Origin of the sequence: Tenacibaculum lutimaris, assembly GCF_003610735.1 — a bacterium.
In the GTDB taxonomy this organism is placed as follows: Bacteria; Bacteroidota; Bacteroidia; order Flavobacteriales; family Flavobacteriaceae; genus Polaribacter; species Polaribacter lutimaris.
Genome location: NZ_RAQM01000010.1, coordinates 1 through 57,671 on the forward strand (window position 1 = coordinate 1; position 57,671 = coordinate 57,671).

The 57,671-nt window shown below is 31.6% G+C and carries 54 protein-coding genes (1 of these 54 running past the window's edge); 19 read left to right on the forward strand and 35 right to left on the reverse strand.

Annotation, left to right across the window (positions count from 1 at the left end; all coding sequences use genetic code 11):
- From C8N26_RS10270 to C8N26_RS10290, 5 genes are all read right to left on the reverse strand, one after another.
- Positions 1-2,627: DUF7507 domain-containing protein (locus C8N26_RS10270; protein WP_120187221.1), on the reverse strand; the 2,627-nt coding region annotated here is incomplete at its 3' end.
- A gap of 373 nt (positions 2,628-3,000) precedes the next feature.
- Positions 3,001-4,599 carry a helix-turn-helix domain-containing protein gene (locus tag C8N26_RS10275; RefSeq protein ID WP_120187222.1) on the reverse strand — a complete coding sequence of 533 codons (1,599 nt, stop codon included), beginning with the start codon at positions 4,597-4,599 and terminating at the stop codon, positions 3,001-3,003.
- A gap of 192 nt (positions 4,600-4,791) precedes the next feature.
- The gene (locus C8N26_RS10280; RefSeq protein ID WP_120187223.1) at positions 4,792-6,345 is read right to left on the reverse strand and encodes a helix-turn-helix domain-containing protein; all 1,554 of its coding nucleotides are present in this window, start codon (positions 6,343-6,345) and stop codon (positions 4,792-4,794) included.
- A gap of 491 nt (positions 6,346-6,836) precedes the next feature.
- The gene (locus C8N26_RS10285; protein WP_120187224.1) at positions 6,837-7,664 is read right to left on the reverse strand and encodes a sterol desaturase family protein; all 828 of its coding nucleotides are present in this window, start codon (positions 7,662-7,664) and stop codon (positions 6,837-6,839) included.
- Positions 7,665-7,713: 49 nt separating this feature from the next.
- Positions 7,714-8,211, reverse strand: coding sequence for a YkgJ family cysteine cluster protein (locus tag C8N26_RS10290; RefSeq protein WP_120187225.1), 498 nt, complete (start codon positions 8,209-8,211; stop codon positions 7,714-7,716).
- A 121-nt stretch (positions 8,212-8,332) separates the two neighbouring features.
- Here C8N26_RS10290 and argS point away from each other — a divergent pair, with 121 nt between their 5' ends.
- The 3 genes from argS to C8N26_RS10305 all read left to right on the forward strand — a co-directional run bounded on the left by argS (position 8,333) and on the right by C8N26_RS10305 (position 12,046).
- A complete protein-coding gene (gene argS, locus C8N26_RS10295; RefSeq protein ID WP_120187226.1) occupies positions 8,333-10,105 on the forward strand; it encodes an arginine--tRNA ligase in 1,773 nt (590 codons plus the stop codon).
- A 33-nt stretch (positions 10,106-10,138) separates the two neighbouring features.
- On the forward strand, positions 10,139-11,527 hold the full coding sequence (gene lpdA / locus C8N26_RS10300) for a dihydrolipoyl dehydrogenase (RefSeq protein ID WP_120187227.1): 1,389 nt from the start codon (positions 10,139-10,141) through the stop codon (positions 11,525-11,527).
- A gap of 63 nt (positions 11,528-11,590) precedes the next feature.
- Entirely contained in the window at positions 11,591-12,046 is a 456-nt protein-coding gene (locus C8N26_RS10305; protein ID WP_120187228.1) for a hypothetical protein, read from the forward strand.
- 365 nt (positions 12,047-12,411) lie between these two features.
- Here the strand turns inward: C8N26_RS10305 and ettA are convergent, their stop codons facing one another.
- From ettA to C8N26_RS10355, 10 genes are all read right to left on the reverse strand, one after another.
- A complete protein-coding gene (ettA, locus tag C8N26_RS10310) occupies positions 12,412-14,103 on the reverse strand; it encodes an energy-dependent translational throttle protein EttA (RefSeq protein ID WP_120187229.1) in 1,692 nt (563 codons plus the stop codon).
- An 18-nt stretch (positions 14,104-14,121) separates the two neighbouring features.
- Positions 14,122-14,298 carry a CAL67264 family membrane protein gene (locus tag C8N26_RS10315; RefSeq protein ID WP_231517298.1) on the reverse strand — a complete coding sequence of 59 codons (177 nt, stop codon included), beginning with the start codon at positions 14,296-14,298 and terminating at the stop codon, positions 14,122-14,124.
- A 137-nt stretch (positions 14,299-14,435) separates the two neighbouring features.
- A complete protein-coding gene (locus C8N26_RS10320; RefSeq protein WP_120187230.1) occupies positions 14,436-16,460 on the reverse strand; it encodes an NADPH-dependent 2,4-dienoyl-CoA reductase in 2,025 nt (674 codons plus the stop codon).
- Between the two features lie 99 nt (positions 16,461-16,559).
- Entirely contained in the window at positions 16,560-16,862 is a 303-nt protein-coding gene (locus tag C8N26_RS10325) for a hypothetical protein (protein WP_028891080.1), read from the reverse strand.
- Between the two features lie 89 nt (positions 16,863-16,951).
- Positions 16,952-17,392 (reverse strand): MarR family winged helix-turn-helix transcriptional regulator, encoded by a 441-nt coding sequence (locus tag C8N26_RS10330; RefSeq protein ID WP_028891079.1) that lies wholly within the window; start codon positions 17,390-17,392, stop codon positions 16,952-16,954.
- A gap of 46 nt (positions 17,393-17,438) precedes the next feature.
- Positions 17,439-17,687 (reverse strand): glutaredoxin family protein, encoded by a 249-nt coding sequence (locus tag C8N26_RS10335; RefSeq protein WP_028891078.1) that lies wholly within the window; start codon positions 17,685-17,687, stop codon positions 17,439-17,441.
- Positions 17,688-17,811: 124 nt separating this feature from the next.
- Positions 17,812-18,243, reverse strand: a complete 432-nt coding sequence (locus tag C8N26_RS10340) for a (4Fe-4S)-binding protein (protein ID WP_028891077.1) — start codon at positions 18,241-18,243, stop codon at positions 17,812-17,814.
- An 18-nt stretch (positions 18,244-18,261) separates the two neighbouring features.
- Complete coding sequence (locus tag C8N26_RS10345; protein ID WP_120187231.1) at positions 18,262-18,792, reverse strand: NADPH-dependent FMN reductase; 531 nt, start codon at positions 18,790-18,792, stop codon at positions 18,262-18,264.
- A complete protein-coding gene (locus C8N26_RS10350; RefSeq protein WP_120187232.1) occupies positions 18,793-19,203 on the reverse strand; it encodes an OsmC family protein in 411 nt (136 codons plus the stop codon).
- The gene (locus tag C8N26_RS10355; RefSeq protein ID WP_120187389.1) at positions 19,203-19,553 is read right to left on the reverse strand and encodes a DoxX family protein; all 351 of its coding nucleotides are present in this window, start codon (positions 19,551-19,553) and stop codon (positions 19,203-19,205) included. Before C8N26_RS10355 ends, C8N26_RS10350 begins: the two co-directional genes overlap by 1 nt.
- A 126-nt stretch (positions 19,554-19,679) precedes the next feature.
- On the opposite strand from C8N26_RS10355, the gene C8N26_RS10360 reads away from it, so the two are divergent.
- Entirely contained in the window at positions 19,680-20,144 is a 465-nt protein-coding gene (locus C8N26_RS10360) for a GNAT family N-acetyltransferase (protein WP_120187233.1), read from the forward strand.
- A gap of 11 nt (positions 20,145-20,155) precedes the next feature.
- Positions 20,156-20,533 carry a cupin domain-containing protein gene (locus tag C8N26_RS10365; RefSeq protein WP_120187234.1) on the forward strand — a complete coding sequence of 126 codons (378 nt, stop codon included), beginning with the start codon at positions 20,156-20,158 and terminating at the stop codon, positions 20,531-20,533.
- A 153-nt stretch (positions 20,534-20,686) separates the two neighbouring features.
- Here C8N26_RS10365 and C8N26_RS10370 read toward each other — a convergent pair whose 3' ends face one another.
- Together C8N26_RS10370 and aceB are read right to left on the reverse strand one after the other, a co-directional pair.
- On the reverse strand, positions 20,687-22,318 hold the full coding sequence (locus C8N26_RS10370; protein ID WP_120187235.1) for an isocitrate lyase: 1,632 nt from the start codon (positions 22,316-22,318) through the stop codon (positions 20,687-20,689).
- Positions 22,319-22,493: 175 nt separating this feature from the next.
- Positions 22,494-24,089, reverse strand: coding sequence for a malate synthase A (aceB, locus tag C8N26_RS10375; RefSeq protein WP_120187236.1), 1,596 nt, complete (start codon positions 24,087-24,089; stop codon positions 22,494-22,496).
- 155 nt (positions 24,090-24,244) lie between these two features.
- Here aceB and C8N26_RS10380 point away from each other — a divergent pair, with 155 nt between their 5' ends.
- The 9 genes from C8N26_RS10380 to C8N26_RS10420 all read left to right on the forward strand — a co-directional run bounded on the left by C8N26_RS10380 (position 24,245) and on the right by C8N26_RS10420 (position 34,815).
- On the forward strand, positions 24,245-25,723 hold the full coding sequence (locus C8N26_RS10380; protein ID WP_120187237.1) for a helix-turn-helix domain-containing protein: 1,479 nt from the start codon (positions 24,245-24,247) through the stop codon (positions 25,721-25,723).
- A 58-nt stretch (positions 25,724-25,781) separates the two neighbouring features.
- Positions 25,782-27,425: an acyl-CoA carboxylase subunit beta gene (locus tag C8N26_RS10385; protein WP_028891068.1), complete on the forward strand. Its 1,644-nt coding sequence runs from the start codon at positions 25,782-25,784 to the stop codon at positions 27,423-27,425.
- A gap of 15 nt (positions 27,426-27,440) precedes the next feature.
- On the forward strand, positions 27,441-29,432 hold the full coding sequence (locus tag C8N26_RS10390; RefSeq protein ID WP_120187238.1) for a DUF3352 domain-containing protein: 1,992 nt from the start codon (positions 27,441-27,443) through the stop codon (positions 29,430-29,432).
- A gap of 57 nt (positions 29,433-29,489) precedes the next feature.
- Positions 29,490-30,212: a YebC/PmpR family DNA-binding transcriptional regulator gene (locus C8N26_RS10395; protein WP_120187239.1), complete on the forward strand. Its 723-nt coding sequence runs from the start codon at positions 29,490-29,492 to the stop codon at positions 30,210-30,212.
- Positions 30,213-30,230: 18 nt separating this feature from the next.
- Positions 30,231-30,974, forward strand: a complete 744-nt coding sequence (locus C8N26_RS10400) for a hypothetical protein (RefSeq protein ID WP_120187240.1) — start codon at positions 30,231-30,233, stop codon at positions 30,972-30,974.
- Between the two features lie 117 nt (positions 30,975-31,091).
- A complete protein-coding gene (locus tag C8N26_RS10405; protein WP_120187241.1) occupies positions 31,092-31,694 on the forward strand; it encodes a hypothetical protein in 603 nt (200 codons plus the stop codon).
- 110 nt (positions 31,695-31,804) lie between these two features.
- Positions 31,805-32,524, forward strand: a complete 720-nt coding sequence (locus C8N26_RS10410; protein ID WP_120187242.1) for a glycosyltransferase family 2 protein — start codon at positions 31,805-31,807, stop codon at positions 32,522-32,524.
- A complete protein-coding gene (locus C8N26_RS10415) occupies positions 32,524-33,180 on the forward strand; it encodes a lipid-A-disaccharide synthase N-terminal domain-containing protein (RefSeq protein ID WP_120187243.1) in 657 nt (218 codons plus the stop codon). The genes C8N26_RS10410 and C8N26_RS10415 overlap by 1 nt, the downstream gene beginning before the upstream one ends.
- An 18-nt stretch (positions 33,181-33,198) precedes the next feature.
- Positions 33,199-34,815, forward strand: a complete 1,617-nt coding sequence (locus tag C8N26_RS10420; RefSeq protein WP_120187244.1) for an ArnT family glycosyltransferase — start codon at positions 33,199-33,201, stop codon at positions 34,813-34,815.
- A gap of 8 nt (positions 34,816-34,823) precedes the next feature.
- On the opposite strand, the gene C8N26_RS10425 is transcribed toward C8N26_RS10420, so the two are convergent.
- The 11 genes from C8N26_RS10425 to C8N26_RS10475 form a co-directional block, all read right to left on the reverse strand.
- A complete protein-coding gene (locus C8N26_RS10425; RefSeq protein ID WP_120187245.1) occupies positions 34,824-35,912 on the reverse strand; it encodes an AMP-binding protein in 1,089 nt (362 codons plus the stop codon).
- Positions 35,913-35,930: 18 nt separating this feature from the next.
- Positions 35,931-36,854 carry a CPBP family intramembrane glutamic endopeptidase gene (locus tag C8N26_RS10430; RefSeq protein WP_028891059.1) on the reverse strand — a complete coding sequence of 308 codons (924 nt, stop codon included), beginning with the start codon at positions 36,852-36,854 and terminating at the stop codon, positions 35,931-35,933.
- A 2-nt stretch (positions 36,855-36,856) separates the two neighbouring features.
- Positions 36,857-37,894, reverse strand: a complete 1,038-nt coding sequence (locus C8N26_RS10435) for an o-succinylbenzoate synthase (RefSeq protein ID WP_120187246.1) — start codon at positions 37,892-37,894, stop codon at positions 36,857-36,859.
- Between the two features lie 11 nt (positions 37,895-37,905).
- Complete coding sequence (locus tag C8N26_RS10440) at positions 37,906-38,424, reverse strand: SRPBCC family protein (protein WP_120187247.1); 519 nt, start codon at positions 38,422-38,424, stop codon at positions 37,906-37,908.
- Positions 38,425-38,446: 22 nt separating this feature from the next.
- Positions 38,447-39,124, reverse strand: coding sequence for a metal-dependent hydrolase (locus C8N26_RS10445; RefSeq protein WP_120187248.1), 678 nt, complete (start codon positions 39,122-39,124; stop codon positions 38,447-38,449).
- A 52-nt stretch (positions 39,125-39,176) separates the two neighbouring features.
- On the reverse strand, positions 39,177-40,001 hold the full coding sequence (locus C8N26_RS10450) for a DUF4349 domain-containing protein (protein WP_120187249.1): 825 nt from the start codon (positions 39,999-40,001) through the stop codon (positions 39,177-39,179).
- Between the two features lie 15 nt (positions 40,002-40,016).
- Positions 40,017-40,934, reverse strand: coding sequence for a 1,4-dihydroxy-2-naphthoate octaprenyltransferase (gene menA, locus C8N26_RS10455; RefSeq protein WP_120187250.1), 918 nt, complete (start codon positions 40,932-40,934; stop codon positions 40,017-40,019).
- 57 nt (positions 40,935-40,991) lie between these two features.
- Positions 40,992-41,771 carry a (Fe-S)-binding protein gene (locus tag C8N26_RS10460; RefSeq protein ID WP_120187251.1) on the reverse strand — a complete coding sequence of 260 codons (780 nt, stop codon included), beginning with the start codon at positions 41,769-41,771 and terminating at the stop codon, positions 40,992-40,994.
- A gap of 64 nt (positions 41,772-41,835) precedes the next feature.
- Positions 41,836-43,155 (reverse strand): (Fe-S)-binding protein, encoded by a 1,320-nt coding sequence (locus C8N26_RS10465; RefSeq protein WP_245962555.1) that lies wholly within the window; start codon positions 43,153-43,155, stop codon positions 41,836-41,838.
- Positions 43,156-43,199: 44 nt separating this feature from the next.
- Positions 43,200-44,165, reverse strand: coding sequence for an MlaD family protein (locus tag C8N26_RS10470; RefSeq protein WP_120187252.1), 966 nt, complete (start codon positions 44,163-44,165; stop codon positions 43,200-43,202).
- Between the two features lie 65 nt (positions 44,166-44,230).
- Positions 44,231-45,448 carry an N-acetylmuramoyl-L-alanine amidase family protein gene (locus C8N26_RS10475; RefSeq protein WP_120187253.1) on the reverse strand — a complete coding sequence of 406 codons (1,218 nt, stop codon included), beginning with the start codon at positions 45,446-45,448 and terminating at the stop codon, positions 44,231-44,233.
- A 94-nt stretch (positions 45,449-45,542) separates the two neighbouring features.
- Here C8N26_RS10475 and C8N26_RS10480 point away from each other — a divergent pair, with 94 nt between their 5' ends.
- Together C8N26_RS10480 and C8N26_RS10485 are read left to right on the forward strand one after the other, a co-directional pair.
- Positions 45,543-48,239: a putative LPS assembly protein LptD gene (locus C8N26_RS10480; RefSeq protein ID WP_211327802.1), complete on the forward strand. Its 2,697-nt coding sequence runs from the start codon at positions 45,543-45,545 to the stop codon at positions 48,237-48,239.
- Positions 48,240-48,301: 62 nt separating this feature from the next.
- Positions 48,302-48,682: a Rid family detoxifying hydrolase gene (locus C8N26_RS10485; RefSeq protein ID WP_099216251.1), complete on the forward strand. Its 381-nt coding sequence runs from the start codon at positions 48,302-48,304 to the stop codon at positions 48,680-48,682.
- A gap of 58 nt (positions 48,683-48,740) precedes the next feature.
- Here C8N26_RS10485 and C8N26_RS10490 read toward each other — a convergent pair whose 3' ends face one another.
- The 4 genes from C8N26_RS10490 to C8N26_RS10505 all read right to left on the reverse strand — a co-directional run bounded on the left by C8N26_RS10490 (position 48,741) and on the right by C8N26_RS10505 (position 52,745).
- Positions 48,741-49,103: a methylglyoxal synthase gene (locus C8N26_RS10490; RefSeq protein ID WP_120187254.1), complete on the reverse strand. Its 363-nt coding sequence runs from the start codon at positions 49,101-49,103 to the stop codon at positions 48,741-48,743.
- A 66-nt stretch (positions 49,104-49,169) separates the two neighbouring features.
- A complete protein-coding gene (gene gap, locus C8N26_RS10495; RefSeq protein ID WP_120187255.1) occupies positions 49,170-50,162 on the reverse strand; it encodes a type I glyceraldehyde-3-phosphate dehydrogenase in 993 nt (330 codons plus the stop codon).
- 23 nt (positions 50,163-50,185) lie between these two features.
- The gene (gene pfkA, locus C8N26_RS10500; protein WP_028891044.1) at positions 50,186-51,169 is read right to left on the reverse strand and encodes a 6-phosphofructokinase; all 984 of its coding nucleotides are present in this window, start codon (positions 51,167-51,169) and stop codon (positions 50,186-50,188) included.
- Between the two features lie 205 nt (positions 51,170-51,374).
- On the reverse strand, positions 51,375-52,745 hold the full coding sequence (locus C8N26_RS10505; protein ID WP_120187256.1) for a tetratricopeptide repeat protein: 1,371 nt from the start codon (positions 52,743-52,745) through the stop codon (positions 51,375-51,377).
- A 207-nt stretch (positions 52,746-52,952) separates the two neighbouring features.
- Here C8N26_RS10505 and C8N26_RS10510 point away from each other — a divergent pair, with 207 nt between their 5' ends.
- Together C8N26_RS10510 and C8N26_RS10515 are read left to right on the forward strand one after the other, a co-directional pair.
- Positions 52,953-53,294, forward strand: coding sequence for a DUF2853 family protein (locus C8N26_RS10510; RefSeq protein ID WP_120187257.1), 342 nt, complete (start codon positions 52,953-52,955; stop codon positions 53,292-53,294).
- Positions 53,295-53,387: 93 nt separating this feature from the next.
- Positions 53,388-54,812, forward strand: coding sequence for an L-serine ammonia-lyase (locus C8N26_RS10515; RefSeq protein ID WP_120187258.1), 1,425 nt, complete (start codon positions 53,388-53,390; stop codon positions 54,810-54,812).
- A gap of 2 nt (positions 54,813-54,814) precedes the next feature.
- On the opposite strand, the gene C8N26_RS10520 is transcribed toward C8N26_RS10515, so the two are convergent.
- The 3 genes from C8N26_RS10520 to C8N26_RS10530 all read right to left on the reverse strand — a co-directional run bounded on the left by C8N26_RS10520 (position 54,815) and on the right by C8N26_RS10530 (position 57,094).
- Positions 54,815-55,453 carry a SanA/YdcF family protein gene (locus C8N26_RS10520; protein ID WP_120187259.1) on the reverse strand — a complete coding sequence of 213 codons (639 nt, stop codon included), beginning with the start codon at positions 55,451-55,453 and terminating at the stop codon, positions 54,815-54,817.
- A complete protein-coding gene (yaaA, locus tag C8N26_RS10525) occupies positions 55,454-56,212 on the reverse strand; it encodes a peroxide stress protein YaaA (protein ID WP_120187260.1) in 759 nt (252 codons plus the stop codon).
- 87 nt (positions 56,213-56,299) lie between these two features.
- Positions 56,300-57,094, reverse strand: a complete 795-nt coding sequence (locus tag C8N26_RS10530) for an MBL fold metallo-hydrolase (protein WP_120187261.1) — start codon at positions 57,092-57,094, stop codon at positions 56,300-56,302.
- An 81-nt stretch (positions 57,095-57,175) separates the two neighbouring features.
- On the opposite strand from C8N26_RS10530, the gene C8N26_RS10535 reads away from it, so the two are divergent.
- Positions 57,176-57,671, forward strand: the 5' portion of a protein-coding gene (locus tag C8N26_RS10535; protein WP_120187262.1) for a TonB-dependent receptor. Its footprint extends 947 nt past the window's final position; the window shows 496 of its 1,443 coding nt (coding positions 1-496); the start codon lies at positions 57,176-57,178; its stop codon lies off the right edge, out of view.

Genomic DNA, 57,671 nt, shown 5'->3' on the forward strand with positions numbered 1-57,671 from the left:
TTGGTATCGTTCAGCGTTGCCCTTTTTTCTAAACTTAGGTTCGGTGTGTTTGGTGTTACTTCTACATCGGTTGGATCTTCTGGATCTCCATCATTGTCTGGATCATCATTCGTCAGGTCCGTTGGATCATCTGAATTATCCGTTACATCATCAGTACCACTTGGACTGTCTCCTGTTGCCGTAGCTACATTACTAATGCTTGTTCCTGCATCAATATCTGCTTGGGTTACCGTATAGCTTGCACTATAACTCGTACTATCACTTGCTCCCGGTACTAAACTTGCTATAGGAGTACCTGTTAACACGATCCCTGGTAATACATCTGTAATCTCAATATTACGTACCGTTACATTACCGTTGTTGATTACTTTGAAAGCATAGTCAATCGTTTCTCCTGCATCTGCTGTTCCATTTCCGTTGGTATCGGCTAACGTCGCTACCTTCTCTAAACTTAGGTTAGGTACACATGATACTATATTTTTACCACTACCATAACCTTTCATATTGGTAGCACCTGCTACCGTTTGACTTCCTATAATTGTATTTGTTCCAGCGTTATTCCAAGTAATAATGTTAAACGTATTACCACCAAACAATTCTAACGGAAACAAAGGTCCTCCTGATGTTTTACTACCAAACATAGAAACTGTTCCTGATGGGCTAATTACTACCCTAATCAAAGGATTTAAAACTCCTCCAGTCATTTGCCAAATATCTCCTGATGTATCTGTTTCATACTCATCTCCATCTTGAAAACGAACATTTATACCACTTGTTCCTAATGACTGAAATTGCAATTCCTGTGTAGCTAAATTAACTCCATTAATATTTAGATTAAAAGAGTTGTCAAGCGTGTAAATATCAAATTGAAACCCATAGTTTGTTGCCGGTTGGTTAAATGTAACACTATTTCCGCCTTGCAAATCAAACTCTTTTCCTGCTACATCTTCTGTACATACATTTCCTACCTGAATTGTTATACTAGCTTCATTAGAAATATTACCAGCGTTATCTCTTACTGTATAATTAATAATAGAAATTCCTGTAAAACCTGATTCTGGTGTAAAAGTAACAATTCCACTATTGTCAACAGTGTATGTACCCTCTCCTGTGATTGGGTAAGAAGTTTGTTGGCCAAGAGCAATTGGATCTAAATCTACTGTAGTTGCATCAATAGTTCCATCGCTATCTGTATCGTTGGCTATAATATTTAGAGCTATCGGTATATCTTCTTCTGTAACGGCCGAATCGTTATTTGCTACTGGAGGTATTGGTCCAAAAGAAAAAGTAGCCTCTACTGGTAGTGAAGTGTAACTTCCTGTTGTAAATGTAGCACTATTCGTATAATCTCCATCAGTAATACCACTAGGTACAGTTACATTGTATACTAAATTTACTGTAGAATTCCCTGGTATTAAAAACTCTGTGTAAGGATATGTAGTTGAATCATTTCCTCCAACAAAATCAAGCGTTCCAGTTGCATTTGCTACTGGTATACTAGACATGTTATTAGCTTGAATATCACTAGAGGCATCAATCTCATTAAACTGTAACGGTGAAGGTAAGATATCAGTAATTTTATCTATTGAAGCAGGACTCGTTCCTGAGTTAGTTATAGCTACTGTATATATAATAGTATTTGGTGCAGTAGTAACTAGAGGTGTAGATACCGTTTTTGTAATTGATAAATTATTCTCTGTTACAGGAAACTGACCAAAATAAGTAGGGTCATCAAAATTACCTGTATACTTAAGCTGAGTTCCTGAAACACCGTAAGCATAAGGGCTAGCTGTAGTATTAGCATCAACACACTTATTTTTAAAAAAATATGTTACTTCAACTTGATTACCTGACCCTTTTATTGCTTGATTTAAGTAAAAAACCATTTCATCTATGGTACCTACTACAACATCAGGTATATCAGATCTTATTATTTCTAAACCTACCAACTGAAAACAACCTGCATTAAAATCAGTATTTCCTGCTGGTTGAAATGTAATAAGCTCTCCTGCATCTGTAGTTCCAAACTCATAAATAACGTTATATGAAGTTACTTGCCCTACACCAGAAGATGTTAACCCTACTCCTCCTAGAAGACCTGTTGCATTTGCGCTTGGTCCTTTTAAAATGCTTAATGTACTCGTAGCTGTTGAAATAGTATTGTTACCATTATCTTTAAGTCCTATTGTAACATTCCCTACCTCTTCAGTACATGGATATGATATAAACCAAAACAACGTAGCACAGTCACCTGGTGCTAACACTCCTAATGATTGTGTTATTGCTTGCCCACCTGCTAAACTAAAATTAGCTCCAGAAATTGACAATGTAGCTTCTAATGGAGCTGTTGATAAACCTGTTGTATTACAAAATTCATAAGCTACATAAGTTGTTAGAGGTCCTTCTGGGTTTACATTACAAGACTTATTACTATCTATAATAAGTTTATCAGATGATTTAAGAGTAATTGTTTGTGCATTTAATTTGGCTGTACTGTATACCCCTAACAGTAAAAACAAAATAGTAAATTGTAAGTTAAAACCATACTTTGTTGTTTTCTTTTTACTAAAAACATTCTTTTTTACAAAGCAGTAAACTTCTAACACATGAGCGTAAAAGTATTTCATAGAATAAATTATTGATTTTAAAAAAGTTTTATAGCATTGTTTTTGCACACTACGTGGGGGAATAGTGTTTTCAAAAACAACTTTTTTAATATTGTTAGATATTTTTGTGCAAAGAACCCTAAATTTATTACCTCAAAAAAGTTTTTACCTGTCTGTTTTCACGAAAACGAACAGTTAAAAACCTCAGAAAAACAAGCACATACACTTTAATTGCAAAAACATAAGCATGCACTTTTAACTTTAATAAAACATTGTACAAGTTCTAGTTAATATCCTTTAAAAAGGAGCCGTTTTCAATTCTAAGTAATTAAAAAGTTAACAAAAAAAGTGTAGTAACAAAAGAACCGGACTTCTAACTCAAGTCAAATATATATTACTCTTTATTTTCCCTACTTTTTATTTGATTTATAAAAAGCGAAGGAGTTAAACCTGTTTCTTTTTTAAAAATGGAAGTAAACTTACTGTGAGAAGAAAATCCACCTACCACTGATAAGTAACTTATTTTATAATTTATATAATCTGGATCAGTTTTTATTTTTTCGATTATATAATGAATGCGAAGTTGATTGATATAATTATTAAAATCTTTCTTTTTATGCTCATTAATTACTGAAGAAAGATATTTGACATTAACGTTAAATTTTGCTGATAGTTTTGTTAAGGTAAGGTCGTGATCTATAAATTCATTTTGATTTTCAAACTCTTTTAATTTATTCAGAATTATATTTTCTGTTTCAATAGACATTAACCTTGTTTCATTCCTTTTTTTATCTTCGCCGTTTTCCTTACTTTGTTTTTTATAATTTGATGAGATAAGCTTTTCTTCTTCTATTTTAGATTTATCTTTCAACAGAAAATCATTGAACAATTGTTGTTCTTTTTTAAATTTCTTCTTTTGAAGAAAAAACAGACTTGCGCTAAAAAACAACAAAACAACAATACCAGCAACTAACCAATACAACAAAGAAAAGCTAGTTTCCTGTTCTTTTAAAATTCTATTAACCTCTGCATTTGCAGCAATTTTAGATGCTTTTACATTATTATCTTTAATGTACAAATACTTTTCATGGTATAACGAATAATTATTAAAACTACCTACCTCTTTATAAAACCTTGATAAATCTCGGTATACTACTTCAATTAACTCTTTATGATTATCAGATTCTGCTATTTTTTTAGCTTTATCAAGTTCACTTTTTGCTGCTTCATAATTTTCTTCTTCCAAGAATATTAACGCTTTTCCATGATGAACAAAACCTTGGTGTTTTGAGTTTTTTAAACCTGCTTTTGACAAAAGTTTTAAAGAATTATTAAAATAATGTTGAGCTGAATCATATTTTATTAGCTGTTCAAAACTTCTTCCTATCATTACATAATTTGATCCAACAAAATAATTTTTAGGCTGATCAACTTCTACCTGAAGAAAAAAATTATTTGACTTTTTTAAAAATTCTATTGTTTTGTAAAACTGTTTTTTTGCAAAATTATGATACGCTTTCTCTTGATAAAGCATTCCTAAACATACATCAGCTTCTGTTTTATCCTCAACTTTTAAAGCTTCTTTCTCTGCTGTTTTAAGGTATTCTTCACTACAATCTGTTAAGCCTATTAATCTATATTGTTTGGATAAAAACCTATTAGTTATTGAAATCCACATTTGATTAGATTCTGAATCTGCCATTTTTGACGCTCGTAATGCGTAATTTATAGCCTCTAACCTTTTGTTTTGCATTCCTAAAACACTTGCTTTTAGCATTAGTGCTTTTGTTTTCTGAATTTTATTTTTTGAGTTTTCATATAGTGAGTCTGCTATTATTTCTGCCCTATCAAGGTTTGATGAAACTATTTGTAAAACGGTATTATTATAAATACTATCAAATCGCTTATTAAAAGAATCTCTTTCATTCTCAGCAAATACAGATAACACAAATAAAAAAGCCACAACAAATGACCTTATCTTTATTTTATACATAAAGATTAGCTATAACAGATTAAAAAATAATTAGTGATTTAGTAGAATTCCCCCTTTTGAAGTGAGCGGTGCTAAATTACAAAAAAGTTTAACAAACTTACATTTTTATTAAACAAAAAAAAACATTATGAAGATCATAACATTATCAAACTTATAAGTAGACGATTTAGATAAAATATTACTATTTTTATGCTATTCTTTTCGTAACTCGTTTATAAAAAAAGAAGGTGTTAAGCCTATTTCTTTCTTAAAAACAGCTGTAAATTTACTATGAGAAGAAAAACCACACTCAGAAGATAAATAACTTATTTTGTAGTTAAGATAATTAGAATCTGTCTGCATTTTTTTAACTATATAATAAATTCGCAAATGATTGATATAATTATTAAAGTCATTTTTTTTATACTCATTTATTATCCAAGAAAGGTATTTTGTATTTGTGTTTAGAATTGTTGATAATTTAGCTAATGTTAATTTAGGATCTTTATATTCTTCTTTTAGTTCAAATTCTTCTAATTTCTTTAATAGAATCATCTCTGTTTCTATCGTCATTAACCTCTCTTTACTTTCTTTACATTTTTCATTACTTTTATTTTCAGAAGCTCTGGATAGTTCTTTTTCTCTAAATTTTAAAATAGTAGCTTCAAATATCTCTCTTTTCCTTTTATACTCCTTTGTTTTATAAAACAGCATTATTAGGGCTATTAAAAGTAAGATTCCTACTGCTATTATATACCAATAAAGCCTTAGAAAACCTTTTTGTTGATTTTCAAAAATCCTATTTACTTCCGCGTTTGTAGCTTTTCTCTTTTCTACATTATTTTCTTCTTTTATGTTCAAATATTTTTCGTAGAAAACAGAATATTCTCTATTATTATTTTTCCTCTTATAATATCTAGATAAATCTCTGTAAATTAACTCAAGTAAGTTTTTTTGATTAGCGGCTGTTGCTATATTGTGCGCCTTATCTAAAAATATTTTTGACTGCTCTAACTTACCTTCTTCTAAATATAAATGCGCTTTACCATGAAAAACAAGCCCTGAATATTCAGACTTATTTAACCCTATTTTATTTAAATATGTAAGTGACTTTTCATAATAATACCTTGCAGAGTCTTTATTCTTCAACTCTACATAACTCCTACCTATCATTTCTGAGTTTATACCTATGAATAGGTTTTTAGTATGTTCATTTTTTACTACTTCAAAAAGTCTGTTTGCATCATTTAATAAACTTATAGAGTTAGTGAATTCTTTTTCATTTATAGCATGGTGGGCTTTTTCTTGAAAAACCATTCCTAAACATATATCTGCTTGATTTTTATCTTCTATTTTTTTACTATTACGCTCTCCTTTTTCTAAATATTGTTTACTATAATCTACTAAACCTATCAACCTAAACTGTGTTGCTAAAAAACCATATATTCTGGCTATCCATCTATAATGTGACGTTAAACTTGCTATTTCATCAGCCTTTAAAGCATATTCTATCGCTTGTTCTCTTTTACTTTGTTTTTCTAATAAACTAGCGCTAAGCATTAAAGATTTAATTTTGTGAATATCAGAAATAGAAGCTTTAAATAAAGAATCTGCAATTATCTCTGCTCTTTTCATATCTATAGCAGAAATTCTTACAGCCGTATCATAAAATATACTATCAAACCTTTTATTAGTATCTACTTCTTTACCTTGAGCCTTAATTACTGTCAAGGTAAATAAAAATAAGATTATTACACTCTTTTTCATAAACTCAATTTTAAACAGTTAGAACTGTTTTTTAATTTAGTTAGAAACAAAAATAATAATAAAGTCACTTAACAACCTTTTCTTTAAATCTAAAATCTTTTTCCTGCACTAGTTAAAGGCATATCACTCTATAAAATAAAGTGCATAGCCTTCAATTTCTCTTATTTTCCATTTATAATTTTGATAACTTAAAACTTTAATTAAAAAAATATGTTACAAAAAAAATCTAAAATTAAAAAGAGTTAAAAACCTAAGTAAAAAAGCTCATAAAGAAACAAATGGAGGACATGGAGATGATATCGGAATAGCAAATCCAAACACTATTTGGAAATGTTATAGAAATGATTTTGGAAATAATTTCTTCTACTCTTTTGCAAACTTAAATTCTTCTACTACTGTTTGCTTTGCTCAAGGTAATTTAGTTACAACTCCTGTGAAGACATAACTTTAATTTTTAAAAAAAAGAGCTATAAATAGCTCTTTTTTTTACCCTAAATATTAGTCGGTTTTCTGTACCCTTGAAAAGGTTGCTTTAATAATTCTTTTAAGCTAGAGTTTTTTTCTTCATCAGGAAAGGTATCTACTCCGTAAACAATTTTTTCTCTATCCAATTCCATGTAAGTTCCTAATAAACGATCCCATATAGAAAAAATATTTCCGTAGTTAGAATCAGTATAAGGCAATAAGTTATGATGATGCACTTTATGCATATCAGGTGAAACAATAACATAACTTAATACTTTATCCAATTTTTTAGGCATTTTTATATTGGCATGAGTTAGTTGTGTAAATACTAAAGACATAGACTGATATAACATTATTATACCTATTGGTGTTCCTGCTAAAAAAACACCTAGTAATGTAAATGTAAAACGAATAACACTTTCTATAGGGTGATGCCTATTTGCTGTAGTAGTATCTACTTTATGATCAGAATGGTGCACTAAATGTACCATCCACAAGGGTTTCACTTTATGCTCTACCAAATGTGCTAAATAAGCCCCGAAGAAATCTAAAAATAACACCCCTAATAACACATATAACCATAATGGCATTTCAGGAAGCCAGTTAATCAATCCAAAATCATTTGCTTGCACCCAATCGGCTGTCTTAAGTAATACAAAAGCCAAAGTAAAGTTGATAATTACCGTGGTAGCTGTAAAAAACAAATTAGGCCATGCATGTTTCCATTTATTGTATTTAAAGCTAAATAAAGGCACAGCGCCTTCTAACAACCAGAAAAAAGCTATTCCTCCAACTAAAATAATACTTCTATGACTGGAAGGAATGTTTTCAAAATAATGTATAAGGGTTTCCAAAGTATTATATTTTCCCTAAAAATAGGAAAAAATAAATTACTCCTTACCCCTACTGAGGCAACCTTTTTTTAAGCTCTTCTACTATTCTGTATGTTGCAGGACAAACCTCTGTGTTTTTAATTGTTAAATCGGCTAACTGGATAAACTTTTTACGATTCGTATGTGGATATTCTGAACAAGCTTTCGGACGTACATCGTAAATAAAACATGTATTATCAGATTCATCTAAAAAAGTACACGGAGCTGATTGTAAGACCATAAAATTATCTTCATCTCTTCGTAGGTATTGATTTGTAAAATCAATCACTCTCATTTTTAAGTGTTTAGCAATACGCTCTATATCTTTTTCGGTAAATATTGGCGAGGTTGTTTTACAACAATTGGCACACTCCAAACAATCTGTACGTTCAAATTCTTCCTCATGCAATTCTTGCATTAGTAAGTCTAAACGTTTAGGTGTACGCTTTTTTAATTTCTGAAAATACTTTTTGTTTTCCTGTAAAGCGTCTTTCGCTAATTTTGATAAGTTTTCAAGGTCTTTATCCATAATGCAAAGGTACAAAAGCGACTTTGAAGTCTACCATTTTTACCTCTCAAAAAATCATCAGTGAAATCGTGGGAATAAAAAATTAAAAACACTAATTTTGTGCGATAATCAAAAAGAACCAATGAATATTCAATCGTTAATCGAAACGAAAGTAAAAGAAGGATTTTTAGCCCTGTATGATGTAGAAATTCCAAGTGTAGAATTTCAAGCAACCCGTAAAGATTTTGAAGGTGACATTACCGTTGTCGTTTTCCCTCTATTACGGTACAAAAAAGGAAATCCGGTTCAAATTGGTGAAGATTTAGGAAAATATTTGGTTGAAAACATTAACGAAATTACCAACTACAATGTTGTAAAGGGTTTTTTAAACTTGGTAGTGGACGATTCTTTCTACGTAAACTTTTTTAATGAAATTGCAGCAGATGCTACTTATGGTTTTGTAAAAGAAAACGAAACAGATGCTCGAATGGTTGAGTATTCTTCTCCAAACACAAACAAACCTTTACACTTAGGACATGTTCGTAATGTATTATTAGGATATTCTGTTGCTGAAATTTTAAAAGCTGCAGGACATAAAGTTTACAAAACACAAATTATCAACGACCGTGGTATCCATATTTGTAAGTCAATGTTGGCTTGGGAAAAATTCGGAAATGGAGAAACTCCTGAATCAACTGGATTAAAAGGAGATAAACTGGTTGGTAATTACTACGTAAAGTTTGATCAAGAGTATAAAAAAGAAATTTCTGAATTAGTTTCAAAAGGAATTTCTGAAGAAGATGCTAAAAAACAAGCCCCATTATTTTTAGAAGCACAAGAAATGCTTCGTAAATGGGAAGCTGGAGATAAAGAAGTTGTTACCCTTTGGGAAATGATGAACGGATGGGTATACAAAGGTTTCGACGTTACTTATGAAAACATCGGAGTTAACTTTGACAAATTATATTACGAAAGTAATACCTATTTATTAGGAAAAGATGTTATTGAAGAAGGACTTAAAAATGGTGTTTTCTTCAAAAAAGAAGATGGTTCTGTTTGGTGTGATTTAACTGACGAAGGACTAGACGAAAAACTAGTATTACGTTCTGACGGAACTGCGGTGTACATGACGCAAGATATTGGTACTGCTATCCAACGTTCTAAAGATTTTCCTGATGTAAACGGAATGGTATATACCGTAGGTAACGAACAAGATTACCACTTTAAAGTGTTGTTCTTAATCTTACAAAAGCTAGGCTATTCTTGGGCTAAACAATTATTCCATTTAAGTTATGGAATGGTAGATTTACCTTCTGGAAAAATGAAATCTCGTGAAGGAACTGTAGTAGATGCTGATGATTTAATGGACGAAATGACCAATACTGCTCGTGAAATATCACAAGAGTTAGGTAAGTTAGAAGGCTATTCAACTGAAGAAAAAGAGGAGTTATATAAAATTATCGGATTAGGTGCTTTAAAATACTTCATTTTAAAGGTAGATCCTAAAAAGAGAATTTTGTTTGACCCACAAGCATCGGTAGATTTCCAAGGAAACACAGGTCCGTTTGTACAATATACGTATGCGAGAATTCAATCGATCTTACGTAAAGCTGACTTTGATTATTCAGCTTCTGTGTCTGTAGAATTACACGAGAAAGAGAAAGAATTAATCAAGCAATTAGAATTGTACCCTGAAATAATTCAGCAAGCAGCAAATAATTATTCACCTGCTATAATTGCTAATTACACATACGATTTGGTAAAAGAGTTTAACTCATTCTATCAAAACGTATCAATTTTAGGAGAAGAAAATCAAGATAAAAAAGTATTTAGAGTTCAGCTATCAAAAAAAGTAGCTGACACCATAAAATCTGCATTCAATTTATTAGGAATTCAGGTTCCTGAAAGAATGTAATAAATTAACAAACAACAAGTAAAAATAAACGACATGAAATACGACGTATTAATAATCGGAAGTGGTCCTGGAGGTTATGTAACTGCCATTAGAGCATCTCAATTAGGATTTAAAACCGCTGTAGTTGAAAAGGAAAACTTAGGTGGAATTTGCTTAAACTGGGGATGTATTCCTACGAAAGCATTATTAAAATCTGCTCAAGTATATGATTATTTAAAACATGTTGATGAGTATGGTTTAAAAGCAGAAGCAATCGATAAAGATTTTGAAGCGGTTATTAAGCGTAGTCGTGGTGTTGCTGAAGGAATGAGCAAAGGTGTTCAGTTCTTAATGAAGAAAAACAAAATTGATATCATCGATGGTTTTGGTAAAGTAAAAGCTGGTAAAAAAGTAGATGTTACTGATAAAGATGGTAAGGTAACTGAGTACTCTGCTGACCACATTATTATTGCTACAGGGGCTCGCTCTCGTGAATTACCAAGCTTACCACAAGATGGTAAAAAAGTTATCGGATATCGTGAAGCAATGAGCTTACCTAAACAACCAAAATCAATGATTGTGGTAGGTTCTGGTGCTATTGGAGTAGAGTTTGCACACTTTTATAATTCAATGGGAACTGACGTTACTGTTGTTGAGTTTATGCCAACAATTGTTCCTGTAGAAGATAAAGATGTTTCTAAACAAATGGAGCGTTCTTTCAAAAAAGCCGGAATTAAAGTAATGACTAGTTCTTCTGTAGAATCTGTTGATACTTCTGGTGACGGAGTAAAAGCTACCGTTAAAACTAAAAAAGGAGAAGAAGTTTTAGAAGCTGACATCGTATTATCAGCAGTTGGTATTAAAACTAACATTGAAAACATCGGTTTAGAAGATGTGGGTATTATTACTGATAGAGATAAAATCTTAGTAAACGATTGGTATCAAACTAACATTCCTGGTTATTATGCTATTGGTGATGTTACTCCTGGTCCTGCACTTGCTCACGTTGCTTCTGCAGAAGGAATTACTTGTGTTGAAAAGATTGCTGGTTTACATACTGAAGCTATCGACTATGGAAACATCCCGGGTTGTACCTATGCTACTCCTGAAATTGCTTCTGTTGGTTTAACTGAAGAACAAGCAAAGGAAAAAGGTTATGAATTAAAAGTTGGAAAATTCCCATTCTCTGCTTCAGGTAAAGCTAAAGCTGCTGGAACTCCTGACGGATTTGTAAAAGTAATTTTTGATGCTAAGTACGGTGAATGGTTAGGATGCCATATGATTGGTGCTGGAGTTACCGATATGATTGCTGAAGCTGTTTTAGGACGTAAATTAGAAACTACTGGTCATGAAGTATTAAAAGCAATTCACCCTCACCCAACAATGAGTGAAGCGGTTATGGAAGCTGTTGCTGATGCTTACGATGAAGTAATTCACTTATAAAAATCATATACTTTATATAATTAAAACCTCGTCTTTTTTAACGAGGTTTTTTTATATTTGAATATGAAAAAATTATTCACACTATTCGTATTATTATGCTGTTTTTTCTCTTGTAAAACAGAAGAAAAAAAAGCACCTGTAAATCCGTTAACAATTCCTTTTAGCGAACGCCCAACTCCTCAACTTCCAAATACTAATAATAACTCTGTTAATATTATTGGAGGAGCGCATTATATATGCCCTAAAAAGTGCGAAGGAGGAACTTCAAGTGTTCAAGGTACTGCTTGTCCTGTTTGTAAAACTCCTCTTGCTCATAACCTTGCGTTTCACAATTCACAAAACACAACTTCTAATTCACCAATATCAACACCTATAGCTCCAACTACTTCTAGCGGACCAAATGCTTCTGGGCAATATCATTATACCTGTACCAATGGTTGTGCTGGTGGTGGAGATACTACAGGAAAATGTAACAGCTGTGGTGGAGATTTAGCGCATAATGCTGCTTATCATCAATAAAAAAGGAAGTGCATAACTAGAGAACTATTTAATCTCCATTTATTTGTCAGGTTTAAATATTTGATTCTCAACCTTAAGATATACAAAGCTCACCAATTGGTGAGCTTTTGTTATTTTAATAATTAAATTTTAAAACACGTTAATTAAAATCATTATAAATTACATTTAAAGCAATAATTAAATAAAAAAAATAAACTTTCGGAATGATTATTGTTAAAATTTAAAATAGTAACATAATACCATTACTATGAAAAACTATCTACAAAACAGTTTAACATTGGGGGGGGGTAATTGTTATAGAAAAAGAAAAAACTCGAAGCTGCTAACTTCGAGTTTTGTTTTATATAATTTATGACAACTAATTATTATCTAATTAACTTCTTGTATTTAATACGTTTTGGCATTAAATCACCTCCTAAACGTTTCTTTTTATTCTCTTCGTAATCAGAGAAAGATCCTTCAAAGAAATACACTTGACTATCTCCTTCAAAAGCTAAAATATGTGTACAGATACGATCTAAGAACCATCTATCATGCGAAATTACAACAGCACAACCTGCAAAGTTTTCTAAACCTTCTTCTAAAGCACGTAGCGTATTTACATCTAAATCGTTTGTTGGCTCATCTAATAACAATACGTTACCCTCTTCTTTTAACGTCATTGCTAAATGTAAGCGGTTACGCTCTCCTCCAGATAATGTTGAAACCTTTTTGTTTTGCTCATTTCCTGAGAAATTAAAACGACTTAAGTAAGCTCTAGAGTTTACTTGTTTCCCTCCCATCATCACTAAATCTTGCCCTTCAGAGAAGTTTTCCCAAATAGTTTTTTCAGGATCAATATTTGAATGCGACTGATCTACATATGCTATTTTAGCTGTCTCACCAACAGAGAAGCTTCCTGTATCAGGAGTTTCTTCTCCCATGATCATTCTAAAAATAGTAGTTTTACCTGCTCCGTTCGGACCAATAATTCCTACAATTCCTGCTTGAGGAAGATTAAATTCTAAGTTCTCGTATAATAGTTTATCTCCGTATGCTTTAGAAACTCCTGTTGCTTCAATCACATTCGTTCCTAAACGTGGACCATTCGGAATGTAAATCTCTAGTTTTTCTTCCGTCTGCTTTTGGTCTTGACTCATTAACTTTTCATAGTTCTTCAAACGTGCTTTTTGCTTTGTTTGACGACCTTTTGCTCCTTGACGTACCCACTCTAACTCTCGTTCTAACGTTTTTTGACGCTTAGAAGCTGTTTTACTTTCTTGTGCTAAACGTTGAGATTTTTGATCTAACCAAGAAGAATAGTTTCCTTTCCAAGGAATACCTTCTCCTCTATCCAATTCTAAAATCCATCCTGCAACATTATCTAAGAAATAACGGTCGTGCGTTACCGCAATTACCGTTCCTTTATATTGTGCTAAATGATGCTCTAACCAGTGAACAGATTCTGCATCTAAATGGTTGGTAGGCTCATCTAATAATAAAATTTCTGGTTCTTGTAATAATAAACGACATAAGGCTACACGACGACGCTCCCCTCCTGATAATACTCCGATTTTTTTATCTCCTTCAGGGGTACGTAAGGCATCCATAGCAATTTCTAACTTGGTATCTAATTCCCAAGCGTTTGAAGCATCAATTTTATCTTGTAGCTCCGCCTGACGCGCCATTAACTTGTCCATTTTGTCTGGATCAGAATACACTTCTTCTAAACCAAACATATCGTTTATTTTGTTGTATTCATCTAAAATAGCAACCGTTTCTGCTACTCCTTCTTTAACAACTTCTAAAACAGTTTTTTCTTCATCTAATTGCGGTTCTTGCTCTAAGTATCCAACCTTATACCCTGGAGAAAAAGTAACATCTCCTTGATAATTCTTTTCTACTCCTGCAATAATCTTTAATAAAGTAGATTTACCCGAACCGTTTAAACCTAAAATACCAATTTTAGCTCCGTAAAAGAAACTTAAATAAATATCTTTTAAAACTTGTTTTCCTGTACTTTGATAGGTCTTAGAGACCTTATTCATTGAAAAAATGACTTTTTTATCGTCGCTCATTTTCTTGTATTTTCTTAATTAAACTCTACCTTTTAGGGCATTAAACACCCATGCATTTGCAAAAAAACCTAAACCAACAGCACCAAAGCCATATCCAGCTATTTCATCATACTTGAATATTGCTAAACCAATAAGTAATATTCCCATTAAAATCATTATAAGCGTTGCCCAACCTAGGACAGTGTTTTTGTTCATTGCCATAATTTACTTTTTTCAAAAAAATTGTGAGCCACAAATATCGGTAATTATTTAGACTTATTCATGTTTATAATACGCATAAAAAAAGTCTTGCATTGGCAAGACTTTTTTAGTGATTTTAAATTTATATAAAACTAAATTTCAGCAGCTAACCTGCTTCCTTGATTTATCGCTCTTTTAGCATCTAATTCTGCTGCAACATCTGCTCCTCCAATTACATGTACTTTCATTCCTTTAGCTTCTAATGGCTCTAATAATTCTTTAAACGGAACTTGACCTGCACAAATAATTACATTATCTACCGGTAATACTTTTTGTTCTTCATTTTGAACATAATGCAAACCTTCATCATCTATTTTTGTGTACTGTACCTCATTAATAAACTGTACTTTTTTTCTTTTTAACACTGAACGATGAATCCATCCTGTAGTTTTTCCTAAATTTCCTCCAAACTTTCCTGAACTACGTTTGAACATAAATATCTCTCTAGGTGAAGGATGAATTTTTGGAGCAATTCCTTCAATTCCTGCACGTGCTTCTAATGTTTTATCTATTCCCCATTCTTCTAACCAAGCATCTACATTTAAAGAAGTACTTTCTCCTTCGTGAGCTAAATATTCTGAAACGTCAAAACCAATTCCTCCTGCTCCAATGACCGCAACACGTTTACCTACAGGTTTCTTTAATTTTACAACATCAATATAACTCAATACTTTTTCGTGCTCTACACCTTCTATTCTTGGAGTTCTTGGCGTAATTCCTGTTGCTAAAACAACCTCATCAAAATTACCGTTGTATAAATCTTCTGCAGAAACTCTTGTGTTTAACTTTACATTTACGTTATGTAATTCTAGCTGCTTATTAAAGTAACGAATGGTTTCATAAAACTCTTCTTTTCCTGGAATCTGTTTTGCGATATTGAATTGCCCTCCTGTTTCTTTATCAGCATCAAATAAGGTAACATCATATCCTCTTTGTGCTGCTACTGTTGAAGCTGCTAATCCTGCTGGTCCTGCACCTACAACTGCTATTTTTTTCTTTTTTGATGTTGGATTATAGTTTAGCTCTGTTTCATGACATGCTCTTGGGTTTACTAAACAGCTTGCTACTTTTTTCTGAAAAGCATGGTCTAAACAAGCTTGATTACAAGCTATACAAGTGTTTATTTCATCCACTCTTTCTTCTTTCGCTTTATTTACCCATTCTGGATCTGCTAAAAACGGACGTGCCATTGAAATCATATCAGCATGCCCTTCTGCCAAAACTTTTTCAGCAGTATCTGGCATGTTTATTCGGTTAGAAGTAACTAACGGAATAGATAATTCTTCTTTCATTTTTTTAGTTACCCAAGTAAACGCAGCCCTAGGTACTGAAGTTGCTATAGTAGGTATTCGTGCTTCATGCCAACCAATACCTGTATTGATAATAGTAGCTCCTGCTTTTTCTATTTCTTTCCCTAATTGCACTACTTCTTCCCAAGAGCTTCCTTGCTCTACCAAATCTAGCATTGATAAACGATAGATAATGATAAAATGCTCACCAACTGCTTCTCTAATTTTTCGAACTAACTCTACCGCTAAACGAATTCTATTTTCATATTTTCCTCCATAATCATCGGTTCTTTTATTAGTTCTTGTTACTATAAACTGATTGATTAAATATCCTTCAGATCCCATGATTTCTACTCCATCATATCCTGCCTCTTGTGATAACTTAGCACAGTTAACAAAATCTTTTACTGTTCTTCGTATTCCTGATTGCTTTAATGCAAACGGTTTAAAAGGAGTTATTGGTGATTTTATTTTTGAAGGTGCTACGTTAAATGGATGATATCCATAACGTCCAGAATGTAAAATTTGCATACATATTTTACCTCCTTCTTTATGAACTGCTTCTGTAATTACTTTATGCTCTCGTGCATGTTTTTTTGTGCTCATACGAGCAGAAAAAGGAGCTGTCCACCCCTGGATATTTGGAGAAATACCTCCTGTAACAATCAAACCTACTCCACCACGTGCACGCTCTGCATAATAAGCAGCAATGCGCTCAATTCCATTTTTTTCTTCTTCTAAACCCGTATGCATAGACCCCATTAAAATTCGGTTTTTTAAGGTTGTAAATCCTAAATCTAAGGGTTCGAAAATATGTTTGTACTTCATCTTTTTTGTATTAAAATATTATGCACGCATAATAAATGGCAAGATACGATTTTTTAGAAAACAAAAAACTCGAAGTTTACACCTTCGAGCTATAACCTATTATCTATTAAAATGAAGTTTTTGAATCATATCAGGAGAAAGGGATTCTGAATACATTCCATAGGCATCAACTAAAACACCTTTAATTCCTTGTGAAGTTTCAATAGCATATACAACCGAGTTATCACCAGCACTACTCATACCTTCAAAGCGATATACCTCAACTACTTCAAAAACTTCTGGAGAATATAATTCTTTAGTTGTTTTACTTTCTATTTGTGTATAAGTAAGGTTAAAATCATGTGTATAACCTCTTTTTTGTAAATCATTTAAGGCCTCTGAAAGTGTGTCATATGTATACATAATTGTACTCTTTTTTGCTCACTTTTAAAGATACAACTTTTAAATCACAACCTAAATTCTAGTTATAAAAAAGGAGTAAAAAACGGTAGTTATTGTCTTATTTTGTCTAATAAGTTACTAAGTTGAGTGGCTTCTTCTTCAGTAAGATTATTTATAAAATCTAAATGTAAGTTTTTGTCAATTTCTTCTAATAAGCTCTCACCTTTCTTCGTAATATCGATATAAACTACTCTCCTATCGTGTTCACAACGTATACGGCTAATTAAGTCTTTTTCACAAAGTTTATCCATTAACCTTGTAGCATTTGGTGCACGTTCAATCATTCTATCCTTGATTGTTTGTACCTTAATAGCCTTCTTTGCTCCTCTTAAAATACGTAAAATATTGAATTGTTGCGAAGAGATACTATATTGTTTAAAAAACTCATTCTCTTTACTACTCACCCAATTAGCTGTGTATTTTATATTGATAAACGCTTTAATCCTATTATTTGGAAATTTGGAATTAATGTCTTTTGAAATATCGCCCATAGTTTTGGTTATTGGCTGTTGGTATTAACTTCTAACTACCAACTATTTATCCCCTTAATTTTAAATCTTGCATTAGCTTATTAAATGTATCCGAAGTTGGTGTTAAGTACACTTCATCATCAATAAATAAGGTTGGATACTTTACTTGTCCTTCATACAATTCTTTACTATGTTCCCTCGCTTCTTGGTCTGTGGAAACATCTTTATATACAAAAGGTACTTCTGCAGATTTTAAAAAGTTCTTATAAGCTACAGTATGTGCATGACCTTTTCTTCCGTATAAAACTATCTTCATTTTAATCTCCTTTCTTATTGCAAAAATACAACAACCCCTAACTATTTACCAAGGAAAATAACTCTATTTCAAATAATTAAAAGGAATATTTTTTTTCATCACTTTTTTTATTCTATCAAGAATCTTATCCTTTAAACTCAACTTTTACATGAGCTCCATCACAGTAAGGTTTATTTTGAGAAGCACCACACCTGCAAAAAGCTGTTGTTTTACTTTTCTTTTCAATCTTTCCCTTTGAATTGGTTACATGTAATGTTCCGTAAATTAATAAAGGACCATTTTCTAAGGCTTCTACTTTTGTTTCAGTATGTGCAGATGCTTGACTACCTTCCTTTTTTGATATATAAGATAATGCTCCCGAAGGACATTCTTCTACTTGTTTTTTTATTCTTTCTGTGGTTGCTCCATCCATGTTAATCCAAGGTCTATTTTGTGGATTAAAAACCTGTATCAAGCCTTTCCAACATTTTTTTGAATGAATACACTTATTCGGTTGCCAAACTACAGTAATATCGTCATTACTGTACTTTTTAATAACTTCTTTAGTTCCTGACATGACTTTATGATTTAAGGATTACACTTTATTCACGAAAGTCTTCACTTCTTTTTTCAAACATTCATTAAACTCCTCATTTACAACACTTCCGTCTTTAAAGTTATCATAAAATTTTGGTAAAGAAAAATCTGCTATAATATTTGCTCCCATATGAGGAAATCCGTTTTTAGCAATTACCATAGAAGAAGCTCCTCCTCTTCCTCCTGGTGATGTAGATAACAATAACATTGGTTTATTATTCCAAAATTTTTGTTCTATTCTTGACATCCAATCTACAATATTCTTCAATGCCACAGTAAAATTTCCGTTATGCTCTGCTAATGATAACATAATACCATCAGCTTTTTTAATCTTGTTTAAAAAGATTACCGCATTTGCAGGAAATCCATTTTCCATTTCTTCATCAATACCATAAATTGGTAGTGGGTAATCATTCAAATCTAAAACTTCAACCTCAAAGTCATTTAATAAACTAGAGGCATATACCACCAATTGTTTGTTTATGGATTTTTTGCTGTTACTACCTGCAAATGCAATAATCTTCTTCATTTAAGTCGTTATTTTTGAATCTATCACTGTTTCTCCTTTCACCATTTTTGCTACAGGACACTTACCAGCTATTTCTAACAATTTAGTTCGCTGTTCATCTGTAACTTCTTTTTCAAAAGAAATTTCTTCTATCAATGATTTTTTAATTCCTTCGGGAGTTAGTTGCTCTTTTTGACTAACATTTACCGTAATTTTTCCTAAATCCCAACCTTTACGTTCTGCATACATACGTAAAGTGATAGAAACACAACCTCCTATTGCAGTTAGTAAATACTCTACTGGCGTAGGTCCATTGTCGTCTCCTCCTTTATCTAAAGGTTCATCAATAACGGCAAAATGATTTCTCATTTTGCCTTCTGCTAAGTAGTTTCGATTAGTTAAAGTAACTGTTGCTGTTGGATTATTGCTCATTATATTTTTTTACTATAAATATACGAAACTATTAATAGTACCATTGCTATTACAGCTCCAGTTTGTTCTCCATCTCCTATCATAAAGTGAGCGAAAAAGGCCAGAATAAACGCAAAGAAATACCCTGCATATGCCCACTCATTTATAAACTTACCTCTAAAAAACCAAAGTGCTACTAATCCTAGTAATTTAACTACAGCATATGGATAAATAATGTAAGTTGGATACCCAAATGCACCAAACATTTTAGCTACTTCTTCGTAATTAAAAAAATACATCCCTGATGAGAAAAACATTAACAAGGTTAATAAACTGGTAGCTACATAAAAAATAATTTTGTCTTTTTTCATTTTGTTTGTTTTTAAATTCTTTACAAATGTATATAAAATATTTTTATTTACCATGGAAAATAAAAACACGGTAATTAACAGCTTTTAAAAATTATATTCATACCTTTATAGAGATAAATTAAACTAATGAATATAATTAAATTTAAAGAAGAATACAGCTCCTCTTTTTATGATTTGAACATTGAATGGTTGCGAACTTTTTTTTATGTAGAACCATACGATGAAGAAGTTCTTAGTAAACCCAATAAATACATCATTGACAAAGGGGGATACATTTTCTTTGCCAAGTTAAATGATGAAATTATAGGTACAGTTGCCCTAATGCCTATGAGCGAACCAAATGTTTTTGAGTTAACTAAAATGGCTGTTTCACCTAATCATAGAGGACACAAAACAGGGCAAAAACTAATACAACACTGTATTGATTTTGCTAGTAAAAACAACTTTAATAAACTTGTTTTATATTCAAATACGATATTAGAAAACGCTATTTATATTTATAGAAAATTTGGTTTTGTAGAAATTCCTGTGGAAGAAGGTTGCCCTTATGAACGTTGTAATATTAAAATGGAACTGAAAACAAAGTCTTGATAATTTACTCTATGGATGCAACTCAAATAATTAATATTCAAAAGGAGGCTGAAAAGCTAATAGATTACTTTTCTCCTAAAATAATTTCTGAGGTTAATAATGAATACGTTAAAATCGCTAAAATTAAAGGAGAAGATATTCCCTGGCATAATCACGAAAATGAGGATGAGCTTTTTTACATTATTAATGGAAACCTTTTAATGGAAATTGAAAATCAACCTAGTTTTACGATGAAAACAGGAGATTTATACGTAGTTCCTAAAGGTGTAAACCATAGAGTTAGTTCTTCTGATGAGTGTTTAATTATGCTTATTGAAACAAAATCTACCAAACATACTGGTGATGTAATAACTCCTATTACAAAATCTATTGACAACCAAAAATATTAAAGCTCCCATTAAGGGAGCTTTTGCTTCAAAATAAAATTTACAACCACTAATTATAAATTTATTTTTTTAATACTTGATAAAATTTCCCGCTATGCAAACAAACAACTAAAACAAACCAAACATAACGGGAAGTTTACAAACAACTAAGATTTTTTATATAACCACTACACTCTCTTCTTCTAATCTTTTATCTTTTGTTCCTGCTTCAAATTGATTAGACGTATTCTTTTCACCACTCGCTTTCAGCGCCTTGTCTCCTGCAAAAAATGTTTTATGATCATCTCCTAAATCAGAACCAGCCATACGTTGATGTTTTACACACGATACACCTTTTCTAATTTCTTGTCGTTGTACACCTTTTACGTAAGCTAACATTCCATCTTCACCAAAATAACCTTCTGTTAAATCATTCATATGTAGTGCTGTTGTATGATACGTTGGTAAGGTGATTAAATGATGAAAGATTCCTGCTTCTCTTGCCCCATCTATTTGGAACGTTCTAATTTTCTCATCTGCTAATTGGCAAAGTTGTGACCCGTCATAAGCTACATCCATTAAATTATTTCTATCATACATTGAAACATCATACCCTTGTATTACCATTTCATCATATGCTTGATTACGGAAATTTAAAGTCCAGTTAAATGATGGCGAGTTGTTGTATACTAATTTTGCATTTGATACTACAGCTCTTACTCTATTTACCATATTTGCTATTTGCCCTACATGAGGTGTAGGTGTTTCAATCCAAAGTAAATCTGCACCATTTTGCAAGCTTGTAATACAATCCAACACTACCCTATCGATATTAGTCCCTTCTCTAAATTTATACAAACCATTTGCCAAACGTACAGGACGCACTAATTTTCCTTCACGTTTTAATAACACATCATCTTCTCTTGCTTCTTCAATCGTAATTTCTTCAGCCTCTACAAAAGCTAAGTATTGTGATGCTAAATCTCCTGGTTCTTGACTTACTGGTAATTTTTGAGTTAATCCTGCTCCTTCCGAATCGGTTCTAGCAACAATAACCCCATCTTCTATACCTAATTCTAAAAAGGCATATCTAATTGCATTAAGCTTTGCTATAAAATCTTCATGTGGTACAGTTACTTTTCCATCTTGATGTCCGCATTGTTTAGCGTCTGAAACTTGGTTTTCTATTTGAATAGCACAAGCACCAGCTTGAATCATTTTTTTTGCTAATAAATACGTTGCTTCTTCATTTCCAAAACCAGCGTCAATATCTGCAATAATTGGTACAATGTGCGTTTCGAAATTATCGATTTCATTTTGCACGTCTTCTCCGTTTTCTAATCTTCTAAATAAATCGTTTAATTCAATAGCGTCTGCTTGACGCAAAAAATCATAAATTTCTTCAATTAACGCAGGAACTGCTGTTTTTTCATGCATTGACTGGTCTGGTAACGGTCCGAATTCTGAGCGTAACGCAGCTACCATCCATCCAGAAAGATATAAATAACGTTTACTAGTAGTTTTATGATGTTTTTTAACCGCAATCATTTTTTGCTGTGCCACGAATCCGTGCCAGCACCCCAATGATTGTGTATAATTAGATGAATCTGCATCGTAAGCTGCCATATCTTCTCGCATGATTGTAGCGGTATATCTGGCGATATCTAAACCAGTTTTAAAACGGTTTTGCGCTACCATTCTAGCAGCATTTTCAGGAGAGACTGAGTTCCAAGTTGTCCCGTACTTTTTCTTTAATTCTTTTACAGTTTGTAAAGCAGAACTATAATTAGCGTGTGCTAAATTTTTCATAATTTTGTAATTGATAAGGTTATTAATTTTTATTGATAGCTAGCCCTCTTAAATGTTGCCGCATTTTTGGGGGCTTTTTCTCGATAATCGAGATTTAAATATTTTAAGTTTAGTCTTTAATTTAAAATGCTTTTCTCTACAAATACCTTCTAAGCTTACACCTAAATAGCTTACTCTATAAATATTTATATGCTGGTAAGGTTAAAAACTCAACAAATTCTTTGTTTAAAATTAACTCGTCAAATAATTGAACGGCTAATTCAAATTTTCCGTTGTTATACCTGTCTTCACCTACATAACTTTTTATTTTTTTGAGTTCTTCTTTTTTAAATTGCTCGTACATGCCTTCCGTAAATGTTCTACCATCTTCAAGCATTACGCTTTTATGCAACCATTGCCATACCTGTGTTCGAGAAATTTCAGCAGTTGCTGCATCTTCCATCAAGTTATACAAGGCAGCGGCTCCTTGTCCCATTAACCAAGATTCTATATACAGAATTCCAACATTAATGTTTTCTCGTATACCATTTTCAGTAATTGTACCTTCAGGTAATGCCACTAAATCTTCTTCAGTAATAGTTAAATCTTCTAGCTTTTTATCTATTTGATTTGCATTAGGCATTGTTTTATTAAAAACATCCATTGCAACTTCTACTAAACCAGGATGAGCAACCCAAGTTCCATCATGACCATTCTTAACTTCTTGTTCCTTATCATTCTTCACCTTTGCAAAAGCTTCTTTATTTAACTCATCGTTATTCTTTACTGGAATTTGTGCAGCCATTCCTCCCATAGCATGTACACCACGTTTATGACATGATTGAATAACTCGTAATGAATATGCTTTCATAAATGGACTACTCATGGTTACTTGTGATCGATTTGGCACTATAAAACCAGTGTGATTTCTAAACTTTTTAATGTATGAGAAAATATAATCCCAACGACCACAGTTTAATCCAGCCATATGATCTTTTAACTCATAAATAATTTCATCTAACTGAAAACTTGCTGTAATTGTTTCAATTAACACTGTTGCTTTAATTGTTTTTTGTTGCACTCCCATATACTCTTGCGCAAATACAAAAACATCATTCCACCAACGTGCTTCTTTGTAATGTTCTAGTTTAGGTAAATAAAAATAAGTTGCACTTCCTCGCTCTTGTAACGTTTTGATATTATGGAAAAAGTACAAACCAAAATCAACCAAAGAACCTGACATTTCTACTCCATCAATCAACAAATGTTTTTCGTTTAAGTGCAATCCTCTTGGTCTTACTAATAAAGTAGCTACTTTGTCTTTCAACTCATAGCTTTTATCTTTTGCGGCGTTGTAAAATGAAATTGTTTTATTTACTGCATCTCGTAAGTTCACCTGACCATCTAAAATATTTTGAATTGTAGGTGAATTACTATCTTCAAAATCTGCCATAAATGTTTTTGCTCCAGAATTTAAAGCATTGATAATCATCTTACGCTCTACTGGTCCTGTAATTTCTACTCTCCTATCTAACAAATCTTCAGGTAATGGAGCACATACCCAATCGCTTTCTCTAATTTCTTTCGTTTCTAAAGGAAATGTTGGGTTGTTTCCTGCATCAAAATGAGCTTGTTCTTTTTCTCTTTCAGCTAATAACTGAAGTCTTTGGGTGTTAAACTTTTCTTGAAGTTGAATTAAAAACGCTTTGGCTTCATTAGTTAGAACACTTTTATACTCGGCTTGATCAAAACCTACACATTGAATTTCTTTTGCTAAAACATCTTGATTCATATCTATTTATTTTTTCTTATTGATTGACAGTTCAATATTAAAAAAAAGAACTCAAACAAAAAAGCGAACGTTCGCTAAAAATAAGTAATTTACTGATTTTTATTAATTCGCTAATTTTTATACCTTTGAATTACGAATCTTTTAATAAAAACACCTTGGAAGAAGAATATATCAGATTAGTTTTCGGATTAAAGCTTAAACAAATACGAACAGATAAAAACCTATCGCTCTTTGGATTAGCTAAACTAACAGGATTATCAAAATCGTATTTAAACGAAATTGAGAAAGGAAAAAAGTACCCAAAAACTGATAAAATTGTTATTCTTTCTGAGAAGCTAGAAGTACCTTATGATCATTTAGTTTCCTTAAAATTAGATAAAAACTTAGCGCCAATTGGTGAAATTTTACAATCGAAAATTTTAAAAGAAATCCCTTTAGATTTATTTGGCATACAAGAAAACAACTTGATTGATATTATTGCGAACGCCCCTGCTAAAGTAAATGCATTCATTAGTACTATTATTAAAATAGCTCAAAACTACAATTTAACAAGAGAGAGCTTTTTTCTTGCTGCATTACGTTCGTACCAAGAGGCACACAATAACTATTTTGAAGATATTGAAACAAAGGTTACTGACTTTATTAAAGCATATCAAATAAACCCAAACAAACCTATTACTTCAAAAGACTTAGAAGAAATTTTAATTGAAGAATATGGTTATACTATTGATAGTGAAGAACTTTCTAAACATCAAAAACTATCTGAATTAAGAAACATTTATATTCCAAAGAATAAAACGTTGCTTGTATATAATGATATAAACGAAGCGCAGAAAACATTCATTTTTGCTAAAGAGATAGCTTATAATTATTTACAGATAGAAAACAGATTATACACCTTTCCTTGGATAAAATTTGAGAGTTTTGACCAAGTACTCAATAATTTTATAGCATCTTATTTTGCTGGTGCATTAATTATTCCTAAAGACAATTTAGCTCAAAAACTAACACACTTATTTTCTTTACAAACGTGGCAACCTATACAACTACATAAAATCATCCGAAGTTATAATTGTTCTGATGAAACTTTTTACCAACGCTTAACTAATATTTTGCCTAAGCATTTTAATATTAAGAACTTGTTCTTTTTACGATTTACACATAAAGAAGGCTCTCCTGTACATAGACTTTCTAAAGAGTTACATATTACTCAGCAACAATCTCCACATGCCAATCGTAATAACGAACATTATTGCAGAAGATGGATTGCTATTAAAACTATTCAAGACTTAGAAACTTCTAAAGAAAAAAAATCTGCTTACGGAATTCAGATATCTTCATACGAAAACTCTCAAAAAGAATACTTAGTACTTTCTGCAGCTACTGCAGACCCTTTTAAAGAAAAAATTAATCGTAGCGTGAGCATAGGCATGTTACTTTCTCCACACTTAAAAAGAAAACTTCATTTTTTTGATGAAGATACTTTTATTAAAAAAACAGTGGGGGTAACTTGTGAAACTTGTGCTGTACAAAATTGTAACGAACGCGTAGCTGAACCGTATATTTTAATGAAGCAATCTAGAAACAAAGAAATAGAAAACACTGTTGAAAACATCATTCAATCGTACACCTAAACACCTTGTTTTATACATTGATTTTCTTATTTTAGCACACGCAAACAAATAACTTACCATGGATCTTAACTTCAATAAAAACGAAGACCACAATAAACTTTTAGTATCAGATTTACGCAGACGCTTTGCCAAAGTAAAATTAGGTGGCGGACAAAAACGTATTGATAAACATCATGAGAAAGGAAAATTAACTGCTCGTGAACGTATTGATTACTTATTAGACGATAAATCTAAGTCTATTGAAATTGCTGCATTTGCAGGTGAAGACATGTATCAAGAACACGGTGGATGTCCTTCTGGAGGTGTAGTTGTAAAAATGGGATATGTTAGCGGTAAGCAATGTATTGTTGTTGCTAATGATGCTACAGTAAAAGCAGGTGCTTGGTTCCCTATTACAGGAAAAAAGAACTTAAGAGCACAAGAAATAGCTATTGAAAATAAACTACCTATTATCTATTTGGTAGATTCTGCTGGGGTGTACTTACCAATGCAAGATGAAATTTTTCCTGATAAAGAACACTTCGGAAGAATTTTCAGAAATAATGCTGTAATGAGTAGCATGGGAATTACCCAAATTGCTGCCGTTATGGGAAGCTGTGTTGCTGGTGGAGCTTACTTACCTATTATGAGTGATGAAGCTTTAATTGTAGATAAAACAGGAAGTATTTTCTTAGCCGGTAGTTATTTAGTAAAAGCCGCTATAGGTGAAACCATTGATAATGAAACGTTGGGTGGAGCAACCACACATTGTGAAGTATCTGGGGTTACCGATTACAAAGCAAAAGATGATAAAGATGCTTTAGACACCATTAAAAACTTAATGGATAAAATTGGAGATTATGACAAAGCCGGTTTTAACCGTAAAGAAGCTTTCCCTCCAAAAGAAAATGAAGATGATATTTTCGGAATTTTACCAAAAGCTCGTAATGAGCAATACGATATGATGGAAATCATTAAACGTTTGGTAGATAATTCTGAATTTGAAGAATACAAGGCCGGTTACGGTCAAACAATTATTACAGGATACGCTCGTATTGATGGATGGGCTGTTGGTATTGTTGCCAACCAACGTAAAATTGTTAAATCAAAAGGTGCTAAAACGAAACCTAGCGAAATGCAATTTGGTGGTGTAATTTATAACGATTCAGCCGACAAAGCTACTCGATTTATTGCTAACTGTAACCAAAAGAAAATTCCATTAGTTTTCTTACAAGATGTTACTGGGTTTATGGTAGGAAGTAAATCTGAACATAGCGGAATTATTAAAGACGGAGCTAAAATGGTGAATGCTGTAAGTAACTCTGTAGTTCCTAAGTTTACGGTAGTTATTGGTAACTCTTACGGAGCAGGAAATTATGCTATGTGTGGTAAAGCCTATGATCCACGCCTTATTTTTGCATGGCCTAGTGCTGAATTAGCTGTAATGAGTGGAGCCTCTGCTGCCAAAGTATTATTACAAATTGAAACAGCTGCTTTAAAGAAAAAAGGAGAAGAAATTACTCCTGAAAAAGAAGCTGAATTATTTGACAAAATAAAATCGAGATACGATAATCAAATATCTCCTTATTATGCTGCAGCAAGAATTTGGACAGATGCTGTGATTAATCCACTAGATACTAGAACTTGGATTTCTATGGGAATAGAAGCTGCTGACCACGCTCCTATTGAAAAGCCTTTTAACTTGGGAGTGTTACAAGTTTAAAACATAGAAAGCAGCATGAAGAGGAAGGTATTTTGGGCTATTATTGCCCTTGTAATTGGTTTTGTAATCTATCAGGTTTATATTTTCACCTTATCTGAAAATGACAATATAAAATCTATTTACTTAGTTCCTGATGATGCTGTTTTCATAGTTGATACAGAAAGACCTATTGACACTTGGGATGAAATAAGCTCAAGTCAAATTTGGACACATCTTCAAAAGAATCAACAAATCAATAAACTATCTGAAGGTATAAATAGTTTAGATGAAACTTTTAAAGCAAAAAAGGAAATTTTTGACTTTATTGGAGAACGTAACTTAGTTATCTCTGTACATGTATACAGTCCTAAAAAATACGGGCTATTATATATTGCTGATTTACAAAAATTCTCTAAACTCATTTTCCTAAAAAAAGCTATCAGTAATTTAGCTGGCGAAGATTATAAAGTTACCAAACGAGTATATAAAGAACATGAAATCATTGAACTTTATAATAAAGAGACACGGGAAACCTTACACCTTTCCTTTATCAAAAATCAGGTAATTGCTTCCTATACTCATATTCTCGTTGAAAAATCAATAGACCAATACGTAAACCCTGTTATTGGTCGTGATGTAAATTTTGTAGAAATAAAAGAAAAAACAAATAACGATGGCTTTTTTAACATCTATCTTCAACATAAATATCTAAAAGACTATTTAAATTGTTTTACCAGTTCTAGCAATTTAGACTTCTTAAACAAAGAAGCTTTTTTCTACACAGGGTTAGATATTTCAATTATTGAGGGTGTTATAGTTCAAGCCACAGGTTATACCAACGTTGACACTAATTCACAGACCTACTTAAAAGTATTACAAAAATCTGGAGTTGGCAAGCGTAGTGTTGCTAAAATAGCTCCCAAAAACACTTCTTTATACCTTAGTTTCGCTTTTGATGATTTTAAAACATTTAATAGCAATTTAGAAAAGCTTCAACAAGAAAATCCAGCTGAATTTAAAATGTATACTGATCAGCTCGCTATGATTGAGGATAAATTAGATATAAGTGTGTCTGAAAATATTTATAGTTGGATTGGTAGTGAAATAGCTTTAATTCATTTTAACACTGAACTTTCAAAAAATAAAAAAGATATCGCTGCTATTATTAAAGCTGATGATATTGATGACGCTAAAGAAAACCTTCAGCTTATTCTTTCTAAAATTAAAGAAAATACCCCTTTAAAATACAAACAAATTAATTATAGAGGTTATCCAATTAACTTTTTTGATTTAAAAGGATTCTTTAAAATGTTAGCTGGAAATATGTTTTCTAAAATGGAAAAGCCTTACTTTACCATTATTGATGATTTTATTGTTTTTAGTACTAGTCCAAATACAATTAAAGAAATCATTAATAATCACTTAATAGGATACACACTTGAAAGTTCTGAAAAGTTTGACGATTTTAATTATCATTTTGAAAAGAAATCTAGTGTATTTGCTTATGTAAACACTCCTAACTCATACAAAGATCTTTTAAGCTTGGTTGATAATAAAACCCGACGTCAACTTCAAAAAGACAAACCTTTTATTACATGTTTTTCTCAAATAGGCTTACAACTTATTTCAGAAGAAGATCTATTTAAAAGTAATCTTTCCTTTGTTTACGAGCATCCAGATGAAATTGAAATCAACATTAAAAAGGAAGAGGAATTAAAAAAGAAGTTACTTGAAGAATTAATTCCTTATAAAGACTCTATAAATACTCAAAGTTCAGCAAACTTTTTCAATCTTCCTCCTATACATCCGTCAGATTTAAGTGCTAAATCATATAAAGAATTTTATGGAAACGGAAACATCAAATTTGAAGTAGATTTAAACGATGGTTTAAAAGATGGCTCTTATAAATCTTACTATGAAAACGGAAATATAAAAGTTAAAGGGCATTATAAAAATGATAAGCAAAGTGGAACTTGGAAAGCTTATGACGAACAAAAAAGTAATGTAATTTTCAAAAAACAATTTTAATTGTAATATTTTATAGCATTAATTACATTTGCCAAGCAAAATTAAAACAGAATACACATGGGAAGAGCATTCGAATTTAGGAAAGCAAGAAAGATGAAACGTTGGTCAGCTATGGCTAAAACCTTTACTCGTATTGGTAAAGATATTGTTATGGCAGTTAAAGAAGGAGGTCCTAACCCCGAAACCAACTCTCGTTTACGTGTAGTTATTCAAAATGCGAAAGCTGCCAACATGCCAAAAGACAATGTTGAGCGCGCTATTAAAAAAGCATCTGATAAAAACACAGAAAACTATAAAGAGGTATTATTTGAAGGGTATGCGCCTCACGGAGTGGCTGTTTTAGTTGAAACTGCCACCAACAATAATAACAGAACAGTAGCTAATGTTCGTGCTGCTTTTAATAAGTGTAACGGTAACTTAGGTACTTCTGGTTCTGTAGCTTTTATGTTCGATCATGTTGTTAACTTCAAAATAAAAGAAGAATCATTAACAATGGATTTAGAAGAGTTTGAAATGGAAATGATTGACTTTGAAGTGGAAGAAGTATTTAATGATGAAGAAGATAATTCTATAATGTTATACGCTCCATTTGGTCAATTCGGATCTATTCAAAAATATTTAGAAGAAAACAATATTGAAATTATTTCTTCCGAGTTTGAACGTATTCCAACCACAACAACTGCACTTTCTGATGAACAGAAAGAAGAAGTAAATAAACTTTTAGAAAAATTAGAAGAAGATGATGACGTTAACAACGTATATCATTCTATGGAAGAATAATTTCATATACAAATTGCTATGAAAAATATTTATTTTTTACTGTTACTAATAGTTATTTCATCCTTAAACTTATCATGCTCGGACGAAAATGATAACACCTTTGAAGAAAAAAAAATAACTGGATTAAATTCTATAAACTATAATTCTGACGGATCTATATATAGTAAAAACACCTATAAATATTACTACAACAACTCTAACTTTATTAATAAGATTCATATTAAAAGGGTTTATGAGTCTAAACCTGAAAGAAATCACGAATATATAATTAACAGAGTTTTTATTGATAATAAAGTTGTTGTGGAAGAGTTTGACTATATACAAAAAAGAACAAACTCATCAAACATACTTAAAATAGATTTTAGCTATACAAATGATTTAATTACTAGTGAAACATCTACGTTCGATAACGACACAGAACGTATAATCAATTACTTTTATAACGATAAAGATTATTTAGAAAGTAAACAAGATATTGATGAAAGTAGTAAATATAGCTATTTCTACAACAATCAAAACTTACTAGAGAAAGAAATTTATAATGAAAATTTTGAAAGCCTTTTCAAGTATGAAAATGTTTTAAATCCTTTTTACAAAGGATCTCCTCTAGCTCACAGAAAGATTTCATTCATTCAAGAGGAAATGAGATTTTTTATTGATTTGGAGATTCAAGTAGAAAAAAACAAGACTGGTTACCCCTTAAATATTAAGAAATATAGAGATGGTAATCTTTGGAGTGAAGTAAATTATATTTACGAATAACAAAAATACATTTCCTATAAATAATTATTATAGTAAAAGAAATTATAACATAATTAAATCCAATGTTTTATTACGTTGGATTTTTATATATTTACTCCAACCAAACCTCTCATAATCATGATATTCTACGGAACTAAAGGAACACATTTACACAGCGAAAAAGTTAGCGGTGTAAAATGTACCCATTGCGAACAGCAAAATGCTCATACCATTAGTATTTTTGGTAAATATTTTTACATCTACTGGATTCCAATTTTTCCTCTGGGTAAAAAAGGAGTTTCTGAATGTAACCATTGCAAAGCTACTTATGAACGTAAAAACATGAGCGAACAGTTAAAATTAGCTCACGACAATGTAAAACGGAATACCAAAACTCCATTTGCACACTGGATAGGTTCTCTTTTGGTTGGTGTTCTTATACTTTTTGTAATTTACTCTGTAAAACAACATGATAAAGATGTCGATATCTATATCAATAATCCCAAAGTAAATGACATTATTAAATATAAATCTTCCAAAAAAGCTTACTCTACTATAAAAGTTACAAACGTTACTACCGATTCTATTTTCTTTGTGGCTAATTCAATGGAAATTAGTAAAAGGAGTAAACTTTATAAAATAGATAAAGAAGAAAATTACAATGCTGAACGATTTGGTATGAGTTTATCTGACTATAAAGATGCTTTTGACAACAATGATTTTTTAGATGTTAATAGATAACAAGAATTATTTAAACTATTTAGATTTTAACTTCTACAAATAGTAAACTCAAAATCTATTTTTTTTTATTATTTGTACTTTCGCACGATCATACTAAAACAAACTAGTCTATGGATTATAGAATGACTATCATCATTCCAGTTTTTAATGAAATTGATAATTTAGATAGAATACACAGTACATTCACTGATTACTTTTCTAAAAGCAAAACTAAAAGTAAAGTTTTATTTATTGATGATGGTTCTACCGATGATAGCTTCAATAAAATTTCTGAAATCTGCACAAACAACCCTGACTTTGAATACTTAAAATTTAAAGAAAACTGCGGATTAAGTGCTGCTATAAAAGCAGGAATAGATCATATAGAAACCGAATTAATCGGGTACATTGATGCCGACTTACAAACTACTCCTTATGACTTTGACATCTTATTAGAAGATATTGATAATTATCAAGCAGTTATTGGGTATAGAGGTAAAAGAAAAGATACTTTAAGTAAAAAAATACAATCGTTAATTGCTAACAGCATACGACGGAGTTTAATTAACGACGGAGTTATCGACACAGGTTGTCCGTTAAAAGTACTTCGTACTGATGTTGCTAAAAAAATTCCTTTCTTTAAAGGGATGCACCGCTTTATTCCTGCCTTAATTTTATTACAGAATGGAAAAATAAAGCAGTTAAAAGTGCAACATTTTGAGCGTATTGCAGGTACTTCTAAATTCAACATTTTCAATAGATCTTTAAAAGCGTTACGTGATACTTTTGCTTACAGATGGATGCGAAAAAGTTATATAAACTACACTATTGAAAAGTCTAAAATTAGCTAATGAGCGACTGGCTTTCATATAAATATTTTGTATACATTATCGGTTTTGCTGCTCAGATTTTATTTTCAGCAAGATTGCTATTACAATGGATTCAATCTGAAAAAGTAAAAAGAGTATTAACACCTGAATTGTTTTGGCAATTAAGTTTAATTGCTTCCTTTTTACTATTTGTTTACGGTTGGTTACGAGACGATTTTGCCATTATGTTAGGGCAATCGCTAACCTACTTTATTTATATTAGAAACATGCAATTACAAGGATCATGGATAAAACTACCTAAATTCCTACGTGGTTTTTTACTTATTTTTCCTTTTTTAATAGCGTTATATTCTTTTAAAAATAACCAAATTGATGTAGAGCGATTGTTCCGTAATGAAGATGTTCCTATTAACTTACTAATCTGGGGAAGTATTGGTCAAATTATTTTTACGTTGCGTTTTGTGTATCAGTGGATTTATTCTGAGCGTAAGAAAGAATCTTCATTACCATTAGGGTTTTGGTTATTAAGTCTCGTTGGCTCTCTAATGATTTTAAGCTACGCTATTATCAGAAAAGACCCTGTATTATTTATTGGTCAATTATTCGGTTTTGTTATTTATATCAGAAACGTTTTTATCTTATTAAAACAAGATAAAGTGTTAAAAACCAACTCATAAACTTATTCTATTTTCAGAATGAAAAACAAACTAACTTTTAATATCTTTTTAGTAATCGCAACTATTAGTTTACTCATTAACGTGGGTTCGTATGGGGTTATTGAAAGTAGCGATGCTAGATATGCCGAAATTGGTAGAGCTATGCATGTCTCTGGTGATTATATGCATCCTAACCTGTTAGATGTTCACCATTATCACAAACCTCCATTTACCTATCAAATTACAGCGTTAGGTTACAAAATATTTGGTATTAATGCTTTTGGAGCTCGTTTCTTTCTACAACTAGCTGTTTTACTTCAACTTATATTAGTGTATCGTTTAAGTATTTCATTATTCAACAATAAAAAAACGGCACTTTGGTCTACTATTATTTATTTTAGTTTTCCGTTGGTTTTAATGTCTTCACGAAACTTAACAACCGACGCTTTTTTAGCAACCTTTGCTTTATTAAGTATTTATAGCTGGGTAAAATATCGCCAAACGGGAATTATAAAATGGCTCTATGCCTTTACCTTGAGTTTAGCTTTAGGCTTTTTAACAAAGGGACCTGTAATATTTATTGTTCCGGTAATTTTTATTTTATTTTATAATCGTACAGAAAAATCGAAAAGAAGCTTTTCTATACATCATATTGCAGCATGGTCATTATTTTTAGCTATTGCAGCATCTTGGTTTGTATATTTAGGCTATAGTAATCCTGCCTTTTTAGATTATTTCTTAGGAAAACAAACCGCAGATAGATTCTCTAAAAATGCCTTCGGAAGAACAGAACCTTTTTGGTATTTCTTAGCTTTTGCTCCACTAGTTGGTTTACCATGGTTTTTAGCATTCATTTATTTACTTAAAGATCAAAAAGAGCTATTGAAAACAAAAACAATTCATTTCGCTATGCTAATGGCATTTATAATTCCTTTGATTTTCTTTTCAATTTCTTCTTCAAAACGAATTTTATACATCTTACCATTATATGGCTTGCTTGCTATTTTAATAGCTGACTTGTTTTCACGAATCAACACAGAAAAAATCAAAACTATTAATGCCTTTATTCTTGGTTTTTCTAGTTTAATTCTATTAACTTTTATAGTAGCTCCATTTATTAATACTGGAATGAATTTTCCGTATTATTTAGCTATTGCTAGTTGTGGTGTCGCAATCATAGTATTCTTTATTTATAGATCTAAAGAAGAAGTTAAATTTAAGCCCGTACTTACCTCTTTTGTTGTGACGGTATTTTTATTGATCAGTGCTTCGACTATTTTAGCTAAAAATGAATTAAAAGTAAATGCTTCAAAACCTGTAACAGACTTTATTATTAGTGAAAATCTTAATTCTAGAGATATTTTAGTCTATAACATCAGAAAGTCATCAATTGCTTTTGGATTGAATAAATCGATTATTTCTTTATACGATGGGCATGAGTCTTTAAACAGAGAAACTCAGTTTGAAACTGATACAAATTGGAAAAATCACTTAATCAATCTTAAAGATGCTACTGAGTTGGAAAGTTTACATGAAATTGTAGAAAAACCTAGTGTGCTAATACTTTATAAAAAGCAACTTCCAGAAAGATTAAAATGGTTAGCCAACAAATACTCCCATAAAAAAGAAATGGGGAAATGGACTATTTTATACTAATGATAAGATTATAAAAACCTTACTAAATCCAACGTTTTTTTACGTTGGATTTTTTTTGTTTCTGTCTCAATAAATTCTTCTACAAAATAAATTTCTTTAGGAGTTTCGTATTTAGAGAGCTCATTAAGATTTCTCACTTTGTTCGAAATGACACTATCTTTCTCTCCTTCTATTACTAAAATTAATTTCTCTCCTAGTTTTTGATCAGGAACACCAGCAACAAAAAAACGATTTAAGATGATTTTAGATAGTTTTTCCTCTATTTTTTCTGGATGCAGCTTAACTCCTCCAGAATTAATTACATTGTCATAGCGCCCTAACCATTCAAATTCTGTTTCAGAAATTAAATGAACTACATCATTTGTTACAATTCTTTCCTCCGATACTTTAGGCGCATCAATTATCAAACAATTTCGATTGTCTTGTGAAAGGTATACGTTGGGTAATGTTTTATAGTGAGGTATCTCATTATCAATAGATTGCTTCGTCATTCCTCCTCGCAATGGTGCACAGTTATTTAAACTCTTAACTGCGATATGTGTAATTGTTTCCGTCATTCCATAGGTAGCGAAAACTTGAGTAGACAGGTTCTGAATTGCTGAAATCAAGTCATTAGATACCACTCCTCCTCCTACAATTAGTTTTTTAACCTTATGTAAATCTTTTAACGAGTTTTGCAACTGCATTGGTACCATTGCAGAAAAATCATACACTTTATCCATTCCTTCCAATGGATTAGAAATTGCTTCAACAATATCTAGCTTCCACCCTAACGTTAATGCTCGGACTAACATCATTTTTCCTGCAATATAATCAGTAGAAAGGCATAGTAAAGCAGTAGTGTTTTCTTTCAATTCAAAAAAAGTGCCTGTTGCCTCAGCTGAGTTTTTCATAAACTCTTTTTTTAACGGAATTGGTTTCGGTTTTCCTGTAGATCCTGAAGTTTGTACTATAATAAAATCTTCAGTATTAAACCAATCTGATAAAAATGAAAAGACAGAATTATTTATTCTTTTAGAAAAACTTAAGAGTTCTTCTTCTGAAGAAAAAGACTCTCCATTTAACTGAAAACTTTTATGAAAGGTATTTTTTTTCACAATATACTGATCAATTCACTATTGAATTTCTTTAGTAATCACTGGTTTTTCAATCTTACCAAACAACTTTTCTTTCCAATTTTTCCAGCCATATTTTTTTTGCAAAAACATTATATATAACGGATAAATGAAAAACACAGGAATAATCATTTGATATATTAAATTCGGTTCAGAATGATCAATAAATAAGGCGTCAGTTTGAAAAACTGCCCAATTTGAAGCTACTAAAACAGCCGCTGCAATATTATTTGCTGCGTGAATTCCTAAAGCTAGCTCTGCTCCTTCATCTAACAAGGTGATAATTCCGAATAAAAAACCTGTACCAATATAAAAACCCATAATTCCGTAACCTAACTTGGATACTTCTGGATTTAAAATATGCATTAAACCAAACAACGTTGAAGTTACGATTAGTGGAACCCATCTAGTCTTAGTTAAAATTCCTATTCCTTGCATTAAATAACCTCTAAACAACAACTCTTCTAACGATGTTTGAATCGGAATTAAAATGATACAAATCGTTAATAATAGAAAAAACGGAACTGGTTTAAAATTCCACACGAATTCTTCTGGTGCTAACAAATAGCCTATAAAGAGAAAAAATACCGTCATTAAAAACCAAGTAACAAAACCATAAAAAAAGCGATTCCAATCTACTTTCTTTCTACTTGTTACTACAGAAGTGAATGACCGTAAATGCACGAACTTCACAAATACTATCAACAAAACTAAAAGTACTGCAAATGGTATTAAATTTTCAATTAGGAAAATATTTTTGTTTCCTTGAAAATTGGCTGTATCTTCCATTAACCCTTTATATACTTCTGGTAATAAAAAATAGATTGCGAAGTTTAATAAAAAAGGAGACATTACTATTAAAATTGTAAGTAACCACCTCCACCAACTATTTTCGCCTTTATATACTTGTTGTATAAAATCCATTGTTAAATATTAAAGTCCCAATGTTTATTCGTGTTATAACCTAAGCTACCATTTGTAACTTCTAACGGACTTTCTATGTTATTTGTAAACAAACTTCCTGTTCCTAATCCTTGTGGTAATGGATTATTCAACGTGTACGTCCATTGTGCTATGGCATTTAATCCAATATTACTTTCTAATGCCGAAGTAATCCAATTACCTGCATTGTGGTTTGCTGCTATTTGAATCCATTCGTTACTTCCTTGAAAACCTCCAACCAAGCTTGGTTTTAAAATAATGTATTGTGGTTGAATTGTAGCAATACATTTTTCTTTTTCTTCGGAAGAAAACACGCCTATCAACTCTTCGTCTAATGCAATTGGTAATGGAGTTTTTTCACATAAACTTGCCATTTCTTGCCATTGACCTTGTTTAATTGGTTGTTCTATCGAATGTAATTCTAACTCTGCTAATCTTTGTAATTTTTCTAAAGCATTTTCAGGTAAAAACGCTCCATTTGCGTCTACACGAAGTTCTATTTCTTTGGATGAAAATTCTTTTCGGATTGACTTTAATAATTCTATTTCTGTATCGAAATCAATTGCTCCAATTTTCATTTTTATGGTTGTAAAACCTTGTTGCAACTTATCTTTTATTTGTTGTTGCATAAAGGTTTTATCTCCCATCCAAATTAATCCGTTTATTGAAATTTGTTGCTTGCCTTCAGAAAAATCTGATGGAAATAATTCAAACGGATTTTTACTTTCTAATGATAAAAAAGCTTGTTCTAATCCAAATTGAATTGACGGGTAGTGTGCCACTTCAGTCAATAAAACATCTAAACCTAAATTAATATTGCTACACACCCACTGTAACTTCTCTTCATAATTAGGTCTGTCATCTGCACTTAATCCTCGAAATAAGCCACACTCTCCAAAACCTTGTTTTCCGTCTCTTTCTAAAACTAAAAACCAAGTTTCTTTTGTTCTTAAAACTCCACGAGAAGTTCCGCTGGCTTGTTTAAAATTCAATAAATATTTATGATAGGTAGCTTTTATCAACTTTCTATATTTTAGTTATGAGTTTCAGATGCTTTTTTAAATTCATCTAAATATTGTTGACTCATTTTTTTTAATGCTCCTTTAAAATAAGGGAACAAACAACTCATTACATACGACTCACTTGTACAGGTAGTTGTTTGTACTATTTTAGTAGTGTTTCCTTCTGAAGTAAATACATAATCATCTGTTTTTAACATATTTTCTGCATCAAAATGAAAAGTAAGTTTTTCATTTTCTTTAAAAGCTAATACTTCTTCTGTCATAGTTACCAATTTTCCTTGGTTTTCAACTACAACTTTATAAGTGCTCCCTACTTTGTTTGGCTTTTCTTCTAATGTTTCTATCGATTTTACTTCCGGCATCCATTGTTTCATCAATTCTACATTTTGAAAATCGGAAAAAACTTCTTTTACAGGCTTATTAACTGTTACTTCATTCGTATACACTACCTCTTGAACAACCAATCCTGTTAAAAAAAATGCTAGAATTAAAGCAGTTATAATTCCTAAAATTATTTTGATTTTTTTCATACTTCTAACCTAAAATAACTTCTTAAATAGTTATTGTTTCTCCAATTTCTAAAATCACTAATTCTTTTTTAGCTTGTGTAAACTTTTCTTTTGCATCATCAACATCAATTGTTATTGGAGGAAAAGTATTAAAGTGACAACCTATTACTTTATTACAAATTACCAAATCACTTGCTATAATAGCATCATCTACTCCCATAGTGAAATTATCTCCTATTGGAAAAATTGACGCTGTAAGGTTTGTTGCCATTGGTATTAACTGCATATCCATAGTAACAGCTGTATCTCCTGAAACATATAACGATTTTTCTCCTGCAGTAATTACGAATCCTCCTGGTTGACCACCATAGCTTCCATCAGCAAAAGACGAGGTATGTATAGCGTTTACATATTTTGCAGAAAATGTATCGTTAGTATAAGTACCTCCATGATTTACAGGGTGTCCTTTTAAATCCTTAGCACCATAATACATAACAATTTCGTAATTTGAAACTATCGTAGCTCCTGTTCTTTCTGCAATACGCTCAACATCTAATACATGATCTTGGTGCGCATGTGTAAGTAATATATAGTCTGCTTTTACTTCATCAACATTAATGTGCGATGCTAAAGGGTTTCCTGTTATAAAAGGATCAATTAACACATGAGTCCCATTAATTTCTACTCCAAAACACGCATGACCGTAAAAAGTGATTTTCATCTATTTGTTTTTAGTTTTAATATGATAAGATATTACCTTAAACTCTAAGGTTCTATCCTTTCTTTCGTTTTATTCGCTTTTTTATAAATATAATTAGGATGATTATTAACAATATAAATGGCCAAATATTTACCAAACCAATAAAGAACCATTTTATATTATCTATCCCACTACTAAAAGCTTCTGCTAAGCGTTTTCCATAACTTTTTGAATATGCTTTGCTTATTTCTGTTTTATAAAATCGGATTGTTAAGGTTGAATATGATACCTGGTTTTGCAAATACTTCAGGCGACCTTCCATCGATTCTATTTCTGATCTTACATTGTTTAATTCTCTTTCTACTTCTATAATTTCTTTTACTGAAGACGCTTTTTTTAATATCTCACTATAACGCTGCTCTAACTCTTTTTTTACTTTTAAACGAGCTTCAACATCTAAGAACTGCTCAGTTACATCATTTACCGATATATTCTTACTATCGAATCGTGAAACTTTTGATGAAACTTCATTTAAAAAATCATCAAAACTTTTAGAAGGAATTCTAACCGTTAAATTTGTTGTTATGCTTTGTGAAGATTTGTATTCATTATCCGTAGCAATATAACCTTTGTACTTTTTTAATACTTGTTCAATGTGGTTTCTTGTCGCTGATAAATCATTTGTTTCAAAAGATACATCTCCTGTTTTAATAAGTTTTCTTTCAACTACTGGAGCTTCATTATTTCCCTTTAACTCTACTGATTCCTCTATATCTTTATCAATTACCATATTCCCTAAAGCCTTATTATTACCATAAGACTCAAGGTTTTCACCTCCGCCATTACAAGCTGTTAATAAAACAACAACTACAAAAAGATTTAAAATTTTTTTTATCATATTTTTTCAGGGAAGTTACAAAATTTGCCCCAATCCAAATAAAATTGAAAATAAAAAGGTACTTAACGCTACTTTTTTTAGCTCTCCATCTAATAAAGTCTCTTCTTTATTTTTGTACACAAAAAACAGATGTTTTGCCAAAGGAATGTAAGCTACAATAAATAGAAATTGAGTTGGTGAGTGATACTTGATAACCACATATAACAATGCAAACAGAAATGATGCGATAATTAAAAAGTAGTGATACATTTTTGCCGATTCAGCTCCCATTTTCACTACCAACGTGTTTTTTCCTGATTTTGCATCATTCTCTCTATCACGCATGTTATTTAAATTCAACACCGCTGTACTTAACAATCCGACAGTTATTGCTGGTAAGAAAATGATAAAGTTTAATTCTTTAGTGTATAAAAAGTACGTTCCTACTACTGCTAACAATCCGAAGAAAAGGAACACAAAAACATCTCCGAATCCGCTATAACCATAGGCTGATTTACCTACCGTGTATTTTATTGCCGCAACAATAGAAGTAATTCCTAATCCGAAGAAAATTACTGAATACAAAAAGTTGTCTTTTCCGAAGGAAACATAAATCAGTAACAATGCAATAATAGTCGTAACGACTCCTGTAACTATCATTGCATTTTTCATTTGTTTTGGTGTAATTACTCCTGAAGCTACCATACGTGCTTCTCCTTCTCTTTCATTATCCGTACCTTTTACTCCGTCTCCATAATCATTAGCAAAATTGGACAATACTTGAAAACCAATTGTCGTTAGAATGGCTAGCCAGAAAATAGATGTTTCTAATAAGCTTACAGCACTCTCTGAATAAAATACGTTATTAAATCCTAAAAAAGCTCCTACGATAATTCCTGAAACAGAAAGTGGTAGGGTTCTTAAACGTGCCGCTTTGATATAGTTTTTGATCATTCTTAAAAAATAAGATTCCCGCTTTCGCGGGAATAACACAATTTATATTTTTTGCTATTACAAATTATTTGCTTCTGCAATTAATTCAGCAATATCTTTTACTTCTATTTGTGCTTCTTTCTCTTTAAATTTAACACCGTCAGTCATCATGGTATTACAATAAGGACAACCTGTAGCAATAATCTGCGGATTTGTTTCTAAAGCATCTTCTGTTCTTAACACGTTGATATCCTTATCTCCTTTTTCTGGCTCTTTAAACATTTGTGCTCCTCCAGCACCACAACATAATGCTGTTGATTTATGACGCTTCATTTCCGTCATTTTTACTCCTAAACGACGAATTAATTCACGTGGACTTTCATATACATCATTTGCGCGACCTAAATAACACGGATCATGATACGTTAAACGCTTACCTTTTAAGTTTTCATCTTCAATAGTTAAACGTCCTTCTTTAATTAACTTATTAATATATTGGGTGTGGTGATACACTTTATACTTACCTCCTAATCCTGGATACTCATTTTTTAAAGTATTAAATGAATGTGGATCACAAGTAACAATTGTTTTTACTTCGTAAGCGTTTAAAACTTCAATATTAGTAACGGCTTGCATTTGAAATAAGAATTCATTTCCTGCACGTTTTGCTGCGTCTCCTGTTGAACTTTCTTCGGTACCTAATACAGCAAAATCTACATTAGCTTGTTGTAATATTTTTACGAAAGCTCTTGTTATTTTTTTTGCTCTATCATCATAACTTCCTGCAGCTCCTACCCAAAACAACACTTCTGGTTGTTTTCCTTGAGCCATCATATCTGCCATTGTTGGTACGTTCATAATTCTTTATCGTTTAATTGTTGAACTGTTTTATTTAGTTTTTTAAGGATCGAATAAGTAATATTTATTCTTCGTCTTTCCAGTTTAATCTATCCATTTGACTATACTGCCATGGAGCTCCGTTATTTTCAATATTGGTCATCATCATATTCAACTCTTGAGGAGCTGCTGATTCTTCCATTACTAAATAACGACGCATTTCCATAATAATTGATAACGGATCGATATTTACAGGACATTCTTGTACACAAGCATTACAACTTGTACATGCCCATAATTCTTCTGGAGTGATATAATCGTTTAATAATTGCTTTCCATCATCAACAAACTTACCTCCATTTGCATCCATATTTTTCCCAACTTCTTCTAAGCGGTCACGAGTATCCATCATAATTTTTCGAGGAGATAATTCTTTCCCCGTTAAATTTGCAGGACAAGAAGAAGTACAACGTCCACACTCTGTACAAGTATATGCATTCATTAACTGTACCCAATTTAAATCGGTAACATCAGATGCCCCGAATTTTTCTGGCTCACCTTCCTCTGCTCCTTCTTCAGGCATTGCATAAGGATCTGCATCTGGATCCATCATCATTTTTACTTCTTTAGTAACAGCTTCTAAATTAGAGAACTGTCCTTTTGGATTTAAATTTGCAAAAAATGTATTTGGAAACGCTAACAAGATATGCAAGTGCTTTGAATAGTATAAATAGTTTAAGAAAATTAAAATACCTACAATGTGTAACCACCATGCAGATTTTTCAATTGTGTGTAATGCTTCTGGTGAAAAACCATCAAACCAAGGTGCTACAAATTGAGAAACTACATTCCCTACTCCTGCTTCTTGGAAATGAACATCAGTAGCATTCATGACCAAAAATAAAGTCATTAATACCATTTCGAAATATAAAATAATATTTCCATCGTTTTTTGGCCACCCTTCCATTTCCTTATTCCAGAAACGTTTTACTTTTTCAATATTTCTACGGAACCAAAAAACTGTAACCGCTAGCAATACCAAAAGAGCTAATATTTCAAAACTACCGATTAAAAAACCATATAAAGCATCTCCTATAATTGGTTGAAAAACACGATGTGTACCTAATAAACCATCAATAACGATTTCTAACATTTCGATATTGATTAAAATAAATCCTACATACACGACAATATGTAAAATACCAGAAACAGGACGGCGTACCATTTTATATTGTCCTAAAGCAATTTTTGCCATGTTTTTCCAACGCTCTGGCTTTCTATTACTTCTATCAATATCTTTTCCTAATTTAATGTTGCGTATCAACTTACGAACATTCATTACAAAATACCCGATACCTGCAATTAAAATAAGTGCAAAAAAGATGTTTGGTACGTATTTCTCCATCGTTCTTTAATTATTAAGTTTTGTTAGATTTTATAAATATAAGCTTATTTATTACTTACATTTTTCTCGTTATTCTCTTCGTTATATGGTTTTGCTTTTTTTCCAAACAATGAAAAATGTACAAAACGCTTCGGATTTAATTTCATTTCTCTTAAAAGTTCCTCTAATTCCTTTGAAGCGTTCGTTAAGTTAGTGTACATTTTTTCATCGGTCATTAACTTACCTAAAGTACCTTTTCCTGACTTCATATCAGCTAACAAAGTATTTACATTCACTAAAGTTGTTTCTAACTTTTTAACAGTTTCTCCTAAATTAGCTTTCGCTAAATCTTCTGAAACTTTTGAGAAATTATCAGTAATATTTTTAGCGTTCTGTAATGTAGAATCTAGATTAGATTTATTGTCTGCTACTAAAGAGTTTACTGAAGATAATGTTTTACGAACATCATAAATAGTTCCTTCTAAGCCTAGAATACTTCTATTTAAACTTTTACGAGACTTTTCATCCAATATTTGGTTTATTCCTATCAATAAAGAGTCTGCTCCAACTAAAACATTTTCTAGTTTTGCTTGAATAGGATTTAATTTTTCTCCTACTGATGAAAATATATCTGATTCAACCTCTCCTTTTAAATAGTCTCCAGATTTAGCTATTTCTCCATCATATTTAGGAACAATGGCTAAATTTTGACCTCCCATTAAACTAGCTGAATAAATTTTAGCAATACTATTTTTAGAAAATTCAAAATCGGTATCTAACGATATTTTCACTATTAGTTTACCTCTTTTTTCTGGTTGCTCATTAAAGTAAATTTGATCTACCTTACCTACTTTCAACCCATTAATTGTAACTAAACTCGCCTCATTAAGACCGTTTATGTTATTGTACTCTACAAAAAATTGTCTTGTATTAGCACTGAACAAATCTTGCCCTTTTAAAAAGTTATACCCCCAAATGAATAAGGCTATAACGATTACAGCAACAATTCCTGTTTTTAGTTCTTTAGACATATAAAATATTTATACGAGCGAAAATAATAATAATTTTGGGAGTATAAATATAGAACACCTCTAAATTAACGGTTTTTCAATGCTTCTTTGATAGAAATTCGTTTTCCGTTTTTAAAAGCCACTACCCATGCATCTTTATATCCATTACTTTTTACTTCTGGCAACAACTTTTTTATTCCTGAAAGACTTGGTGAATTTCCGTAATAATATTTGTAGTAACCATCTATAAATAAAACCTCTACATTTTTCAACCCTTTAAAAGTACTTGTAGATAACTTTTTTTTAGAAGCTGCAATTTGAATTTTAAATTCGACCTCTGAAGATTTTTTCTCTGGAGTTTTAGTTACTTTTTTAATTGACTCCTCTTTTTTATCACTTGTTTGGGTTACTTCTTTCTTCACTACAGGTTTAGGATTTACTTTCTTAACCGTTGGTTTTGATTCTTCTTTTTGAATCAATGGCGCATTTACTGTAATGGTTTCACTAATTGTATTTAGTTTTAACCTTTCAAAGTACTTTTCTATAGCCTGAGCTATTGATTTTGCCATTTGAAGTTGTCCTTTTCTTGAATTAAGAAAGCTACCTTCCGCTTTATTAGTTAAAAAACCTAACTCTATTAAAACACTAGGCATTACAGTTTCTCGCAACACTAAAAAATTAGCTTGCTTTACCTTTCTATTATTTCTTTTAAGAGCTACAAAGTTATTTTGTACCAATCCTGCTATTCCTAAACTATTTTCTAAATTTTCTTCTTGAAGTACTGATAACCCTATTACCGATTCAGGAGAATTAGGATCATAATCATAGTTTTGCTTATAATTATCCTCTAATAAAATTACAGAGTTTTCCTTTTTTGCTATCTCTAAATTTTCTTTATTTCCACTAAGACCTAACACAAAAGTACTCGCTCCATGAGGATCTGATCTTCTAAAAGCATCGCAATGTATTGATACAAATAAATCTGCTTTCTTATCATTTGCTATTTTAGCTCGGTTGTGTAACTCTACAAAAACATCTTTTTTCCTTGTATACTCAACTTCAATATCTTTTGATGTTGATAACTCCTTTCCTACATCGAGTGCTACTCTAAGAGCAATATGTTTTTCTCTAAATCCGTTTCCTAAGTTACCTGGATCTTTTCCTCCATGACCTGCATCTAGCACAACTGTATATTTTTTTTGTGCAAAAACAGATGATATCTCTCCTAATAAAACAGTTAGAGAGGTTATAACAATTAATGATATTTTTGAGATATTATATTTACGGAAATTTAAGAATTGCATCAATAAAATTTAACTATTTTTGGATTTTAAAATAAGAGCGTTCAAATAGTACGCCAAAGTTTTTAAATATAACACAAAAATAGTATTAATAATATTGCGAGCAAATCCTACTTACATACTTTTAGCTTTCTGTCTTTTTTATTTTCAATTAAGCTCTGCTCAAGAATTTGGTAAGAAAGAAATTAATTCTATCAATCTTAAAAAAGATTCTATTTCTTCAAATCCTAAGGACTCTTTAATCGCGTTAAAAAACAATGCTCTTATTGGTAAAAGAGATACTATTGCTAACGACTCTATAAAACCAAAAGAAGTAATAGATGGTATAATTACACATAACGCTGAAGATTACACCATACAAGACGCCAAAAACAAAACTGTTACCTTATACAATAAAGCCCATGTAACTTATACCGATATTGATTTAAAAGCTGGTATAATTATACTAGATTATAAAAACAACATGGTGTACGCCAAGGGTATTAAAGATAGTACTGGTTACCATCAAAAACCTCAATTTAAACAAGGTGGACAAGAATCTGAACAAGATTCTATTCTTTTTAACTTCAAAACAAAAAAGGCTTTAGTTTACGGAGTAAAAACAAACCAAGCAGGAATTATTACTTACGGAGAAAAAACCAAACGCATAAACGACTCTACCATATATATGCGTAGATTACGTTTTACAACCTCTCAAAAAGAAAATCCTGATTACTACATACAAACAAATAAAGCAAAGTTAGTTCCTGGTAAAAAAATTATTGTAGGAGGAAGTAATTTAGTATTAGCAGATGTACCTACCCCTGTTTATTTACCTTTTGCTTACTTTCCTATGACTAATAAGAGAACTTCCGGTTTTATTATTCCTTCTTGGGGTGAAAGTAATAACCAAGGTTTTTTCTTACAGAACGGAGGTTACTATTTTGCTGTTAGCGATTATTTTGATTTAACAACTTTAGCAGATCTATACACCAACGGTAGTTGGGGCTTAAATGCTACCTCTAATTATTATGTACGTTATAAATTTAGTGGAAATTTTAGTATTCGCTATGAGAACATTATACGAGGTATTCGTGGTTTGAGTGATTATAACAAGTCAACAAATTTTAATATTCGTTGGACACATAGTCAAGATTCTAAAGCTAGTCCGAACTCTCGTTTTTCTGCCTCTGTTAATTTGGGTAGTAGTAAATACTATCAACAATCTTTAAATGAATTTAATAGTTCTCAGTTTTTAACTAACACCTTAAACTCTTCTATTTCATATTATACAAAATTTGTAGGTACACCTTTTAATTTAAGTGTAACTGCAACCCATAATCAAAATACGAATACTGAAACTATCTCCATGACTTTACCTTCTTTACAGCTAAACATGGATCGTATTTATCCATTCGCTGGTAAAGATGGTGTAAAAAAGAATCCTATTCAAAAAATGGGATTGAATTATAGCATGCAAGGTCAGTATCAAATCAACACTACTGACGATGAGTTTTTTACTCCTAAAATGTTTCAAACAGCTAAAAAAGGAATACAACACAATTTGAGTACAAATACAAGCTTAAAAGCTTTTAAATACTTTACTTTATCTCCAAGTGTGAGTTATAAAGATGTTTGGTATTTTGATCAAATTAAAAAGAGATATGATCCTACTGCTGTAAACAAAGATGGTAACTTAGGAGCTGCAGTTAACGATACTATTAGTGGCTTTACGCGTTACAATGAATATAACTTTGGAGTTTCATTATCTACAAACATCTATGGTACATTTAACTTCAAAAAAGGACGTTTAAAAGCTATTCGTCATACAATTAGACCCTCTATTTCATACGGATATCGTCCTAATTTTGCTGATGATTACGATTTAACAGTTCGTCAGAGCTCTGATCCTAATGACCTATTAACTTACTCTCCTTTTGAAGGTGGTATTTATGGTACACCAGGAAGTGGAGTTTCAAACTCTATTGGTATTTCGGTAAATAATGTTTTAGAAGCCAAAGTAGCTCCGAAAGACCCTGACAGTGATGAAGAAGACAAAAAAATCACCCTTCTTAACAACTTAAACTTTAGCACAAGTTACAACATCGCTGCTGATAGTTTACGTTGGGCTCCTGTAAGAGCCAATGCTGGTACGCGTCTTTTCAAAGATAAACTTGCCTTAAACATGAACGCTACTTTTGATCCTTATCAAGTAAACAGCAAAGGCGATAGAATTAATAAGTTTAACGGCGGTCTTCTTAGAATGACTAATTTGGGAGTAACAGCAAACTACTCTATTTCTAGTAAAGATTTTGAAAAAAATAAAGATGGTAAAGATAATTCTGATAACAAAAATGGAAATGGAGCCCAAGATACCCCTGATGTTTTTGGTGAAAGTATAGGCGCAACTAATGGCTTTCCTAACAACAGCAATAAAAATAACGAAAGTGAAACAAAAGAAACTGAGTTATACAGAGCTAAAATACCTTGGACCCTTAATTTAGCTTACTCTATGAGCTATACTAACAACGGACTAACAAGTCAAATAGGCAACAACGCATTAATGTTTAGTGGTGATGTTGAGCTTTCTCCTAAATGGAAAGTTAACTTTTCTTCTGGATACGACATTAAAGACAATGCTTTCACCTATACAAGATTAGGTTTTTCGAGAGATTTAGATAGCTGGCGATTCAACTTTAACTGGACTCCTTTCGGTATTAACTCTTCTTATAACTTCTTTATTGGGGTTAAATCTTCTGTATTAAGCGACCTAAAATGGGATAAAAACAAACCGCCAGACAGGGTTTTATTCTAGAGTTAGAAAAATCTAACTTTTCCTTTTTAACAAAGCAAACAACTTTATAAACTCAAACTAAAATGAAAAAAATAATCACAACTGATAAAGCTCCAGCTCCAATTGGACCATATAATCAAGCTGTACTTAGTGGAAATACTTTATACACTTCTGGGCAAATTGCTATTAACCCTGAAACTGGTGAGTTAGTTTTAGATTCTATTGAAGCAGAAACAAAACAAGTAATGCAAAACATGAAAGAAGTATTAGCTGCTGCTGAAATGACATTTGAAAACGTTATTAAGACTTCTATTTTCATTTCAGACATGCATAACTTTTCAAAAATTAATGCTGTTTATGGTGAGTATTTTGATGATGCCACTGCTCCTGCTCGTGAAACAGTAGAAGTTGCTAACTTACCTAAGTTTGTAAATGTAGAAATTAGTATGATTGCTGTTAAGTAAGCCAATCTTAAAAACATGAATAAATAAAAAATCCACTTTTTGAAAGTGGATTTTTTTATTATATCGCTTTGATTAATAATTCTGCTGTTGATGGATTTGTAGCTAACGGTACATCGTGAACATCACACAAACGCATTAACATAGAAATATCTGGTTCATGTGGATGCTTTGCTAAAGGGTCTCTAAAAAATAATACCATTTGACATTTTCCTTCCGCTACTCTACCAGCAATTTGTGCATCTCCTCCAATAGGCCCTGATAAAAACTTTGTTACTTCAAAACCTGCTTTTTCTGCTTTTTCTCCTGTTGTTCCCGTAGAAATAAGTTGAATTCTTTTTTGGTGTAAAACTTCTTTGTGTTCGTTTAAAAACTGAACCATTTCAGCTTTCATTCCATCATGTGCTATAATTGCTATTTCCATAAATAGTGTTTAAAAAAGTATTCCCGCAAAAAGCGGGAATACAATATTACAAAATATTTTATGCTTTTATAAAGAAGCTGAATACTCTAATAAATCTACAATTTTAGTAGCATATCCAAACTCGTTATCGTACCAAGAAATTACCTTGAAAAAGTTTTCGTTTAACTCTAAACAAGCATCGGCATCAATTACTGATGTTCTTGTTTCTGAAACAAAATCTTGTGACACTACCTCATCTTCAGTATATCCTAAAATCCCTTTTAACTCACCTTCAGAAGCATCCTTTAAAGCTTTTAAAATCTCCTCTAACGAAGTCGCTTTTTCTGTTCTAAACGTTAAATCTACTAAAGAAACGTCCGCTACAGGAACTCTAACAGCCATACCTGTTAATTTACCTTCTAATTCTGGAATAACCTTTGTTACAGCTTTTGCTGCTCCTGTTGATGTAGGTATAATATTGTTAACTACTGAACGTCCTCTTCTCCATTTTTTGTTAGGTCCGTCAACCGTGTTTTGTGTTGATGTTGCTGCATGAACCGTAGTCATCAAACCTTCTTTTAACCCAAAGTTATCGTGAATTACTTTTGTTAATGGGCCTAAACAATTTGTTGTACATGAAGCATTTGAAAAGATATTTTCATCAGCTGTTAATTCTTTATGGTTTACCCCCATAACATACATATTAGCATCTTTAGAAGGCGCTGAAATAATTACTTTCTTCGCTCCTCCTGTAATATGCATTGCTGCCTTATCTTTATCTGTAAAGAAACCTGTAGATTCAATTACATACTCTGCTCCGGCTTCATTCCATTTTAAATTTTCAGGATTTCTTTCCGCAGTTATTCTTATTGTTTGTCCATTTACAACTAAGTTTCCATCTTTTACTTCAACATCTCCTTCAAAACGTCCATGAACAGAATCATACTTCAATAAATAGGCTAAATAATCTACATCTAACAAATCGTTAATAGCCACAACTTGAATGTTGTCTCTTTTTATTGCAGAACGGAATACTAATCGACCAATTCTTCCAAATCCGTTAATTCCTATTTTTATCATTATTTAAAATTTTATATTCATATTTAAGTGGTCATAATATCAGATACGCGTAATAATTCGGTATCAATATTATGTTGACCTTTGATTGCTTTTTCTAAATCGGTAGAAATTACTTTATTATCTTTCAACCCTACCATCAAATTTGTTTTTCCATCAAGTAATAATTCAACAGCACTTACACCTAGCCTACTTGCTAAAACTCTATCAAAACAAGATGGAGAACCTCCTCTTTGCATATGTCCTAACACAGAAACCCTCACCTCATATTCAGGTAAATTTTCCTCTACATAATCGGCCAATTCAAATACATTTTTTCCAGTTTTATCTCCTTCTGAAACTACTACTATACTTGATGATTTTCCTGATCTTCTACTTTTCTTTAACGATTCTAACATTCTTTCTAACCCTAAATCTTCTTCAGGAATTAAAATTTCTTCAGCTCCTGCACCAACACCTGCATTTAATGCTATAAACCCAGCATCACGCCCCATAACCTCAACAAAGAAAAGTCTATTATGAGAAGAAGCTGTATCTCTAATCTTATCAATAGCTTCTACAGCTGTATTTAAGGCTGTATCGTAACCAAGCGTATGACTTGTTCCTGAAATGTCATTATCTATTGTTCCTGGGATTCCTATAATAGGGAAATTGAACTCTTTGTTAAAAATCACTCCTCCTGTAAAAGAACCATCTCCTCCGATTACTACTAAAGCATCTACATTATTCTTTTTTAAGCTTTCATAAGCTTTCTGTCTTCCTTCTTTAGTTCTAAAATCTTTTGATCGAGCCGATTTTAATATCGTTCCTCCTTTATGAATAATATTATTTACACTCCTAGCGGTTAAAGGAATTAAATCTCCTTCTATCAATCCTTGGTACCCTCTATAAATCCCCATACAGTCTGTACGATAATAGGCACAAGTCCTTACAACAGATCGTATCGCGGCATTCATTCCTGGAGCATCCCCTCCAGAAGTCATCACTGCTATTTTTTTTATTTTTCTCATAAAACGAATATCAAATTTACTCAATTTTAGTCATTTTTTAATAAAAAACAACAAATTCATTTTTGCATTTTAATTAAAATTAAACGTTTCATTTTATTTGGTTACTTTAAGTCAAAAAAATGAAACCAACTGTAATCTTTCATTACTACAATAAAAAAGAGCCAGTTAAAAAACCAGCTCTTATACTTAAAAAAAATAATTTTATTTACTGTATTGCTTTATTGTATTTAGAAACAACATCTTGTACTTTTTCACTATCAAAAACAGTAGGATATAACTCTTTTATGATGGTATGATACTCAAAATCGATTTCTAAAGCACTTTGTAGGTGGGTTAAACTATATTCTTCCTTTCCTAAAATCATAAATAAACCACAAAGCCTATATTCAATTTCAGCAAATTCTTTATATGTCTTTTTAGCTTTTATTAAAGTAATTAATGCTTCATTAAACTCACCTAAAAACAACAGAATATCTGCTAATGCTACATAAATCTCAATTTCTCTATCACCAAGTGCTAAACATGTATTAAAAGCTTTAACAGCTTCTTCATAAAAACCTAGTTTTAAATTAATATCACCATATCGTCTCCAATACAGTACATTACCTTCATCTATTTGGATTGCTTTATTAATGTAGTGCAATGCTTTTTGATAATTTTCTTGATTATAACAAGCATTGGTTAATAAAATCCACCCACGATCTAACAACGGATCTTCGTGTACTGCTTTTTTATAAAAGCTTATAGCTGCATTAACATTATCTAGTTTTTCATAACATTCACCTATTCTTACATAAGCATAAGCTGTAGGATCATCAAGTTCTAATGTTACCGAATAATTTTCTATAGCTTCTTCATAACGTTTTAACTCTTCTAAGGTTTTTGCTTTTTCTAAGTATCCTCCTATAAAACTATCATCAATAAGTACCGCATAATCAAAAGCTGTTAATGCTTCTTTAAACATTCCCAACTCAAAATATTGCTTTCCTAATTGATGCCACGCTACTTCACAATAGGGATTTCTATCTAAATAAGCATTTAAAAATCGTATTGCTTCTTCGTGGTTTTCTTCCATATCAAAACAATACACAATATTGTATAGCGAAGAATAATCCTCATAATCTACCTCAATACATTTTGCGAAGTTTAAACGCGCATTTTCAAAATCATCTAGATATAAATATTCCATACCTATCATAGACCAGATATCTGCAGGATCTTCAATATACTGCAAAGACTCTTTTAAGATTGCTATGGCTTCTGTATGCTTTTTCTTTTTAGATAAGATAATAGCCTTCTGAATAAACACCTCGTCGTTATGAGGTTCTACTGCTTCTATGTTAGATAGCATCTTGATTGCTTCCGGCAATTTATCTTCAAAAATTAAAATTTCTACTTTCATTAATTTTAATTGAATTGAAGAAGGATGCTGTTCCAACCCTAGTTGTACTGCCTTTTTAGCCAATGATTGTTTTCCTATATTTAAATAATGCTCTACGATTGTTTCAAACTCGACTGCATCAAAAAAATATACTTCATTGGTTTTCAACATAGATTCAAATTTTGATAATGACATAGGCTAAAGATTTGAATTCACATTAAAGTTACTACAAGAACAATACCCTTTTAACAAAAAAACTAATTGTTTTCAACAATTTAATTAACAAAATATACGTTAAGAGCTTATTAACTCTAAGATATTTGAAAGAACCAATTATTTTTCTATATTTGAAAGAATTAAAAAATTCAAGAGAATTTAACATCTAATTTTAAACAAAAAATCATGAGTAAATTTGACGAAAAAGTAGCACTTTATAAGAAATTTATGGACGATAGAGATATCCGTTCAAACACCGATTTATTAACCGCAGTAACTAAAGGTTTAGGTCCTTCTATTTACAAAAATGATGCTGAAACAGTATCTGGTAGCGATTCTAAAGAGTTAGAAACAGTAAAGAAAAACTTCTTAATGAAAAAATTAGGATTAGACGATAGTCCTGCTTTAGACAAAGCCATTGATGAAGTAATGGAAAGAATTGGAAGATCTGAAAGAAACAAATACCGTGCAGTAGTGTACTACATGTTAGTTAAGAAATTTGACAAAGAGTCTGTTTACGGAATGTAATACATACGTCTTTTTTAAATAAAAATTAAATCCTGTATTTACTTTTGAATACAGGATTTTTTTATTTTAGCCACCAACAAACAACTTATACTTATGTCGCAGTTTATTAGCGTTTTTGACATGCTTAAAATTGGGGTGGGACCTTCTAGCTCTCACACTTTAGGTCCTTGGAGAGCAGCACAACAATGGATACAAAAATTAAAAGAAACTAATGAATTTCTTTTAATTGAAGAAGTCAAAGTAGACTTGTACGGTTCTCTTTCTTTAACAGGAAAAGGACACGCGACTGACTTAGCTGTTTTATTAGGATTAAGTGGAGCTGATCCAGAATATGTTCCTATTGAAAGTATTGACGTTATTATTAGCGATATTCAAAATAAAGAACAGTTGTTTTTCAACAACGAAAGAAACATTCCATTTTTAAAAGATTCTGTAAAATTCAACCGAGAATTTCTCCCTTTTCATGCAAACGGAATGACCTTTAGAGGTTATGCTCAAGGTGAAGAAATTTCTACTGAAACCTACTACTCTATTGGTGGTGGTTTTATTGTACAAGAAGATGATCATTTAGCAGAAGACATTGAAATTAACAAACAAAACTTCCCTTTTCCAATAAACAGAGCTACTGAGCTTGAAGCCTATTGTGAAAGAGAGAGTTTAAATATTTCAGACATTGTTTATCAAAACGAATTGGTAATTAATTCTGCTGAAGAAATTGATAAAGAACTACACCGTATTTGGAATACAATGTTAGAGTGCATGTATATAGGTTGTCATACACAAGGTACTTTACCTGGTGGATTAAACGTAAAGAGACGTGCGTTTGAAACACATCAAAAACTAATTAAAGATGCTGAATACACCAATCAACAAGAATGGATAACTGCCATTCGAGGTACTGAAGTTAAATTCCGTGAAATTTTAAAATGGGTAAGTTGTTTAGCTTTATCAGTAAACGAAGTAAATGCCGCATTAGGAAGGGTGGTTACTGCTCCAACCAATGGAAGTGCTGGTGTAATTCCTGCCGTTTTAATGTACTATTTAGTAATTGAAAACCATGATGCAGATTTTGAACACGTTAAAAAATTCTTATTAGTTGCAGGAGAAATAGGCAGTATCTTTAAGAAAAATGCTACTATTTCAGCTGCTATGGGTGGCTGTCAAGCTGAAATTGGTGTTTCATCAGCTATGGCTGCTGCTGCATTAACCGAGTTGTTAGGAGGAACACCATCTCAATGTTTAGTAGCTGCTGAAATAGCTATGGAGCATCATTTAGGGCTTACATGTGACCCTATAGGTGGATTGGTTCAAATACCTTGTATCGAACGTAACGCTATGGGAGCTATCAAAGCAATTAACGCTGCTGAATTAGCTTTAGAAACCAATCCTAAAGAATCTAAAGTTCCCTTAGATAAAGTAATTGATACCATGTGGGAAACTGCTAAAGACATGAATCGAAACTATAAAGAAACTTCTGAAGGTGGTTTAGCAGTTACGGTACGTTTAGCAGATTGTTAGCATTACACTATCTTAATTGGTTCTCCTAAAAACTTAGGATTAACACCTAAGAGAATATCTACAAATACTTTTACTCTTGCCAGATATTCTCTTAACTGAACCTTTAACGCTTTTTTTCCGGAAACTCCTTTAGCATTAAACCCCACTGCATTAATATCAAAATGTTTAGCTAAATACAAAGCTCTCTCATTATGAAATTGTTGAGAGATAATTGTTACTGAAGTTTGTCCGAAAATTTCTTTAACTCGTACAACCGAATCTAACGTTCTGAAACCGGCATAATCTAAAAATATTTTATCTTCAGGAATACCCAATGCTATTAAATCATTTTTAAAATCGGTAGGTTCATCATATCCTTTAGAACCATTATCTCCACTTACAAGTATAAAGTCGATTTTTCCTGATTTATATAATTCCACAGCTGCATTCAAACGAAATTGATAATATAAGTTTACTCTACCATCTGAAAGATACTTTACAGTTCCTAGCAACAATCCTACTTTATTTTTAGGGATATTTTCTGTAGAATTAAATAGTTTTCCTTCTCCATTATTTTCTATAATTCTGTTAGAAAAATAAATAACAGCAACTATTAGTAAGCTTACTATAAGAAAAAACCTAGCAATTTTTTTCAGTTTCATTTATCTTGTAAATACTAATTCCGTTTCGGTAGACATGTCTTGAGAAAACCCATATCCATCCACATCAAAACCTTTTAATTCTTCTAATGTTTCAATGTTATTATCAATTATATAACGTACCATTAATCCACGTGCTTTTTTGGCAAAGGTCATAATAGTTTTATACTGTCCGTTTTTAAAATCTTTAAATACAGGAGTAATCATTGGTACTTTCAAAACTTTTTTAGGAAGCGCTTTAAAATATTCTGAACTTGCTAAGTTTATTAACAATTCATTATCTGTCAATTCTTCATTTAAAGACTCTGCCAAAGTAGTATCCCAAAACTTGTACAAGTTGTCTGCTCTTCCTACTTTTAATTTAGTCCCCATTTCTAAACGATAAGGCTGAATTAAATCCAACGGCTTTAATAACCCATATAAACCTGACAAGATTCTTAACTTATCTTGTAATGCAGGAATTTTATCTTGAGAAAGGGAATTTACATCAATACCTCTATACACTTCACCCGTAAAAGAGAAAACTGCTTGTTTTGCATTATCAAGTGTAAAAGGAGGCTGCCATTCTTGGTTTCTATCATAATTTAAACTTGCTAAATCATCAGAAATCTTCATCAACTCTCCTAGCTTTTTTCTAGAAATAGTTTTTAGTTTCTTATTTAACTTTTCAGATTGCTCTAAAAATCTTGGTTGTGTATAAACATCTGTCGTTGCCTTATTTTCAAAGTCTAACGATTTGGCAGGTGAAATAATAATCTTCATTCAATAAATATTTATGGTAAAAATAAGAAGCAATTTTAAATTCATCAATTACTTTGGGTAATTAATATTGATACTGGTATTGATAAATTAAATGTTTTGTTTACTATTAATTTTCAATCCATCATAAGCTAAAAACACATTTTCAGGAAGCTCATTTTGCACCTCATCATGCAACCCTAACAATTCACTTATGTGTGTTAAATAGGTTCTCTTAGGTTTAATTTCTTCAATAAAACGCAAAGACTCTTCTAAATTAAAATGTGTATTGTGTGGTTCTTTTCGTAAACCTGTTACAATTAAAACATCTAAATTTTCTAATTTCTTTTTTTCTTCTTCTGAAATTGTTTTGATGTCTGTAATATAAGCTACATCATTAAAACGGTATCCTAAAATTGGTAAGTTTCCATGCATCACTTCAATAGGAGTCACCTCTACTCCATCCAACATAAAATTTTCTCGATGTGAAATAACTGTTGGCGCCACACTTGGTGCACTAGGATACCTGTTTTCAGTAGCAAAAACATAATCATAACGCTTTTTTAAAACATTCAGAACTCGCTCTAATAAATAAATTGGAACAGATCCCATTTGAAAACAATACGGGCGAATTTCATCCAATCCTGCAATGTGGTCGGCATGTTCGTGAGTAAATAAAATCCCGTTAATAGATTGTACTTCTTCCCTTATCATTTGCTGACGAAAATCAGGTCCACAATCAATTACGTAATTGATATTATTCCAAGACACTAAAATAGAAGAACGTAACCGCTTATCTTTCGGATTACTAGACAAAGCTACTGGATGTTTACTTGCAATCATTGGAACTCCTGTTGATGTTCCTGTTCCTAAAAAAGTTATTTTTAATTGATTTTTTTCCTTCATTTCTACTACAAAAGTACAACAAAAATTGTCTGTTCGTTCCTAATTTCAGTACATTTGTAATACGTAACAAAAAACTAGAAAATGGCAATTACGTTAAAAGGAGATCAAAAAATAAATACGGTACCAACTACGACAATGAAAGCGTTAAAAATTAATTTAAACGCTCACATTTATGGAACTTTTGCTGAAATTGGTGCTGGTCAAGAAACTGTTCGTAACTTTTTTAGGGCTGGTGGGTCTTCAGGAACCATAGCAAAAGCAATGAGTGCATATGATAAAGATTTCTCTGATGCCATTTACGGTATTGAAAAAGACAACCGTTATGTTACGGAACCTCGATTAAAGAAGATGTTGAAACATGAAATGGATTTGATTGAGGAACGCCTTACCCGTCAAAAACATCCTGACAAACTATTTTTTAGTTACGCTAACACTGTAGCAACCATAAACTTCTCTAAAAAGTTTAAAGGCCATGGTTGGGTTGGTATTCGTTTTCAACTAGATCCTTTAGAAGATTATAATGAAATTGTTTTACACCTTCGTTTTAAAGAAACAGATGCTCGTCAACAACAAGAAA

What these genes read in the sequence shown, in the direction of transcription:
- C8N26_RS10330 (WP_028891079.1), bottom strand. Translation starts at nt 17,392, where the DNA reads ATGGGCGATATTTCAAAAGACATTAATTCCAAATTTCCAAATAATAGG.
- C8N26_RS10460 (WP_120187251.1), bottom strand. Translation starts at nt 41,771, where the DNA reads ATGAACGTACCAACAATGGCAGATATGATGGCTCAAGGAAAACAACCA.
- C8N26_RS10465 (WP_245962555.1), bottom strand. Translation starts at nt 43,155, where the DNA reads ATGGAGAAATACGTACCAAACATCTTTTTTGCACTTATTTTAATTGCA.
- C8N26_RS10415 (WP_120187243.1), top strand. Translation starts at nt 32,524, where the DNA reads ATGAGCGACTGGCTTTCATATAAATATTTTGTATACATTATCGGTTTT.
- C8N26_RS10320 (WP_120187230.1), bottom strand. Translation starts at nt 16,460, where the DNA reads ATGAAGTACAAACATATTTTCGAACCCTTAGATTTAGGATTTACAACC.
- menA (WP_120187250.1), bottom strand. Translation starts at nt 40,934, where the DNA reads ATGATCAAAAACTATATCAAAGCGGCACGTTTAAGAACCCTACCACTT.
- C8N26_RS10440 (WP_120187247.1), bottom strand. Translation starts at nt 38,424, where the DNA reads ATGAAAAAAATCAAAATAATTTTAGGAATTATAACTGCTTTAATTCTA.
- C8N26_RS10370 (WP_120187235.1), bottom strand. Translation starts at nt 22,318, where the DNA reads ATGAAAAATTTAGCACACGCTAATTATAGTTCTGCTTTACAAACTGTA.
- C8N26_RS10410 (WP_120187242.1), top strand. Translation starts at nt 31,805, where the DNA reads ATGGATTATAGAATGACTATCATCATTCCAGTTTTTAATGAAATTGAT.
- C8N26_RS10505 (WP_120187256.1), bottom strand. Translation starts at nt 52,745, where the DNA reads ATGTCATTATCAAAATTTGAATCTATGTTGAAAACCAATGAAGTATAT.
- C8N26_RS10395 (WP_120187239.1), top strand. Translation starts at nt 29,490, where the DNA reads ATGGGAAGAGCATTCGAATTTAGGAAAGCAAGAAAGATGAAACGTTGG.
- C8N26_RS10365 (WP_120187234.1), top strand. Translation starts at nt 20,156, where the DNA reads ATGGATGCAACTCAAATAATTAATATTCAAAAGGAGGCTGAAAAGCTA.
- C8N26_RS10530 (WP_120187261.1), bottom strand. Translation starts at nt 57,094, where the DNA reads ATGAAGGAAAAAAATCAATTAAAAATAACTTTTTTAGGAACAGGAACA.
- C8N26_RS10475 (WP_120187253.1), bottom strand. Translation starts at nt 45,448, where the DNA reads ATGCAATTCTTAAATTTCCGTAAATATAATATCTCAAAAATATCATTA.
- C8N26_RS10360 (WP_120187233.1), top strand. Translation starts at nt 19,680, where the DNA reads ATGAATATAATTAAATTTAAAGAAGAATACAGCTCCTCTTTTTATGAT.
- ettA (WP_120187229.1), bottom strand. Translation starts at nt 14,103, where the DNA reads ATGAGCGACGATAAAAAAGTCATTTTTTCAATGAATAAGGTCTCTAAG.
- yaaA (WP_120187260.1), bottom strand. Translation starts at nt 56,212, where the DNA reads ATGAAGATTATTATTTCACCTGCCAAATCGTTAGACTTTGAAAATAAG.
- C8N26_RS10350 (WP_120187232.1), bottom strand. Translation starts at nt 19,203, where the DNA reads ATGAGCAATAATCCAACAGCAACAGTTACTTTAACTAATCGAAACTAC.
- aceB (WP_120187236.1), bottom strand. Translation starts at nt 24,089, where the DNA reads ATGAATCAAGATGTTTTAGCAAAAGAAATTCAATGTGTAGGTTTTGAT.
- C8N26_RS10325 (WP_028891080.1), bottom strand. Translation starts at nt 16,862, where the DNA reads ATGTATACATATGACACACTTTCAGAGGCCTTAAATGATTTACAAAAA.
- pfkA (WP_028891044.1), bottom strand. Translation starts at nt 51,169, where the DNA reads ATGAGAAAAATAAAAAAAATAGCAGTGATGACTTCTGGAGGGGATGCT.
- C8N26_RS10315 (WP_231517298.1), bottom strand. Translation starts at nt 14,298, where the DNA reads ATGAACAAAAACACTGTCCTAGGTTGGGCAACGCTTATAATGATTTTA.
- C8N26_RS10275 (WP_120187222.1), bottom strand. Translation starts at nt 4,599, where the DNA reads ATGTATAAAATAAAGATAAGGTCATTTGTTGTGGCTTTTTTATTTGTG.
- gap (WP_120187255.1), bottom strand. Translation starts at nt 50,162, where the DNA reads ATGATAAAAATAGGAATTAACGGATTTGGAAGAATTGGTCGATTAGTA.
- C8N26_RS10390 (WP_120187238.1), top strand. Translation starts at nt 27,441, where the DNA reads ATGAAGAGGAAGGTATTTTGGGCTATTATTGCCCTTGTAATTGGTTTT.
- C8N26_RS10485 (WP_099216251.1), top strand. Translation starts at nt 48,302, where the DNA reads ATGAAAAAAATAATCACAACTGATAAAGCTCCAGCTCCAATTGGACCA.
- C8N26_RS10470 (WP_120187252.1), bottom strand. Translation starts at nt 44,165, where the DNA reads ATGTCTAAAGAACTAAAAACAGGAATTGTTGCTGTAATCGTTATAGCC.
- C8N26_RS10520 (WP_120187259.1), bottom strand. Translation starts at nt 55,453, where the DNA reads ATGAAACTGAAAAAAATTGCTAGGTTTTTTCTTATAGTAAGCTTACTA.
- C8N26_RS10430 (WP_028891059.1), bottom strand. Translation starts at nt 36,854, where the DNA reads ATGGATTTTATACAACAAGTATATAAAGGCGAAAATAGTTGGTGGAGG.
- C8N26_RS10355 (WP_120187389.1), bottom strand. Translation starts at nt 19,553, where the DNA reads ATGAAAAAAGACAAAATTATTTTTTATGTAGCTACCAGTTTATTAACC.
- C8N26_RS10405 (WP_120187241.1), top strand. Translation starts at nt 31,092, where the DNA reads ATGATATTCTACGGAACTAAAGGAACACATTTACACAGCGAAAAAGTT.
- C8N26_RS10420 (WP_120187244.1), top strand. Translation starts at nt 33,199, where the DNA reads ATGAAAAACAAACTAACTTTTAATATCTTTTTAGTAATCGCAACTATT.
- C8N26_RS10345 (WP_120187231.1), bottom strand. Translation starts at nt 18,792, where the DNA reads ATGAAGAAGATTATTGCATTTGCAGGTAGTAACAGCAAAAAATCCATA.
- lpdA (WP_120187227.1), top strand. Translation starts at nt 10,139, where the DNA reads ATGAAATACGACGTATTAATAATCGGAAGTGGTCCTGGAGGTTATGTA.
- C8N26_RS10335 (WP_028891078.1), bottom strand. Translation starts at nt 17,687, where the DNA reads ATGAAGATAGTTTTATACGGAAGAAAAGGTCATGCACATACTGTAGCT.
- C8N26_RS10515 (WP_120187258.1), top strand. Translation starts at nt 53,388, where the DNA reads ATGTCGCAGTTTATTAGCGTTTTTGACATGCTTAAAATTGGGGTGGGA.
- C8N26_RS10280 (WP_120187223.1), bottom strand. Translation starts at nt 6,345, where the DNA reads ATGAAAAAGAGTGTAATAATCTTATTTTTATTTACCTTGACAGTAATT.
- argS (WP_120187226.1), top strand. Translation starts at nt 8,333, where the DNA reads ATGAATATTCAATCGTTAATCGAAACGAAAGTAAAAGAAGGATTTTTA.
- C8N26_RS10290 (WP_120187225.1), bottom strand. Translation starts at nt 8,211, where the DNA reads ATGGATAAAGACCTTGAAAACTTATCAAAATTAGCGAAAGACGCTTTA.
- C8N26_RS10340 (WP_028891077.1), bottom strand. Translation starts at nt 18,243, where the DNA reads ATGTCAGGAACTAAAGAAGTTATTAAAAAGTACAGTAATGACGATATT.
- C8N26_RS10400 (WP_120187240.1), top strand. Translation starts at nt 30,231, where the DNA reads ATGAAAAATATTTATTTTTTACTGTTACTAATAGTTATTTCATCCTTA.
- C8N26_RS10445 (WP_120187248.1), bottom strand. Translation starts at nt 39,124, where the DNA reads ATGAAAATCACTTTTTACGGTCATGCGTGTTTTGGAGTAGAAATTAAT.
- C8N26_RS10305 (WP_120187228.1), top strand. Translation starts at nt 11,591, where the DNA reads ATGAAAAAATTATTCACACTATTCGTATTATTATGCTGTTTTTTCTCT.
- C8N26_RS10510 (WP_120187257.1), top strand. Translation starts at nt 52,953, where the DNA reads ATGAGTAAATTTGACGAAAAAGTAGCACTTTATAAGAAATTTATGGAC.
- C8N26_RS10450 (WP_120187249.1), bottom strand. Translation starts at nt 40,001, where the DNA reads ATGATAAAAAAAATTTTAAATCTTTTTGTAGTTGTTGTTTTATTAACA.
- C8N26_RS10385 (WP_028891068.1), top strand. Translation starts at nt 25,782, where the DNA reads ATGGATCTTAACTTCAATAAAAACGAAGACCACAATAAACTTTTAGTA.
- C8N26_RS10490 (WP_120187254.1), bottom strand. Translation starts at nt 49,103, where the DNA reads ATGGAAATAGCAATTATAGCACATGATGGAATGAAAGCTGAAATGGTT.